The organism is Rhizobium sp. 21-4511-3d (genome assembly GCF_053522545.1).
This window is the reverse complement of the sequence record NZ_JBNWCF010000004.1, coordinates 226162-280669: the sequence shown is the minus strand read 5'-3', so window position 1 is coordinate 280669 and position 54508 is coordinate 226162. Positions and strand designations below refer to the sequence as shown.

The window sequence follows — 54508 nt, the reverse complement described above, 5'->3', positions numbered from 1 at the left end:
CGACGACGCCGTCGAAGCGGCCCTGCTGCGCGGCGAGAATGACCTGGCGCTCGTTGGCAAGCTCGCCTTCGGTATCGATCGTCACGACTTCGTAGCCGGCGGCGCGCGCCACCTTCTGCACGGCAACGACCAGAGAGGGGTAGAAGGGGTTGGCAAGATCGGGAACGACGCAGGCAATGACATAGGTGCGCTTGGTGCGCAGTGCCTGCGCGAAGCGGTTCGGCTGGTAGCCGAGCTCGGAGATCGCCGCTTCGATGCGCTCGGCCGTTTCGGGGGTCACCCTGTCGCGTCCGCCATTCAGGACGAGCGACACCGTGGCCTGCGCAACGCCGGCTCTTTCTGCAACTTCCTTCTGCGTAATTCGTCGCCCGCTCACGCAAGAAAACCCTAATTGATACGTAGCAACAAATTATTGCTACGTATCAATTAGTCAATAGCAATATTTGGATGATCCCCAGCGAGGCGGTTTGGCAAAACCAAATCCGTGCCTGCGCGTCCCGCCGGAAACGGTTGATCGGGCAACGCAATTCTCTGCGGCGAAAGCGCGAATGAGGTGGATTTCGCTTTCCCAAGCCTTCATGATCCCGATCGAAAATGATCCGGAGGAAGGGCATGAACTGGAGTGGACGGCGCGTTCTGGTGACGGGAGCAGGCAAGGGGATCGGGCGGGCAACCGCCGTGATGCTGGCATCACGCGGGGCGCGGGTCGTGGCGCTCAGCCGCAGTGCGGATGATCTCGCTTCCCTCAAGTCGGAAACCGGCTGCGAGACGATCTGCGCCGATCTCGGGGCGATCGATCAGATCGAGGCAGCGGTGAAGCCTGCTCTTCCCATCGACCTGCTCGTCAATTGTGCGGGAACGACGACATTGCAGAGTTTCGTCGACAGCGATCTCTCGGAGTTCAACCGGGTGCTCGGTGTCAACACCGTGGCGCCGATGGTTCTGTCGCAGATCGTCGTGAAGGACTGGCTGGCGCGCGGCATCAAGGGGGCGATCGTCAATGTGTCGAGCGATGCGGCCCGGCGCGGCGTCGTCAATCACACGGCCTATTGCGCCTCGAAGGCGGCGCTCGATGCGATGACCAGGGTAATGGCGGCCGAGCTTGGGTCATCGGGCATCCGCGTCAACAGCGTCAACCCGACCGTGACGCTGACGCCGATGGGCGAACTCGCATGGAGCGACCCGGCGAAGGCCGATCCGGTCAAGGCGCGCATCCCGCTCGGCCGTTTCCTTGATCCGGACGAGGTGGCCGAAGCGATCCTCTTCCTGCTGAGCGACGGCGCCGCGATGGTCAACGGCGTTTCGCTGCCGGTTGATGGTGGCCTTTCAGTCTCCTAGGCGGCTGACTTCGCGGTCAGCCTTGCCTGCAGGATGACGACGACGAGCAGGAAGGCGCCGCGGATCACTGATTGCCAATAGGCCGACAGCGAAATCCAACCGAGCCCGTTTTCGAAGTTCAGCACGTTGAAGACCATGCCGAGCAGCAGCGCGCCGGCGAGTGTCGCGCCGACCGATCCGGAACCGCCGGTCAAAAGCGTGCCGCCGACGACGACGGAGGCGATCGCAAAGAGCTCCCAGCCGACACCTTCCGTCGGCTGCCCCGCGCCGAACTGCGCGGCGAGGATGACGCCGGCAAGGCCCGCGAGCGCCCCTGAGAGCGCGTAGATCGCAAAGAGCGTGCGGTTGACCTTCAGGCCCATCAGCGCCGCGGTCTGTTCACCGTCGCCGATCGCCAGGATATGGCGGCCGGAGGGGCGGCGCTCGAGGAAGATCCAGCCGGCGACATAGGCCGCCAGCGCGATCCAGCCCGGGATCGGGAAGCCGAGGAAATCATCCTGGCCGATCGAGACGAAGGCGGTGTCGTAATCGACCGAAACGGATTGATTGTCGGCGAGGAGCAGCGCTGTGCCGTAGGCCGCGAGCATCGCGGCGAGCGTCGCGATAAAGGGCTGGATCCGCATCTTGGAAATGACGAAGCCGTTGAGCATGCCGACGACGAGACCTGCTCCAATGCCGGCGGCAAGCCCTGCCGCCCATCCATAGGGCGATGCCAGCGCCGATACGACGCTTGCAAGTGCCGCAACGCCACCGACCGAAAGATCGATGCCGCCGGTCATGATCACGAAAGCCATACCGAGGGCGATCAGCGCGAACATCGAATTGTAGCGCAGAAAGCTCAGGATGTTGAACGGCGACAGGAAGTTTTCATAGCGAAGCGCGCCGAACAGGATCAGTGCCGCGAGCGCGATGAGTACGCCGAGACGCGCAAGATCGCCTGAGGATTTCGGAGCGAAGGGTTTGATGAGAGCGGAAAGCATCTTGTTGTCCTCAGGTCTTGTCGGCGCGCTGCTGGATGAAGACAGCGACGACGATCAGGCCGGCCTTGACGACAAGGGCGGCGGCATCGGGTACGCCATTGGCAAGCAGCGTGTAGCGCACCAGCTGGATGACGAAGGCGCCGAGAAGCGTGCCGAAGATATTGGCGCGTCCACCCGTCAGCAGCGAACCGCCGACGGCAACCGCGGCGATCGCATCGAGCTCCATGCCCATGCCGACGAGATTGGCGTCGCTCGCGGAATTTCGCGCCACGACCACCAGCCCGGCAATACCGGCCAGTGCACCGCTGATCACATAAACCAGCGTCTTCACCCGCTTCACCGGAATGCCGGTCAGGCGCGCCGCCTTCTCGTTACCGCCAACGGCGATGATCTGGCGGCCGATGACGGTGAAGCGGATCAGACAATAGGCAAGTGCGGCGATGACGACCATCAGCAGCACCTGGGCCGGGATGCCCGCGACATTGCCCATGGCGATCCACTGGAAGGCCGGGTTCTTGAAGACCTGCAGATTGCCGTTGGTCATCACCTGGGCGATGCCGCGCCCGGCGATGAACAGCACCAGTGTCGCGACGATCGGCTGGATCGAGAAATGCGTGACGAGAAAGCCGTTGAACCAGCCGAAGAGCATGGCGACGATCACCGGCAGCACGAAGGCGAGGCCGACGGCGAGCGCCGCATTGTCGATCGGCACGAGCGTGCCGAGAAAGATCATCGGCGCGACGGCGCCCGATATTGCCATCAGCGAGCCGACCGAGAGATCGATGCCGCCGGTCGCGATCACCAGCGTCATGCCGGTCGCGACGATGACGATGGTGGCGACCTGGGTCAGGTTGACGTTCAGCGTCTGCCACGAGAGGAAGTTCGGGGTGATCGCGATGTTGACGACGATCAGCAGCAGGAAGGCCGCGAACGTGCCGTAGCGGCTGGCGATCTGCAGGGCGGAAGGCCGGGGTGGCGCGGCGGCTTTGAGGGAAGTGTCCGTCATCGTCATATCAATCTACCTGATGCGCCATCGCGGCGAGAAGGCTCTGTTCGGAAAGCTCCTGGCGCGGAAGGACCGCCACCGATGCTCCATCGCTCAACACGGTCACACGGTCGGCCGCGGCAAGCAGCTCCTCCAGCTCTGACGAAATCATCAATACGCTGAGGCCGTCGTCCGCGAGGTTGCGCAGCAGGCGCAGGATTTCGGACTTGGCGCCGATATCGATGCCGCGGGTCGGCTCATCGACGATCAGCACGCGCGGATCGGTACAGAGCCAGCGGGCCAGCAGCACCTTCTGCTGGTTGCCGCCCGACAGTTCCTTGATCGGCTGATCCGGCGAGGCGCATTTGACGCCGAGCGACTTGATGAAGCGCGCGACGATCTCGTCCTGGCGGGCGCGATCGACGATGCCCGCCTTCTTCAGCTTCGGCAACAGCGCCAGCGTCATGTTCTCGCGGATGCTCATGTCGGGCACGATGCCGTCCACCTTGCGGTCCTCGGAGACGAGGCCGATGCCATCGGCGATCGCCGCGGCCGGTTCGGCATAGTTGCGCTCGGTGCCGCCGAAGCGCAGGCTGCCGCGCTCCAGCTTGTCGACGCCGAAGATGATGCGCGCCGTTTCCGTGCGGCCGGAGCCGAGAAGGCCGGCAAGCCCCGAAATCTCGCCTTCGCGGATCAGCAGATCAACATCGCGCACACGCAGGCCGGAGCCGGCGCCCTCGAGCTCGAGGCGAACCGGGCGCTCGATCGCGTTGTCGGCATCGCGGCTCAGCGCCTCGAAGGCGGCAAGCTCGCGGCCGAGCATGTGGCGCACGAGTTCCATCTTCGGGATGTCCTTCATGGCGCTGACGGCGACCGTCTGCCCGTCACGCATGATGGTGACGCGGTCACAGATGGCATAGAGCTCGTCGAGGCGGTGACCGATGAAGATCACCGCGACGCCGCTTTTCTGAAGCGTGCGGATCGTCTCGAAAAGCACGGCGACTTCGCGCTCGTCGAGCGAAGAGGTCGGCTCGTCCATGATCAGCAGCCGCGCGTTCTGGGTGACGGCGCGGGCGATCGAGACCATCTGGCGCGTCGCGGCGCTGAAGCGGGAAACCGGAAGATCGACGTCGATGTCGAGATTGAAGGTGGCGAGCACCTTGCGGGCGCCTTCGCGCATGGCGCGGCGGTCGAGGAACCCGAATTTCTTCGGCTCGCGCGACAGATAGATGTTCTCGGCGACCGAGCGCTGTGGCGCCAGATTGATTTCCTGGTAGATCGTCGCGATCCCGGCGGCCTGGCTTTCGGCCGGCGTGGAGAAGGCGACGTCCTCACCATTGAAGCGGATCGATCCCTCGTCGCGCTGGTAGGCGCCGGTGAGGATCTTGATCAGCGTCGATTTTCCCGCGCCGTTCTGGCCGACGAGCGCCATGATCTCGCCCTCGGCAATATCGAGGGAAGCCGAGCGGAGCGCAGCAATCCCCGCAAAGGACTTGGAGATACCCTGCATCGACAGAAGCATGTCGACCACTCCATTATCTATAGAAGAAAAGCCGGCCGGAACGGCATTTGCCGAACCGGCCGGAGCGGTCACTTTGGGAGCTTAGTATGCGCTGGAGAGCTCGGCCTTGGCATTGGATGCATCATAGAACTTGTCTTCGTTGATGACCCACGGCTCGATCTTTTCGCCCTTGGCGTAGCGCGCCATCGTTTCGAAAGCCTTCGGCCCGAAACGCGGGTTGCACTCTACGACAGCGCCGATCTTGCCATCTGCAACGAGGCCGACGGCTTCCTTGCCGCCGTCGATCGACAGGACAAGGATGTCCTTGCCGGGCACCTTGCCGGCTGCTTCGATGGCCGAGATAGCGCCGATCGCCATTTCGTCATTGTGCGCGTAGATGATATCGGCATCCGGATGTGCCTGAAGCAGGGCTTCAGCAACCTGGCGGCCCTTGTCGCGGGCGAAGTCGCCGGACTGCGAAGCGACGATCTCGAAGCCGCCGGCGGCCTTGATCGCGTCATCGAAGCCCTTCTTGCGGTCGTTGGCCGGCGAGGAGCCGGTCGTGCCTTCGAGTTCGATGATCTTCTTCTTGCCGTTCGCGTTCTTCGCCAGCCATTCGGCAACGCGCTGGCCTTCCTTGATGAAGTCGGAGCCGATGAAGGTCAGGTAGTCCTTGCCGGGCTTTGCGAGCTTCGGATCGACGCTGCGGTCGAGCAGGATAACGGGAATGCCGGCCTTTTCAGCGGCCTTGACAGCCGGGATGAGCGGCTTTTCCTCGCGCGGCGACAGGAAGATCAGGTCGACGCCCTGGGCGATCATCGAGTTGACGTCCGCGACCTGCTTTGCAGCGGAACCCGCGGCATCGGTATAGACCAGCTGATAGCCGAGCTTTGCAGCTTCCGCCTTCATGCTTTCGGTCTGGGCGATACGCCACGGATTGTTGGATTCGGTCTGCGCGAAGCCGACCTTGTACTTGTCCTTGTGCTTCAGCGCAGGGACTTCTGCCATGGCAACGCTGCCGGCAACGGCGACCGCGCCGAGTGCGGTTGCAGCGAGCATGAATGTGCGACGTGAGAATGCGGACATCTCAGTTTCTCCTCCCGAATTTTCCGGTATCTTCCCAACCGGCAGTGAGCAATAACTGCTTCACATGAGCTAATCTTGCAGCTAATAATATTAGCAAGTCAAGCGTCATTTTATGAGCTATTGCACAAATTTTGGTTTGCGCTGCAGCAAATCATCGGGAGGATATTTGGATGGCGAAGAAGAATGGCCGCGGCGGGGAATCAGGGCGCCGCGGTGAGGCTGGACGGCCTACAATGACCGATGTTGCCCGTATTGCGGGTGTTTCACAGTCCAGCGTGTCGCTCGTGCTCAATGAAATGTCGGGATCGCGCATCTCTCCGGAGACCCAGGCCAAGGTTTTGGAGGCTGCTCATAAAATTGGTTATAAATTACCTGGTGTCCGTCATGAAGCTCAACCGGATACCCGAATCGAGAAGGATACGATTGCCTTCGTCGTTGACGAAATTTCTACCAGCCCGCATCCTGTTGTCAGCCTCGACGGCGTGCGCGACTATGCCTTCGAGCAGGGTTTCCTGACGTCGGCGCATGCGACGCGCTCCAACCCTGATCTCGAAGATGCGGTGCTGCGTTCGATCCTGCGAGACCCCACGATCGTCGGCGTCATCTACGCGACGATCTTCACCCGCAAGGTGAAGGTGCCGGACCTGCTCAAGAACATTCCGACTGTGCTGCTCAACTGCTATGCCGAGCCGCGACAGCATATGGCGATCGTGCCAGGCGAAGTGGCGGGCGGCTTTGCCGCCACGGCGCATCTCACCTCGCTCGGCCACCGGCGCATCGGTTTCATCAATGGCGAACCGTGGATGGATGCCGCGGTGGATCGCCTCAAGGGATACAAGCAGGCGCTCGCCACGGTCGATGTCGCTTTCGACGAGACGCTGGTGCGCGATGGCGACTGGTTGCCGCTGCGCGGCTACGAGGCCGGCCTCGATCTCCTCTCCATGCCGAACCCGCCGACGGCGATCTTCTGCGGCAACGATCTGATGGCGATCGGCGTGATGGAGGCGGCGGCCGAGAAGGGTTTTCGCGTGCCGGAGGACCTTTCGGTCATGGGCTATGACGACCAGGAGCTGGCGCGCTACACCCATCCGCCGCTCTCGACGCTCGTGCTGCCCAACTATGAAATGGGCCAGAAGGCGGCCGAGACGCTGATCGACATGGCCGTGCACGAAAAGTCGCTGCGGCCGATGACGATCAAGGTCGACGGTCCGTTGGTCGTTCGGACTTCGACGGCCAAGAAGAAATCGTAGGTCAGGTGACGGCGCTGACCGCAAGCGTGATCGAAAAGGCCATCAGGACGGCCGAGCCGCAACGCTGTGCCAAGAGGGGCATGCCGCTGCCGTTTCCGGTAATTAGCCGCCCGAGCCCGATCCAGATTGCCGATGTGAGTGTGACACAGGCGGCAAAGCTCAGGATCGCGAGCGCAAGCGGCGCCTGAACGGCGGGCACCATCGTCAGGCCGATGATGATCGCCTTGGGGTTCAGGAGCGTCGTGACGAAGAGATGCCGCGGCACGATTGTAGTGGCGCCGGCGTCGGGATCGGCTTTCGACAGTTTCAGCGCCAGTGACAGCACCCAGATCGCCGAGACGATGCGAACGCTCTGGGCGACGACGGGATGCGCCTGCAGGTAGGGTCCGGCAATCCCCGAGACCGGAATGATGACGATCAGATAGGCCGCGAGCACGGCGCCAAGCAGCGACACCACACGGGTCGCGGTGATGCCTGCCGACGCCATGGCGAGGACCGCGTTGGTCGGGCCGGGCATGATCAGCAGCGCGAGAACGCCGAGAGAGAAGGTCAGCAAGGTCATCTTCGGCAGTATCCTTCAGGCCCGCAGCCTGCGCCAGCGTCTTTATAGTAATTGCGGCAAAGCGCTTCGATCCGCCGAGGGTGGCTGGCTTTCGCGCCAGCTCCAGACGGGCTCGTCAACCGGTGTGCCCCGCCATGTCCTGACGTGCTTGGCGGTGATGGTGACCTCGCCCTTCTTGTCGGGCGCTATTTCCGGGCCCAGGGCGATCTCGCAGAAGGCATCGAGGTTCTGGAGCAATCGGGCCTCGTTCGCCCGCGGCGGCGAGGCGATGCTGAGAAGCGCGCGGCGGGTGACGATAACCGTTCTCGCCTGCGCGCCGTCGTGAAGCTCGATGCGTCCGGACTTTGCCCGCTCGTCGAACCGGGCGGCGATGATGGCGTATCGCATTGAACGGTCTCTCCTTCGCGCACCGGTCCGCAACGCGGCAATGCTATCGCGCGGGCGGCCACGCGCTTTGATCTGCGTCAAAGTCGCGGGCTCGCTGTATGGCGGCCGGTTCATTGATCTAGAACAAGGAGATGCCTTCGCCGGGGCGCCATAAGGGCGGGATTGCTTGTGAAGGAAGCCACGATGTCCAACGCCCTTGTCGCCAAATATGGCGAAGCGCGCCTGCCGCGCTACACCAGCTACCCGACCGCGCCCGCCTTTTCAGCCGCTGTCGGACCAGAGGATTACGCGGCGGGACTGGCGGCGCTCAGCCCATCGGATTCCGTGTCGCTTTACCTGCACATCCCGTTCTGCCGGGCGATGTGCTGGTATTGCGGTTGCCATACGTCGGTGACCCGCCAGGACGCCCCGGTGGCTGACTATCTCGACATTCTCGCCGAGGAGATCGAGCTGGTGTCGGAGGCGGCCGGTAACGGGCTTGGGGTCAAGAACGTTCATTTCGGTGGCGGCACACCGACGATCATCCGTCCGGATGCCTTCGCGGCGTTGATGAAGAAGCTGCGCAGCGCCTTCCGCTTCGAGGCGGGAAGTAGCGTCGCCATCGAGATCGATCCGCGGACGCTCACCTCGCAGATGATCGCCGCGCTCGGCGAAAACGGCGTCGACCGCGCTAGCCTCGGCGTCCAAAGTTTCGATCCGGCGGTGCAGCACGCGATCAACCGCGTCCAGACCTTCGAGCAGACCAGGGTGGCCGTCGAGGGCCTGCGTGCAAACGGGACCGAGAGCATCAATTTCGACCTGATCTACGGGCTGCCGCATCAGACGGTCGCTTCCTGTCTTGAGACGGTGAAGATGGCTGTCGAACTCCGCCCCGAGCGCCTCGCGGTATTCGGCTATGCGCACGTGCCGTCGTTCAAGAAGCATCAGCGGCTGATCGACGAGGCGGTGCTGCCGGATGCGCCGCAGCGCAACGCCCAGGCGGAAGCGATCGCCGAGGCGCTGGTTGAGGCCGGCTATGTCCAGATCGGCCTCGATCACTTCGCCCTGCCGCACGACCAATTGGCCGTCGCTGTTGCATCGGGAACGTTGCGCCGCAATTTTCAGGGTTATACGACCGACGACTGCGAGACCTTGATCGGTCTCGGCGCCTCATCGATCGGGCGGCTTCCCGGCGGCTATGTGCAGAACGAGGTGCCGCTTGGCCGCTATGGCGAGCGCATCGCTTCCGGCATCCTGCCGACCGCCAAGGGTTATCGGCTGAGCGATGAAGACAAGCTGCGCGCAAAGGTGATCGAGCGGCTGATGTGCGATTTCCAGGTCGATATCGCCGGTCTCTGCGAAACGGCCGGCTATGACCACGCTTTCCTGACCGAGCGCAACGAGCGGCTGGAGCAATTGCTCCGAGATGGCGTCGCGAGCTTGTCGGACGGGCGCCTCTCCGTTTCCGGGGACGCCCGCTTCATGGTACGCGCCGTGGCATCCGCCTTCGATGCCTATTTCGGCGCGCCCGGCCGCACGCATAGCAAGGCGGCGTAGCTAGGCCGCTTCGGCATAGACGAGATCGGGAGCGACGATCCATTCGCCCGGCTTTAGCGCCGTCACGTCGAGCCGGCCGCGGTGATCGCGGGCGGCGACGCCGACGAAACGGTAGCGCCCGCCATCGCTGTCGATGACCGCCGCAGCGATCGGCCGGCCGTCGAGATGGCCGATAACAGGCCCGGTCTTCTCCGCAGGCGTTAGAACGAAATATTCGTGCGGTAGGCTGCGGCTGACCATCAAGCGGGCTTCCCGTGCTTGATGCTCGATACGGGCAGGGCGGGTGCCGGCTTTGCAAGCGGGCGCTTCTTCTTGATCTCGACCGTGAACGGCCGTTGTTGCAGGCGCATCGTCATTTCCATTTCAGTTTTGTGATCGGGTGAAAGGCGGGCCGTTTTGGCCGCCGGACATGCTGCGCGAGAGATGGGCCCAAGCGCGTAAGCATTCCATTCGTGGTGGGAGGCTCCGGTATCAAAATCTCATAGTGTCTGCAGGTCGCACTTGCCCTTTTGCTCTTGGGCTGCAATTTGTCCCGGTGCCGCATAGGCGGCGGAGAAGCGGGCGGCTGAGTCGTTCCGGCGGAGCAGGCATGAACTTTATCTCTTCATATGCGCATCGCGGCGAATGGCTGAACCAGCCGCTGCTGATGGTGCCCAAGAAGAAAGAGCGCAAGCCGCCACCGGAAAGGCCGAAGACGCTGCTGCAGCAGTTGGCCGCCAAGCCCGACAAGCTGTTTACCGGCGCCTTCAAGCAGCAATATGGCGCGCTCTGTTTCCGTCGCGGGCCTAACGGTATCGAAGTCCTGATCCTGACTTCGCGCGCCAGCGGCCGCTGGGTCATCCCCAAGGGCTGGCCGATGAAGAAAAAGAAGCCCTACGAGGCCGCCGCCACGGAAGCCTGGGAAGAGGCGGGCGTTCGCGGCACCGTCGGCAAGAAACCGATCGGCCGCTACACCTATCTGAAATGGCTCGACAACGGCGACGTCGCCCCCTGCATCGTCGATATCTATCCGGTCGAGGTTCTCGAACAGGTCGATGATTTCAAGGAGCGTGGCCAGCGCGTGCTTGCCTGGGTCGAGCCCGAAGAGGCCGCGCGCCGCGTGCGCGAAATCGAGCTCAAGTCGCTGCTCGTCGACTTCAAGGGGAAGTAATCCCGCCCAACAAATCCTTGCTTGTTGATCTCTCTCAAGGAAAGGTCTCGCATCTGCGTCTATCGCCGACGGGAGGCCGTGGCATTGCCCGGCCGTTCTGATCGGGGGTAGCGATGACTGATGTGATGCCGGGCGGGCTTGAGGAACTGGAGGCGTGTCATACGAAACTCCTCTCCTGGTGCGATTTTCTGGAGGCGATCGCCGACTTCCTGCCGTGCCATGTCGACAATGCGCTCTGCGCGACGATGGCCCGCGAACTCGGGCCGCTGCTGGCAGAAACCCATCGGCTGGAAGAGCGGCTGATCTGCTCCGCGCTGCCCTTGATCGCCAAGGCAGCCGAAATCGCAAACCTCCGGGAATTGCGCGCCGCCTGCCGCGCGGCCGAGCTCGATGCGGCACAGCAGGCAATCGCGGCGCTGACGGGACTTGCGGCGGGACGCAGCCAGCTTTCGCCCGGTGCCGTCGGTCAGGCACTGCGGCTGTTCTCCGGCCCGATGCGCCGGCAGATCAAGCTCGAACGGCAGATGCTCTGCGATATCCGGATGGCTGCGGCGAAGGCGGAGCAACGGCCGGTCCGGCACCGCGAGCTCGAGGCCGACGGCGTCTGACCGGTTTCAGCCGATCGTCATGCGGCGCAGCGCGTTCGTCCGCCAATAAAAGTGCTGGGCGAAGGCGCCGAGCACATGCAGCGTGATCAGCACCCAGAGCAGCATCTTGACCGGGCCGCCATGCAGCGAGCCGAGGCTGTCGATGCCGAAGTAATAGGCGGCAATTCCGGACAGCGGCATGACGAAGAGCAGCAGATAGAGCGCGGCATGGGTTGCCCGCGCCACGAGATGCAGCACGGCCGGTGATCCCTCGGCTTCCGCCGGGGCGCCGGAGAGCGCCCGCACGATCAGGCGAAGTCCAGCGAGCACCAGGATTAGGATGCCGATATAGGCGTGGATATTGGCGCCGGCGACATCGTCGGGTGATACCGGCTGGCCGCTCCTATGCAGGTGGTGCCAGCGGTTCATCCCGTCAGGGAACAGCAGATTGAAGAAGATCAGCAGCGCCATGCTCCAATGAAAGGACGCGCTGGGTGAGGGAATAGCTTGTCTTCGGCATGAACGGCTCCCGGCTGTTGGCTCCTCTCCGTGCCTGACGAAACTGACACGAACGTGAATGCCGCGCACCGGTTGATCTAGGTCAAGGCAAGCGGCGGCCACCGGGCGGAGGATGCCGTCAGTGAGAACCGGAGGCTGCTGTGATGTTCGTCAATGAAATCATCCCGATCGGTGACGACGCCCTCTCGGTCGCGGTCCGCAACCGGCTGCAGCTGGAACTCGGCCTGAGCCACGAGGCAGTGAGGGCGACGGTCGCGAGCGGCGTCGTCACGCTCAAGGGCCGGTTGGGCAGCTCCGGCACGCGGGAGGCGGCGGGTGCGACTGCGGCCAGCGTGCGCGGCGTTCGCCGGGTGGTCAACGATATCTCGACGGCGCGTGCTTTGGGTCGGTTTTTCTAGGGGGCTCCGCGCGAAGACATTCCCTCTCAAACCCACGTCTTCCGCTCACTCGCCTTCTGCCGCAACGCCTCCAGCACACCTTTGGCCTGAGGCGACAACTCCTTGCCCTTCAGCTGCACCAGACCGAAACCTGGTATGTCGATCCGGGCATTCAGCGGCAGAGCCTTCAGCAGATGATGCTGATCGAGCATTTCCGCCACCGTCGTGGCGAACATGCCGACGCGGCCGCCGCTTCTGACGAGCAGGATGGTCATCAGCACCGATGAGGTGGAAATCACACTACGCGGCACGATGACATGCTTGCGGTGATAGTCGTCGATCACGTCCCGGAGGTAGGAACCCTCAGGCTGCAGCACCCAGTCGAGGCCTTCGAGATCGGTTTCCTCGACCGCCGATTTCTTCGCCAGCGGATGGTTCGCCGCCACGACGATGCGAAAGGTTTCCTCGCCGATCGGCTCATAATCGAACATCGCCCGGTTTGCGTTTTCGGGCAGGCGGCAGATCGCGAAGTCGAGGCTGCCGGCATTGAGCTGCGCCAGCAGCGCATCGCTGCTGCCATGCGAGATGTTGATGTCGAGATCCTGATATTCCGCCTGGGCATCGTTGAGCGCCGGGACGATGACATCCGAGGCCGGGGTCATCACCGTGCCGATGCTGACGCTGCCGCGCTTGCCCGACGCGATGACCTTCATGTCATATTCGGCGCGCGCCGCTTCCGACAGCAGCGTCCGGGCATAGCGCGCCAGCACCTTGCCCTCGGCGGTCAGCGTCGTGCCGCGATTATGCCGGTCGAACAGCCGGTATCCGGCAAGCGATTCGAGCTCGAACAGTGTGCGCGACAGCGATGGCTGCGACAGGCCGAACATCGCCGCGACCCTGCCCACCTTCCCATGCTCTTCCAGCGCGACGAGCATGCGCAAATGCTTTAACTTGAAGGCATCGAGACGTGTCATCATGGCCTCTGATATTCGCTTTTCCTAAGTCAGAATAGGAGAACGGTATTATACAATCTCTCTGCCTTAGGATATTTGCATGTCAATAAACAACGTGGATAGTGCGATGACCCAACACGACAGCAAGCCCCGCCTTCGTTCCCGCGCCTGGTTCGATAACCCTGATAATGCCGACATGACGGCGCTCTATCTCGAGCGTTACATGAACTTCGGCCTCAGCCAGGAAGAGCTGCAGTCCGACAAGCCGATCATCGGCATTGCCCAGACCGGATCGGACCTCTCCCCTTGTAACCGCCACCATCTGGAGCTCGCCAACCGCCTGCGCGAGGGCATCCGCGAAGCCGGTGGCATCGCCATCGAATTCCCGGTTCATCCGATCCAGGAAACCGGCAAGCGCCCGACGGCCGGCCTCGACCGCAACCTTGCCTATCTAGGCCTCGTCGAAGTGCTCTACGGCTATCCGCTGGATGGCGTGGTGCTGACGATCGGCTGCGACAAGACCACACCGGCCTGTCTGATGGCGGCGGCCACCGTCAATATTCCGGCGATCGCCCTTTCGGTCGGCCCGATGCTGAACGGCTGGTTCCGCGGCGAGCGCACCGGCTCCGGCACTATCGTCTGGAAGGCCCGCGAGCTACTCGCCAAGGGCGAAATCGACTACCAGGGCTTCGTGAAACTGGTCGCCTCCTCGGCGCCTTCCACCGGTTATTGCAACACGATGGGCACGGCGACGACGATGAACTCGCTTGCCGAGGCGCTCGGCATGCAGCTGCCGGGTTCGGCCGCCATTCCGGCGCCTTATCGCGACCGCCAGGAAATTTCCTACCGCACCGGCCTGCGCATCGTTGACATGGTCCGAGAAGACCTGAAGCCGTCGGATATCCTCACCAAGGACGCCTTCATCAACGCCATCCGCGTCAATTCGGCAATCGGCGGCTCGACCAATGCGCCGATCCATCTCAATGCGCTGGCGCGTCACATCGGCGTTGAGCTGACCGTCGATGACTGGCAGACCTATGGCGAAGAAGTCCCGCTCCTCGTCAACCTGCAGCCGGCCGGCGAATATCTCGGCGAAGACTATTATCACGCCGGCGGCGTGCCTGCCGTGGTCAACGAGCTCATGGGGCAGGGCCTCATCCAGGAAGAGGCGCTGACGGTCAACGGCAAATCGATCGGCGAGAACTGTCGCGGGCAGTCGATCCAGGACGAGAAGGTCATCCGTCGCTTCGACGCACCGCTGAAGCCGCGCGCCGGTTTCCGCGTGCTGCGCGGCAACCTGTTCTCCTCGGCGATCATGAAGACCAGCGTCATCTCGCCGGAGTTCCGCGACCGCTATCTCTCGAACCCGAGCGATCCGGAAGCCTTCGAAGGCCGCGCCGTGGTTTTCGATGGTCCGGAGGATTACCACAAGCGCATCGACGATCCGTCGCTTTCGATCGACGCGCACACGATCCTCTTCATGCGCGGCGCCGGTCCGATCGGCTATCCGGGTGCGGCCGAGGTCGTCAACATGCGTGCGCCGGATTATCTTCTGAAGCAGGGCGTCTCGTCGCTGCCCTGCATCGGTGATGGTCGCCAGTCCGGCACCTCGGGCAGCCCGTCGATCCTCAACGCTTCGCCGGAAGCGGCCGCCGGCGGCGGTCTCGCAGTTCTGAAGACCGGCGACAAGGTGCGCATCGACGTCGGCCGCGGACGCGCCGATATCCTGATTTCCGAGAGCGAATTAGCCGAGCGCCATGCCGCGCTGAAGGCGGATGGCGGCTACCGCTATCCGGACCATCAGACGCCATGGCAGGAAATCCAGCGCTCCGTCGTCGGCCAGCTGGAAACCGGTGCCGTTCTCGAACCCGCGGTCAAGTACCAGCGCATCGCCCAGACCAAGGGTGTGCCGCGCGACAATCACTGAGCGGGAGCTGTTTTCGCAGATCTGGATGGCACGGAGAAATCCGTGCCATTTTCGTTTTCGGTGGTGCTTAGAACGGCAAAGGCGAGCTTGTCAGCGAGATGATCATCGATGTCAGCGCCACGAGGAAAGCTATGCCGAACGAAATGTGCAGCTTGGTCACGTCTGGCCCCTCCATATGCTGAAAGACCCGCCGTATCCGGCGGGTCTCTTGAACAGGGACTTCGCTACTGGAACACCGGCGAAGCCCTTGAAATGAGCGGCCCCCAGCCCCTCGAAAAGAAGCTAACCACAACGCCCCGCAGCCGTCGCGTGACATCGGCGTGACATGGACCCAGCGGTGGATAATTGCGGGTCTCTAGCGCAGGGTCGCCCTTGAACGTGAGCCGTCATCGTCGACGAATATGACGCTCGCGCCCTTCAGCACGACCCGAGAGCAATCATCGTCTTCGTCGTCATCATCATCGTCGTAATAGAAGCAGATCTCATTGCCATCGACTTCCCATTCGCCGGTATAGCTTCCGTCGAGATTGGATCGCCCCTGAATGGAGCCGTTGGCAAGGAGCTTTTCCTGGTAGGCCGAGCCATCTTCGGTTCCCGATACCGTCTTGCCGGCGAAGGCGGCCTTGATCTGCGCCCCGGTAAGAAATGCGTCCTGGGCCAGTGCCGATGCTGCTGTGGCCGCCATCGCGGCCAGGAACAATCCAAACCTCATCTGTCCCTCCTCAGAGATCGTAGAGCATGATTGCGATTTCGATCAGGATGCCGGCCAGGATGGCCGCCTCGATGATGCATGACACGAAGAACAGCCGGTATTCGAAACTGCGCTCGGCCGCAGTCCCGTAGAGCGTCTCTCGCGCCTCGATCACCTCGCCGATCAGCTGGGCCGCCGCCCGAAATCCATCTGCTGGCAAAGCTCGAAGAAGCTGCGGCGCGAGGCTGGCGGCAGGCCGCGATCGCCGCGCTCCAGAAGCAGCGTGCTCTTCAGGAACCACTGCCGCAGGCGTGCCGTTTCGGCCACCTTGGCGGCCAGGCTACTGCTGATCCTGCGGCTGTACGAGGAGCGCTCGAGGAGTTCGGCATCATCGTGCTGCTGATCCCAGGCCGTCTCGACCGCACGCTCGGTATCTTCGATGTTCAGCCAAAGCCAGCCGAATGCGCCGACGCCTGCAAGCATATCCCTGAAGAGCTCCGGTGCAGACTGGATGACGACCTGCTGGCCGCGGATGCTGATCTGCCCCTGTCGGAGCTTCAGGTCGGCGGACAGGTTTTCGAAGCGCCCCTGCGCAACGGTGTTCCGAAGCCAGTCCGCTGCCGACTCCTGCAAAGCGAAGGACGTTTGCGAGCCGCTCGGCAGCAAGACGACATCAAGCTGTTCGGCATCGGCGGGCGGGAAGGCGGGGACGGCTTCGCCTTCCAGCGGCGCGATCAGCGCATGCAGCGATACCGCACGCGGATAGGACAGGCTGCAGAGGAGGGCCGCGCCGGCGCGGCCGGCTTCGCCGGCTGGAAGCAGGAAAAGCCGGCAATGCTGGGCGCCGTTTGCCGTCATCGGCTATTCGTCCGTCAGCGCGGGAAGCTGGCGCATCCCGTCATCGACCATGTGGACGTCGGGAGGCGGTATGAAGGCGATGCCGTCCTCAAGCACGGGTCCACCGATGCCGAGCAGAAAATCGGTCTCCTTGTCGAAGCAGAAGCGGGACATGATGAAGGCGCCCGTCGCGTGATCGAGCCAATCATCGCCAAGCCTGGTGTCGATCAGCTGATCGAGGCGGGTAGCACTCTCCTCTTCGGCATCGAGCCAGTCGGAGGCGAGAAGGAAGCCCCACATGGCCAGGAAGGAAGGAATCGGCACCTGATAGCTGCTGACCTTCGTAAAGGCCGTCTCAAGGGTCCGGCGCAGCGCCGTATGGCCCTTGTAATTGCAGGACGAGAATTCGAGCGCCTGCACCACCAGGATGCCGCCATCGCGCAGGCAGCCGCGCAGGGACCGGTAGAATTCCTTGGTATAGAGGTGCTGGGCCGGGCCATTGTCCAGCATGTCCACGACGTCAATGATGATGACATCGAAGAGCTCGTCGGTGGTTTCCACATATTCACGGCCGTCGCGGTAGTGCAGTTCGGCGCGTGGATCGGTGAAGGCGCCGTAGTTCCAGGTGCCGAGATGTTCGCGACAGCAATCGACGACGTCGCGGTCGATATCGACCATCACGGCGCGCGTGACATCGCGATAGGCAAGCACCTCGCGCAATGTCGCGCCCTCACCGCCGCCGATGATCAGGACGTGGCTCGGATTGTCATGCATCAGCATGGCCGGATGCACGAGCATTTCATGATAAAGCGCTTCGTCGTCCTCGGCACTCTGGATGGCGCCGTCGAGGAACAGGGCGCGGCCGAAACTGTAGGTATCGGCGATCGTCACGTTCTGAAACGGCGTTCGAAAGGAGCAGACGATGGATTGGGCGCGGTAATGGTACTCGTCGAAGATATCGGCGTCCTCAAGAACGAAGACACTGCCGCTCCTCGGCGGCACGCTCGTATCCAGCCCTTCCACGAAGACACGGTCCGGCGGCAATTCCGGCAGGGGATAGGGACGCGATACTGACGGCAGTGCCTCAAGTGCGCTCTTTTCCGGATCGTCGGCTATGACCATCGCCATCAGAGATCCGCCGCCTCCGCGCGAATGATCTGTCGCAATTCCACCAGGGCGGGGGAGAGCGCCTCGACCAGCGTCGGCAAGGCATTCAGCGGATCACAGGCACCGCACATGAAGATATCGAGTGCCGCATAGGCATGTTCGGGCCAGGTGTGGATGGACATGTGGCTTTCGGCGAGCGAGACGGTTCCGGTTACGCCGCCGCCGGGATCGAAGACGTGAAAGTTCATGCCGAGCAGGGTCGCACCCGCGGCCTTTACGGCCGCCCGGAAAGCCGCTTCGATATGCGCGACATCGCCGAGCCGTCTGGCGCCGCTGAAGTCGGCGATCAGATGCCTGCCAGGAAGTTCGCCATTGGTTTTTGCCGCGCCAAGACTGCTGCCGACAGGCATGGGTGGCGTGTAACAGGCTGCAGACTTGCGATGAACGGACACCGTCATGGTGTCCTCGGCCGCTCTTCCACCCATGGAACCCAACATCGAACGGGACTTCCATCGAGCATGCCACAAAATATTAGCTAGGCAACATATATCGCCGGGAGCTGGCGGCGAGCTGCATCCAGAGATTGCAGCCCGCATACCTCAAATCGTCAGTGTTATTGAGCCAATCTGGCCAGCTCGCCATCGAGACGCTTGCGCGCGAGGTTCGGAACCTTGGCGGCCTTGATGGCGTCGAGATTGGCCGGGTTGTCGCCGACCTGAATCAGCGCCACCATGCCCATCGCAAAGTGTGGCGTGCACTTGACGACATAGGCGCCGGGGATGTCGAACTTTACCTGGAACTGCTCGCTCGGCTTCGACTTGAATTCCGCCGCGCCATCCGGGATCAGGCCCTTGAAGGTCTCGACGTTGTGGCTCTTGTCGGTCGGAACGAAGGTCACGGTGTCGCCGGGCGCGATCTTGATGAAATCGGGCTCGAAGACCATTGCGCCGTCGGTGCCCTTGTTGAGCATCTGGACCTGGTGATCGGCCGCCATCAGCGGCGCAGCCGATGCGAGCATGGCGCATGTTGCCGCGATCAGACCGTATTTCAAATTCATCTGACGTCTCCTGTTTCCGCGGCCATTTGGCCGCGGAACAGTTCTAGGACGGGGGAGGGCGATGCTCTTTGATGCCGGTCAAACTGGAGGGATCGCGCGCCGTTTAATCGGCGTCGAGCAGCTCACGGATCTGGGCTGCAAGTTCGCGCGCGGTATAGGGCTTGCGCAACCAGCGGGCACCCGAAATCGTGTCGTTGGCGGCAAGCGCCGGTTCGGAATAGCCCGACGTGAACAGTACCGCGATATCGGGGCGCAGTTCCCGCGCCTCACGCGCCACTTCGTCGCCGGTCATGCCGCCCGGCATGACGATGTCGGTGAAGAGCAGGGCGACTTCCGGGCTTTCCCTCAGGATTTCCAGAGCCTGCCTGCCGTTGTCGGCTTCAAGCACCCGGTATCCCATGGTGGCCAGTCGCGCGACGGCGACTCGGCGGACGCGGATATCGTCCTCGACGACGAGGATATGCTCGTCGCCGCCGGGAAGCGGGCTTTCGCTGGCCGCGCCTTCCTGCTCCAGAGCGCTTGGTTTCGGGCCGGTGAGCGCCGGGAGATAGATGCGGATGGTCGTGCCGCGGTCTGCCTCGCTGTAGATCTGCAGGTGGCCGCCGGATTGCTTGACGAAGCCATAGACCATGCTGAGGCCGAGGCCAGTCCCGGATCCGACTTCCTTGGTGGTGAAGAACGGTTCGATCGCTCGCTTCTTCACCTCGTCGGTCATGCCCGACCCGGTATCGGTCATCGAGATCAGCACGAAATTGCCGCTGCGGACCTCGGGAAACATCTTGGCGTAATCGGCATCGAGATGCACGCGCGAGATCTCGGTCGTCAGGCTGCCGCCCTTCGGCATGGCGTCACGGGCATTGAGCGCGATGTTGAGGACCGCATTCTGCAGCTGCGAACTATCGACCAGCACGTTGAAATCCGAGCCCGAGAGCACGGTCGAGAGCTTGATGTCCTCGCCGAGCGTGCGGCGCAGAAGATCCGAAAAGCCTGAGAGCAGCTGGCCGAGATCGGCATGTTTCGGGTTCAGCGGCTGGCGCCGTCCGAAGGCGAGCAGCTGGCCGGTGAGCTTGGCGCCATCAGTCGCCGCATCCTGGGCCTCGCGCAGCATGTCGCGCAGCGGACCCGGCTGCAGCTTGTCCTCGATCATTTCGAGATTGCCGCTGATAACGGTCAGGAGATTGTTGAAATCATGGGCGAGGCCGCCGGTGAGCTGGCCCACGGCTTCCATCTTCTGGGCCTGGCGCAGGTCCTCCTCGATGCGGAAGCGGCTCGTCAGATCACGCACGAAACCGGTGAAGATGCGCTCGCCATTGGCTGTGGCTTCGCCGACATGCAGCTCCATCGGAAATTGCGAGCCATCGGCGCGCTGGCCGGTGACGACACGGCCGTAGCCGATGATGCGTTTTTCGCCGGTTTCCAGATAGCGGCCGATATAGCCGTCATGGGCGCTGCGATAGGGCGAGGGCATGAGATCGCTGACATTTCTGCCGCAAATCTTGTCGGAGGTCATGCCGAACAGCTGCTCGGCTGCCTTGCTGAAGGAGAGCACGCTGCCCTTCTGGTCGATGACGACCATAGCATCGGGCACGGTGTCGAGGATCGAGCTCAGATGTGCCTCGCGCGAACGCACGGCCTCCTCGGCCTTCTTCAGCGCGCTGATGTCGCTATTGGCCTGAATGACGGCCGGGTCGCCGTCCGAAAGGTTGACGAGAACGCAGCGCGTCGCGACGTGAATATCGTGGCCGCTCTTGTGGCGGTGGATGATCTCGCCCTGCCAGAAACCGCGGGATTTCAGATGGGCGCGAATGGTCTCGACCGGTTCGGGATATTGCGTCGCGAGCAGCGCATCGACCATCTCGCCGACGGCTTCCTCGCGCGCCCAGCCATACATGTTCTCGCAGCCGATCGACCAATGGGTGATCGTGCCCTCGAGCCGGTGAACGATGATATCGGCTCCATCGAGCACATGCACAAGCGCGTCCAGCTCCTGTGGCGATGCGGTTCTGGGCGAAATGAGCCGGTGAGGCATGGGCGCTCCTGCGCGATCAGTGAACACTGACCCTATGGCAGCTTTTGTCCGTAAAATCATCAGCATTACCCGAAAGCTGAACAAGCTTGCCCATGCTGACGATCCGCAGGTCGTGGCGCCCCTCCGGGGCGATGACACCGCGCGAGGAAAGCTTGGTGATGGTGCGCGATACGGTCTCGATCGTCAGGCCGAGATAGTCGGCGATATCCTGGCGGTTCATCGGCACGCGCAGCAGTCCCTGGCGCGGCTGGCCGCCCGGCCGGCGCGCCAGCTCGACGATGAAGCTGCAGAGCCGCTCTTCGGCATTCTTCTTCGACAGGAGCACCATCTGCTCGTGGGCGGCCGCCGTCTCATGACAGAGAAGCGCGATATATTCCGGGCGTAGCGCGTCACATTTCGCAACATTCTCCTGGAAGGTCTTGCGGGCGACGCGGCGGATCTTGCAATCGGTGACGGCCTCCGCCGTGAACAGGAAATCGCCCTGCAGGAAGGCACCGATCAGGTCGCCGGCAAAGTGGAAGGCGGTGATGACGCGGCGGCCTTCGCCGATGATGCGCTGCAGGCGGACCACACCTTCGACCACCTGAAAGAGATGCTTTGCCGCATCGCCTTCCCAGCAGAGAGCCTTGCCGGCCGGCACGGTCTCGATCGGCGAGAGATCGAAGAGCGAAGCGAGCGAATGTCCGAGCTTCGCCGCGTTGGTTGCCGTCTCGGTATGCTCAAAGGCCTGTTGGTTCTGCATCAGCATTGCGAAGTCCCCTCGTTCTGCAATGGGGACAATAGAAAGGCGCTCAGTCACACAGCGATGAGCGCAGCGTTTCAAATGGTGAGACTGTGTAACAGTTGGTAACAGCCGCTCCGCCGGATCGCCGCTGCCTGGGCTCATTGACGTAGATCAAGGAGCCGCTCACGTCGCCGTGACAGTCCTTCCCTGAAAGTACGAGAGAGTCGGCCCTGATGCGGCCGGCTGCGCACTGGGGACGACATCATGAACTATTCAACCGAGACCGTGCTGGTCGCGGTCGCAGCCTTCCTGGCCTTGCTGGGAGCCGCCTTCGCCCACGACCACCTCTTCGCCGTCCATATGGGCATCCTGTGTCTCTGCCTCTTTGCCGGGACCGTCATCCTGCTGCGGCGCGTCGATTTCTCGCCGGCGGGCCGGGTGCCCAAGGTTGAGCCTTCAGGCTATTTCGACGAGGTCATCCGCTACGGCCTGATCGCCACCGTCTTCTGGGGTGTCGTCGGCTTTCTCGTCGGCGTCATCATCGCCGCGCAGCTCGCCTGTCCCGATCTCAATCTGGCGCCCTACCTGAATTTCGGCCGGCTGCGCCCGGTTCACACCTCGGCCGTCGTCTTCGCCTTCGGCGGCAATGCGCTGATCATGACGTCCTTCTATGTCGTGCAGCGCACCTGCCATGCCCGTCTCTTCGGCGGCAGTCTCGCCTGGTTCGTGTTCTGGGGTTACCAGCTCTTCATCGTCATGGCGGCGACGGGCTACGTTCTTGGCATTACCCAGGCCCGCGAATATGCGGAGCCGGAATGGTATGTCGACGTCTGGCTGACGATCGTTTGGGTGGCCTATCTCGCTGTTTTCCTGGGCACGATCCTAAGGCGCAAGGAACCGCACATCTATGTGGCGAACTGGTTCTATCTCGGCTTCATCGTCACCATCGCCATGCTGCATGTTGTCAACAATCTGGCGGTGCCGGTCTCGTTCCTGGGTTCGAAGAGCTATTCGGTCTTCTCGGGCGTCCAGGACGCGCTGACTCAGTGGTGGTACGGGCATAATGCCGTCGGTTTCTTCCTGACGGCCGGCTTCCTCGGGATGATGTACTATTTCGTTCCGAAGCAGGCCAACCGCCCTGTCTATTCCTACCGCCTGTCGATCATTCACTTCTGGGCCCTGATCTTCATGTATATCTGGGCCGGTCCGCATCACCTTCATTATACGGCGCTGCCCGACTGGGCACAGACGCTCGGCATGGTCTTCTCGATCATGCTCTGGATGCCGTCCTGGGGTGGCATGATCAACGGCCTGATGACGCTTTCGGGCGCCTGGGACAAGATCCGCACCGATCCGATCATCCGCATGATGATCGTCGCCATCGCCTTCTACGGCATGTCGACCTTCGAGGGACCGATGATGTCGGTCAAGACGGTCAATTCGCTCAGCCACTATACGGAATGGACCATCGGCCACGTGCATTCGGGTGCGCTCGGCTGGGTCGGCATGATCACCTTCGGTGCCATCTATTACCTGACGCCGAAGCTCTGGGGCCGCGAACGTCTCTACAGCCTCAGAATGGTCAACTGGCACTTCTGGCTCGCCACGCTCGGCATCGTCGTCTACGCCGCTGTTCTGTGGGTTGCCGGCATCCAGCAGGGTCTGATGTGGCGCGAATACAATTCGCAGGGCTTCCTCGTCTATTCCTTCGCAGAAACCGTCTCGGCGATGTTCCCCTACTACGTGCTGCGCACGCTGGGTGGCGTGCTCTACCTGGCCGGCGGCCTGGTGATGGCCTGGAACGTCTTCATGACCATCCGCGGACGCCTGCGCGACGAAGCCGCAATTCCGACCGCTTACGTGCCCCAGGCACAGCCTGCCGAGTGAGGTGAGACATGGCATCGATACTGGACAAACATAAGATCCTCGAAAAGAACGCGACCCTGCTTCTCGTCGGCTCGCTGCTCGTCGTCTCGATCGGCGGCATCGTGGAAATCGCGCCGCTCTTCTACCTGCAGAATACGATCGAGAAGGTGGAGGGCATGCGTCCCTACACGCCGCTCGAGCTTGCGGGGCGCAACATCTACATCCGCGAAGGCTGCTATCTCTGCCACAGCCAGATGATCCGGCCGTTCCGCGACGAGGTGGAGCGCTACGGCCATTACTCGCTGGCAGCGGAATCCATGTACGACCATCCGTTCCAGTGGGGTTCGAAGCGCACCGGGCCGGACCTGGCGCGCGTCGGCGGCCGCTATTCGAACGAGTGGCACGTCCAGCACCTCTCCGACCCGAGAGCCGTGGTGCCGGAATCGATCATGCCGAAATACGCCTTCCTCAAAGAGGAGCCGGTGACGGTCAAGGATATCGGCATGGACCTCAAGGCCAACGAGGATGTCGGCGTTCCCTATAGCGACGACATGATCGCCAATGCCGAAGCTGACATGAAGGCCCAGGCCGATCCGAACGCCGACACCTCGGCGCTGCTGCAGCGCTATCCGAAGGCCAAGGTCGGCGATTTCGACGGCGACCCGCAGAAGCTCTCCGAAATGGACGCTCTCGTCGCCTATCTGCAGATGCTCGGTACGCTGGTCGATTTCTCGACCTACGACGATGCGACCGGCTACCGGTGAGGTGATCCCATGGAAACATACACGGCAATGCGGCACTTCGCCGACAGTTGGGGGCTTCTGGCGATGGCGGCGTTCTTCGTTGGCGCCGTCGTCTACACGCTCCGCCCCGGCAGCAAAAAGACGGCCAGGGAGGCCGCTGACATTCCCCTGAAGGATGATTGAGATGTCGGAAAAACATATTGATGAAATCAGCGGCGTCGAAACCACAGGACACGAATGGGACGGCATCCGCGAACTGAACAATCCGATGCCGCGATGGTGGGTCTTGACCTTCTACGTGACGATCCTCTGGGCGATCGGTTACGTCGTCGTCTATCCGGCGATCCCGATGATCACCTCGGCGACGAAGGGTTATTTCGGCTATTCCAGCCGCGCCGAGCTGCAGCAGGATCTCGATCAGGCCAAGGCCGGCCAGGCGAAGTTCCACGAAATGATCGCGGCAAAGAGCGTCGAGGAGATCGATGCCGATCCGGCGCTGCGCGAATTCGCGATCGCCGGCGGCGCCTCGGCCTTCAAGGTCAATTGCGCCCCCTGTCACGGATCGGGCGCCAGCGGCGGTCCGGGCTTTCCGAACCTGAACGACGACGACTGGCTCTGGGGCGGTGATCTGCAATCGATCCAGACGACGATCGCCCACGGGATCCGCTTCGAGGAAGATCCCGATACGCATGTTTCGGAAATGCCGGCCTTCGGCGATATCCTCAACAAGGACCAGACGAAGGAGGTCGCGGCCTATGTCTGGGGTCTGACGAATACGCCTTCGGATCCGGCGCTGGCTCAGGCCGGCAAGCAGATCTTCCTCGACAATTGCGCCGCCTGCCATGGCGAGGATGCCAAGGGCAAGGCCGAGATGGGGGCGCCCGATCTCGCCGATGCGATCTGGCTGAAGGGCCGCGGCGAGGAGGCGATCATCCGCCAGGTCACCGCACCGAAACACGGCGTCATGCCGGCATGGTCGGCGCGTCTCGGCGATACCACGGTCAAGGAACTGACGGTCTTCGTCCACGCACTCGGCGGCGGTCAGTAGGAGAGGGATATGACGGCGCACGGGCACAATCCGCTTCTCGGGCTTTACGGCATGCCGCGCTCGGTCGTGCATTCCCGTGTTTCCGTGCGCGCCAAATCCCTGCCGCCCGGCTGCAAGGGCGACGAGCCGGAAAAGATCGGCAGCGCGATCGTCAGTTTGACCTCCCTCAAGGATGACGAGCCGTCGAGCCGCTAGAAAAAAGGAGAGGACACCCCAAGCGGCGTTTTCTCCCCCGCAGTTCCTCCGGGCCGCGCCTTCGCCTCGAAGCGCGGCTTGTCCTTTTGCGGCTGCCGACCGCTCGCGCTTGTTGATCTTTATCAAGGACGCTTGGCGCTTCGAGGAGGAGAACAGGCGTATCGAACGCGAAAGACATTACTTATGAACCTTTTCACCGCACCCGATCCCAAGAGCGTGGAGCGGCTCGATGTCGAGCCCGTGAATGCGCGGCGCAACCGTCAGCCGCTCTATGCGGCGCGCAAGAAGATTTTCCCGAAGCGTGCCGAGGGGCAGTTTCGCCGTTTCAAATGGATCGTGATGCTGATCACCCTCGGCATCTATTATTTGGCACCCTGGATCCGCTGGGATCGCGGACCTTATGCCCCCGATCAGGCAATCCTTGTCGATCTCGCCTCGCGCCGCTTCTATTTCTTCTTCATCGAGATCTGGCCGCAGGAATTCTATTACGTCGCCGGGCTTCTCGTCATGGCAGGGTTCGGGCTGTTCCTGGTGACTTCGGCGGTTGGCCGCGCCTGGTGCGGTTATGCCTGTCCGCAGACGGTCTGGGTCGATCTCTTCCTTGTCGTCGAGCGAGCCATCGAAGGCGACCGCAACGCCCGGATCAAGCTCGATGCCGCTCCCTGGAGCCTAGGCAAGCTCCGCAAGCGTGTCTTGAAACACTCGATCTGGCTGGTGATCGGCGTCGCTACCGGCGGTGCCTGGATCTTCTATTTCGCCGATGCGCCGTCTCTTGCTGTCGCGCTGGCAACCGGTGCCGCGCCCGCTGTCGCCTATGCGACGGTCGCCATCCTGACCTCCACCACCTATGTCTTCGGCGGTCTGCTGCGTGAGCAGGTCTGCACCTACATGTGCCCCTGGCCGCGTATCCAGGGCGCCATGCTGGACGAGAATTCGCTGGTCGTGACCTATAACGACTGGCGCGGCGAGCAGCGCTCTCGCCACAGCAAGAAGGCGCAGGCCGATGGCCTCGCGGTCGGCGATTGTGTCGATTGCAATGCCTGCGTCGCCGTCTGTCCCATGGGCATCGACATTCGCGACGGCCAGCAGATGGAGTGCATTACCTGCGCCCTCTGTATTGATGCCTGCGACGGCGTCATGGACAAGATCGGAAAGCCGCGCGGCCTGATCGCCTATGCGACGCTCAGCGAATATTCCGCCAACATGGCGATCGCCACCGATGGCGGCCGGACCGCGGTGCAGCCGGCCAAGGTCCGCAATACCGACGGCTCCTTCATCAATGGCATCCGGCATTTCAACTGGCGCATCATCTTCCGCCCCCGCGTCGTATTCTACGCCGCCGTCTGGGCGGCGATCGGCATCGGCATGCTGGTGCATCTGTCGATGCGCGGGCGTCTGGAGCTCAATGTGGTTCACGATCGCAATCCGCAATTCGTCATGGAAAGCGACGGCTCAATCCGCAACGGCTACACGATCCGCATCCTCAACATGGTGCCGCAGCCGCGGCGGATCGCGCTGACGCTGTCGGGTCTCGACGGCGCCACGATGCGCATCCCCGAAATCAGCAGGGACGACGCCCGCAGCTTCACGCTCGACGCGGCACCGGACGCGGCGACGACGGTCAAGGTCTTCATCACCCGCAGGCCGACGGCGGCTGCCGTCGATGAGTTCCTCTTCACCATCGATGAGCCCGGCGGCACCGACCGGGCGACCTATCGCGCCGCATTCAACGCCCCTGGAGATCCGCAATGACAACCCGTGTCCAAGGCTTCACCGGCCGCCACATGCTGCTCGTCATCACCTCGTTCTTCGCCGTGGTCATCAGCGTCAATGTCACCATGGCGTGGTTCGCGTCGTCGAGCTGGAGCGGGCTCGTGGTCGAGAACACCTATGTCGCCAGCCAGGAGTTCAATCAGCGCGCCGCAGAGATGAAGGCGATGACCGCCTCGGGCATTGCAGGGCATATCTCGCTCAGGGATGACCGCTTCATCTACCGGATCGCCAATCCGGATGGATCGCCGGCCGCCGTCGATACCGTCACGGCCAATTTCAAGCGGCCGGTCGGCGACCACGAGGACTTTTCAGTTGCGCTGGACAATCGCGGCGAGGGCGCCTTCGAGACCGATCGCCGTGTCCCGGCGGGTGACTGGATCGTCGAGTTCATTTCGAAGAAGGGCGGCAGCCTCGTCATGCATGAGGCGATCCGATTCGACACCGCGGAGTTCGTGCGATGACCTGCTGCGCGATCGATGCCGACGGGGTGATGGCGATGAGCACCACGGCCTTCAGTGCCGAGGAGATCGCGCTCGCGAGCCATCCGCTCGGCGGCGGGCTGCACCAGCTCGATCTCAGCGTGCCCGATGTCCATTGCGGCGCCTGCATTTCGACGATCGAGAAGGCGCTGACGGTGCTGCCCTTCGTCAGCAAGGCGCGCGTCAACCTGACGGCGCGCCGTGTCACCTGCGTCTATAGCGAGAAGGCCGGGGGCAGGGCTGTCGACCCCACGCAGATCATCGCGGCGGTCGCAGGCGCGGGATACCGCGCGCATCTCTACGCGCCGCTTGCGGCCGAGAGTGACAAGACCCGCAACCAGCTGCTGCTTGCCGTCGGCGTCGCTGGCTTTGCGGCAACCAATATCATGCTGCTCTCGGTATCCGTCTGGTCGGGCGCCGATGCGGCAACACGCGACATGTTCCACTGGACATCGGCGATGATCGCCGCCCCGGCGCTGATCTATTCGGGCCGCTTCTTCTTCCAGTCGGCCTGGAACGCCCTGAGGCATGGCCGCACAAATATGGACGTGCCGATCTCGCTGGCGGTCACGCTCTCCTATTTCGTCTCGCTCTGGGAGACCATGCATCATGGCGAACATGCCTGGTTCGACGCCACGGTCTCGCTCTTGTTCTTCCTGCTGATCGGGCGGACGCTGGATCACGTCATGCGCGAGAAGGCGCGGGCTGCAATCAACGGCCTGGCGCGGATCGCGCCGCGCGGTGCATTGCTGATCCAGCCGGATGGATCGCACCGCTATGTGGCGGTTGAGGAAATTTCTGTTGGTGACGAAATCGCCGTTGCCGCAGGCGACCGTATTCCTGTCGACGGTGTTGTCGTGTCCGGTCAAAGCGATCTCGACCTCTCGATCGTAACGGGCGAGAGCAGCCCGGTTGCGGTTCGGACCGGCCAGCCGGTCAGCTCCGGTTCGATGAACCTCACCGGCTCGCTGGCGGTCCGCGCCACGCGCCTTGCCCGGGATTCACTGCTCGCCGAAATCATCGGCTTGATGGAAGCGGCCGAAGGCGGCCGCGCCCGCTACCGGCGGATCGCCGACCGGGCGGCCGCGCTCTATTCGCCGGTCGTCCATCTCCTGGCGCTCGCGTCCTTCCTTGGTTGGGGCCTCATCGGCGGCGACTGGAAACAGGCGATGCTGGTTGCCGTCGCGGTGCTGATCATCACCTGCCCCTGCGCGCTCGGTCTCGCCGTTCCCGTCGTCCAGGTCGTGGCTGCCGGCGAACTCTTCCGTCGCGGCATTATGGTCAAGGATGGGTCGGCGCTTGAGCGACTGGCTGAGATCGACACCGTCGCTTTCGACAAGACGGGTACGCTGACGATCGGCAGGCCGCGGCTCGTTGCCGCCAACGCCGCTGATCCGGCCGATATCGCTAGGGCGGCGGCCTTGGCGAGCCATTCACGCCACCCGCTGTCGCAGGCCCTGGCACACACCGGCACTTCTGATGCCGCAGCCTTCGAGCAGATCACGGAAATCCCGGGCGGTGGCCTCGAAGCGCGCCAGGCGGGTGTGCTCTACCGGCTTGGCAGCGAGGCCTTCTCTTGTGGTGGTGCCGAGGCATCGCTCACCAACGAAGGTCCCTATTCCGAGGTGGTCTTCGCCAGGGACGGCCAGGTCATTGCCCGCTTCTTCTTCGACGACACGCTGCGGCCGGGCGCAGCCGAAGCCGTCGCTGAGCTCCGCAAGGCGGGGTTCGCGACGGCAATCCTCTCCGGCGACCGGCAGAGCGTCGTCGACAATACGGCGCGTGCGCTCGGTATCGGACGCGCGCTTGGAGGGCTGACGCCGGGAGAAAAGGTCGGGGAATGCCAGGCGCTGAATGGCAACAGCCACCGCGTCTTCATGATCGGCGATGGCATCAATGACGCGCCGGCGCTTGCTGCCGCGCATGTCTCGATGGCCCCGGCCACCGCTTCCGATATCGGCCGGCAGGCGGCGGATCTGGTGTTCTTCAACGACCGCCTCGATGCCGTGCCGGTTGCCATTGCCGTCGCTTGCCGGTCGGCGGCGCTGATCCGCCAGAATTTCGCGCTGGCGATCGGCTATAACGTGCTGGCTGTGCCGATCGCGCTTGCGGGTCTGGCGACACCGCTGATCGCCGCGGTGGCGATGTCGACCTCGTCGATCATCGTGGTCTCCAACGCGCTGCGGCTCAACGCTTTCGGAAAGGGCGCTGCCGCAAACGAGCGACCCGCGCCTGCCGCTACCCAGGCGGAGGCCCGCACCGCATGAACATGCTGATCTATCTGATCCCGATCGCGCTTTTCATGGGTGGCATCGGACTTGCGGCTTTTCTCTGGTCGCTGAAGAGCGGCCAGTATGAGGATCTCGAAGGGGCCGCCTGGCGGGCGATTGCCGATGACGATGCCAATCCGCCGGCCTAAGCAACCTTTTCTGTCCATGGTCGCAATCGCTGTCGCGCGCATGGTAGCGCCGCCGCTAAACCTGCGTTATCTCTGATGGAAAGCATGGAAGCGGGACGAACGGGTGACATGGAAGCAGATCGCATTCTGGTAGTCGATGACGACGCCCGGATCAGGCAGATGCTCGTTCGGTATTTCGAGGACAACGGATACAGGGTCAGCGCCGTCGGCAACGGTGCCGCGATGCGCTCCGAGCTTGCCAAGGGCAGCTATGCCGCGATCTTCCTCGACCTTGTTCTGCCCAATGGCGAGAACGGGCTGGAGCTGCTGAAGGAGCTGCGCGCCACGTCCGATGTGCCCGTGCTGATGCTGACCGGTCAGGACGACGTCACCGACAAGGTGGTCGGCCTTGAGATCGGTGCCGACGATTATATCGCCAAGCCCTTCCACCTGCGCGAACTGCTGGCGCGGCTGCGCACCGTGCTCCGGCGCCGCGTGCCTGCCGATCAGACCGTTCGGCCGGCGGGTGGCGAAGAGGAAGTGCTGCAGTTCGATGGCTGGCGGCTCGATGTCGCCCGGCGGCGGCTGACCTCTCCCGGCGGGGACGACGTGGCGCTGACGACGGGCGAATTCGACATGCTGCTCGTCTTCGTGCGCAATCGCGGCCGGGTTCTGTCGCGCGAAACGCTGATGGATCAGACCAGAAACCGCAATCTCGAAGCCTTCGACCGGGCAATCGACGCTCAGATCGTCCGGCTGCGCAAGAAGATCGAAACGGATCCCAAGGAACCGGCGCTGATCCAGTCGGTGCGCGGCGTCGGCTATGTCTTCACCGGCAGGCCACAATAGCGCGCGGCCAATGCGCGCATTTGACAGAGATCAAAGCGGTGCCTTCCGACGCCCGCTAACCTCGACGCCATCGATATTCAGGGCGAGCGAGGCACCGGCATGCAGGCCAAGGACATTATGACCACAGACGTGGTGTCGATCAGCCCGGCAGTCGGCATCCGCCATGCCGTGGCCGTCATGATGCAGAAGCGGGTCAGCGGTCTTCCTGTCGTCGATGACGAAGGCCGGATTTGCGGCATGCTGACCGAGGGCGATCTGCTGCTGCGCCGGGAGATCCGCGTTTCGCCGCGCATGGCGCGGACTGCGGAAGTGATGTCCGAGACCGATCTAGAACGCTATATCGCCAGCCACGGCTGGTCGGTCAGGGATGTGATGTCTGAGGATGTCATCGTTGCCCGTCCCGACAGCGAGGTGGCCGATATTGCCGAAAGCCTGCAGGCGCATCGTATCAAGCGGCTGCCAATCGTCGAAGACGGCAGGTTGGTCGGCATCGTCAGCCGCAGCGATATCCTAGGCATGATCCTCGACGCTTCGACAACGGCGCTGCCGCGCGAGGACGAGGCGATCCGTCTCGCGGTGCGCACGCGGCTGCGTTCCGATCTCGGCCTGACGCCGCAGAAGGTGCAAGTCTCCGTGCGTAACGGTCAGGTGACGCTGGAGGGACAGGTGGAATCCGACCTGAAACGCAAGGCCGTCCGCACCCTCGTCGAAGCCCTCGGGCTTGGCGGCTACCGGGATCAGCTGCGCGTGGAAATGCCGAAGGCGGAAGCCGAGCTTGCGATCATGTAGGACGGTGAAGCAGGCGATTGCGCCGCTTCATCGTTTCCGCGTTGTGCAGGGAAGGAGCGCGGGGACGCGGAGGCTTGCCCGGCGCCATGCCCCTGGACCGGCCAAGCCTCTGTCAAGTTGCCCCACTTGACGCGGGCGCTCCCGGCCCGCGAGACAAACCTAGCTGCTCGGGCACCTGCTTCCTTGATCGAGATCAAAATCCCGCAATTTCAGCCAGGCGGCAGCCCGAGTTCGATGAGGATGTTGCTGATCTCCTGGCGCTTGTCGAGATAGATTTGGCTGACATTTTCCGCAGGAAGCGAGATGTTGCTGGCGGTCGAGCCCGGGCGGAGCTTGAGAGCCTGGGCAAGCGCATTCTTCGCATCCGCCGTGCGGCCGAGCCTTTGATAGGCGACGGCGAGCAGCATATGCGCCCGCCCGGTGCCCGGGGTGATGGCGATGGCACGCTGCAGCCAGGTCAGGGCTTCCTCGTCGCGCTCGAGCATCACGTTTGCCCAGCCGGCGCCAAGCAGCCAGGTCCAGCGGGAGACATCGGGCGTATTGAATCGGTCGGCCCGCTCGAAGGTCGAGAGCGCATCCTCGAAGCGGCCGAGCTGGATCTGCGTCAGCCCCAGATTGAAGAGCGCCCCGCCGTCCCACGGATTGAGGTCCAGGTCACGCGCGCAAGCGACCAATGCCTCGGAAAACGCGTTCGTCGCCGCGAGAAACCGGCAATAGGTGCCGAGCACATTGGCCGACATCGGGCGGCTCTTCAGCGCGTTCTCGATCAGCGAGCGGGCATCCTCTTCCTTTTTTGCCTTCTCTGCCTCGCCGTACCATGAGAGCTGGATGCCGCGCAGATGCAGGGCGGCAAGCGCGACCTGCAGATCGACATTGTCGGGCTGCTGGGCGAGATAGGTTTCGAGGATCGACCGCGCGGTCGCGAACCGCTCCTTGGTCGTCTGGTTGATCGAGCTGATCGCCTGCTCGATCGCCGCGTTGGCGGCGTCAGGGCTCCTTCTGAAAGGAGCTTCTCTCTGCTGGTCGAGCCAGGTGGCGATGGCGTAACCGGCGCTCGCCGCAAGCCGGGTCTGGCCGAGCGCCTCATCGGTAACATCAGCGTCAAGCGCAGCTTCGCTGGAGAAGCGAATTTCGCGGGTCGAGGCATCGATGATCCGCGTTCTGAGGGTCCATGCCTGAGCGCTGCGTTCAAGCTCTTGCTGTAGCTGGAAGCCGGGGTGAGGATTATCGCCGCCGGAGGACGCGGGTTCCGGCGGTCTCACCTGCACGCCGCCGGTGCGGGCGAGCCCGTCCAGCAATTGATTGGTGATGCCGCGGATCATCGGCCCGCTCTGCGGATCGTCGGTCAGATCGGCGATCGGCAGGATGTCGATCACGGGCGGAGACGATGGCTGCGTCTGGTCGCTTGCGATGAAGTGATAGGTCAGTCCTGCCAGCGCCGCTATGACGATGAAGGCGCCTGATAGAAGCTTTGTCCGCGAGACGAAGGGCCTGGAGGCTGCTCCAGGCGGGGAGGGGAGCCGATCCGCATCGCCGCCAGCTAGTGCTGCTTCCGGCCCATCGGAGATCGCGGTCGCCGAGAGAATATAGCCACGGCGCGAGACGACCCTCAGCGTCTGCCGCGCCTCGTCTCCGAGTGCCTTGCGGATTTCCCGGATGCATTGAAACAGACTGTCTTCGGCTACGTGAATGCCGGGCCAGCCCGCTTCCATCAGGTCATGTTTGCTGAGGATGCGCTTGTTGTTGTCGATGAAAAACTGCAGCAGCGCGCTCGCCTGCGGCCGCAGGCGGATCGTCTGTCCGTCGGGGCGCAGGAGCTCGGCGCGATGTGGATCGAAAGCAAATTCAGTAAAACGAAACACCCGATCCTACCGTGAAGCGGCCGCGACATGAGCCCCTACATAGGAAAGGTGGAGCTCAGCCGTCAACTCGTACTGGCGGCCATCATCGGGAGAGTTCCGCTCCTGCGGTGCATTCAGAAAAATTCAGAAGTTTTTCAGAACACCGCCAGTCCTATTCAGGACGTCCCGCAGCGGCTCGCCTATCAACTGCATCGACCTTGCCGGCAGCGAACGCCTTGAACGGAGCGGCGGGTCGCCGCCCGCGCAAATCGCCTGGCGGTCTCAAACGAAGACGCGAAGGGATGATGGGCCTGCATTACAATTCTTCTGCAGCGCGGGCGCTTGAGCCGGACGTCGTCCGGCATGATCGCCTAGCAATGGCGGCCCTCGATCCCTTCGATCCGGTCTTTTCCGAGGCGCTGCAGCGCCTGGCGCAGGCTTTCGTCGCGACACATCAGGCGGAGCCGCGCATTGCCGCGCTGTTTGCGACCGAACAGCGCTGGCTGCTCTGCCACGCGGCGCTCGGGGCGCATTTCAGGACGGGTGGCATCGGCCGCGGTCTGACGCGGCCCGTTCTGGTGGAGATGTCGGACCGCTACGCGATCGCCAGCCGCAACACCGTGCATGCCTTCATCGACGAGGCGCTGAAATACGATTTCGTCCGGCTGGTGACGCTGCGCCGGCCCGGCGGCCATCACCGGTTCGTACCGTCGCCGAAAGTCATCGGCATGCTCGCCCATTGGTATGGCCTGCATTTCGAAGCGCTTGATGTCATCGACGGCGGCAGCCGCGCCGGCCTGTTCCGCGCCGATGCGGACAGCCTGCTGTTGCAGATGCAGCCGGATGTGGCCGACGGCCTGCTGGCGGCTCCGGGGATCCGCAACTCGGGCCTGCTCTATGCCACGTTTTCGCGTGTCGATGCCGGTGGCCTGATCATGGACCGGCTCTTCGGCGGCATCGACCTGACGATCCCTGCGACATTCGATCGATACGAGACGGATATCACCTCCATCTCCTTTCTCGCGAGCTTCGCCGGTCTGTCGCGCGCGCATGTCAGCCGCAAGCTTTCGGCGGCCGAGGCTGCGGGAGGCGTCGGCTGGAGCGGCTTGCGCGGGCGCTCGCCTCTCTGGATCTCTCACGATTTCCGCAGCCAGTATGCGCAAGCGCAGGCGACCAAATTATCCATTCTCGACGCGGCTTTTTCCAAGGCTTTGGCGGCCCGGACGGAGGCGTCATGAAGCGCCACCGTCCATTTTTGACGCATGCGTTGTCGAAATCGGGCCGTCATGAGATTTCCGTTTTCACACAAGGCGTTCACCGGAGCGCCGACTCGATTGGACAGGACTGCGGGCCTTGAATTTCGCTCGCGGCAGGGGATTTTGAAAATGAGCAACTCTACTCTGACCGAAGGCGGCCAGGTAATTCGCGACGGACGAAATCGCGCTTTGACCGCGGTCTTCCTCGCAGGCGTTTCGTCGGTCGCGCTTTTCGCGACGATGCCGCTGAATAGTGCGATGGCGGCGGATTGCGTTGTATCCGGCAACGTCATTGCCGACCAGACTGACTGCACCGTCGAGAATTCGGGTACGATCTCTTCGCCTGAGGCTGCGGTCCACGTCGCTCCCTCTTCCGACGGTATCTCGATTAGCAACCTGGCTGGCGGCGAGATCTCCGGTAACTGGTCTGGCGTGATGATCGACCGGTCTAGCAACAACACTATCACCAATGCTGCCGGTGCCACGATTTCCGGCACTGATGGCGTATCCGGCTCGGCAGGCATCTCCGTCACGAGCATTCCGGGCGACGGTTCGGAGCCTGATGGGACGGTGATCAACAATGCCGGTACGATCAGCGGCCATGATTTCGGTGTCGGTTTTGGATATGTCTTCGATTTCTCGATCAGCAATAGCGGCACGATTGCCAGTACGGGGGCTGACAATTTCGGTAGTCATTACGCCGGCAGCAGTGCCGGTATCTATGCATATAACACCTTCGATATCGCGATCACCAATAGTGGCACGGTGTCGAGCGTCGCCGGCACAGGCATCGATCTCTATCGCATCGGAGGCGGCGTCATTTCCAACAGCGGTACGATCTCGGGCGCTTACAACGGCCTGAATATCGACTCGAGCGGATGGGATGATTCAACGATCGCCATCACCAATAGCGGCACGATTTCGGGCGAAACGAATTCCGGAATCAACCTTGCCGACATCAACGGGCAAAGCATTTCCATTCAGAACAGCGGAACGATCTCCGGTGCCCAGAACGGGATCTATGCTGAAGAGGTACAAGCAGAATTTTCGCTCGAGAACAGCGGCAATATCTACGCAGCCGGCGGCATCGGCTATCTTTACGGCGTAAACCTTCAGCGTGTCGACAACGCCACGATCGTCAACAGCGGCAAGATTTCCGGCGACTACTACGGTCTCTTCCTGAATGGCGACGAGTCTGTTGCGAAGGTGACCAATAGCGGGACGATTTCCGGCTACATCTTTGGCATTTGGTCCAGCAACACCAACCTTGATCTCGCAAACTCCGGCACGATCAGCGGTGGAATCAATGCCTTCGGCGATGACCTCAGGATTGCCAACAGCGGTTCAATAACGGGGGATCAGGCCCTGAATTTAAGTGGTGATCAGGTCAGCATGACCAATAGCGGTCGGATTGCCGGTGACGACCACGGCTTGAATGTCGGCTACGGTGGGGACGTCTCGCTGATGAACAGCGGCACGATCTCCGGCGGAGATACCGCGTTGAACTCGTATAACAATACTTCCGTCTCCCTCAAGAATGCCGGCACGATTTCGGGAGGTGCTTACGGGATCACATCTTCAAGCAACGGCGCTTTGTCCATTGACAATAGCGGAACGATTTCCGGTGGGCAGCTCGGCATTGTTGCCGATACTCCCGCAACCATCACCAATAGCGGCACGATCTCCGGCGGCGTGAACTCCATCCGGTTTCTCGCTGACGGAAACACGCTTAACCTTCTGTCGGGCTCGGTCATCAAGGGCGCGGTGGATTATAATTCCACCGAGAACAACGCTACGAACTTCGGTTCCGGCAGCTATTCTCTCGCCGTCGACAATTACGAAACGGCGCTCAACCAGATCAGCCTGAACAACTCTCGCCAATCGCTGATCGTCTCCGTGGATTCGAATAGCAACAACGGCAGGCTCGAGGTCGTCGATCCCGGCGCTTCATCGATGGATGCGGCAGTTCGCGGCTATACGAATTCCGTCGGCAATGTCATTGGCTCGATCCTCAATATCGATGTCGGTTCTTCTGCAGGCGGCGGTAGCGAATCGTCGGGCACCAGCGCTCTCGGCTATGCCGAGGAAAAGAAGCCGACGGGTTCGGCAGCCGCCGTTCAGAAGCTTGGCGAGGGCACGGCTGTCGACCGCTTCGGCAACCTGTTCTGGATGCGCGCCTTCGGCGGCCAGACCTTCGACAACGATAGCGACACGCGCTCCAGCAACCACGGCGTTGCCGCTGGTGTCGACCGCCAGTTCGGCGACGGCCGCTTCGGCGTGCTCGCCGGTTACGGCCGCATCATCAACCGCGCCGACGACGGCTCCGGCCAGACGGCCGGCAATACCGGCTTCGGCGGCGTCTACATGCGCAACGATTTCAGCGGCGTGACACTCGATAGCTCGCTGGTGGCCGGCGGTATCGAGAATGACAGCCGCCGCGAGATCTTCGGCTCCGATCCGGCCCGCGGCTCGTTCGCCGGCTGGTACGTCTCGCCGGAGATCGCGATCTCGCAGAAGCATGAGGTCGCTCCGGGCTGGACCTTCACCCCGGCGGCACGGCTGCGCTACACGGCAGGCTTCTATCAGGGTTATTCCGAAACCGGCTCGACGCAGAACATCTCCTACGACGACCGTACTTCACACACGCTTGAAGGCATTCTGGAAGGCAAGCTGACCAACCAGACGAAGCTGACGAACGGCATGGTGGCGAATGTCTCGCTGAGCGCTGCCCTCGTCGATACGCTGAACCTCGGGGCTTCCGGCCTGAACGCCAGCCTGAGCGGCACGGACTTCATGGTCTCCGCCATCAGCGACCGCAACCTTGTCGGCGGCCGTTTCGGACTGTCGGGTGAATTGCAGGTCAACCCGCAGACGACGCTCTACAGCGGCGTAACGCTCGGGACCTATACAAGCGAGGTCAACTCCTGGTCGGCAAATGCGGGCGTGAAGGTCGAATTCTGAGATCGGCTGAAGCATCTGCATGTTCTCGAAGAGCGGATCGGCAAGATCCGCTCTTCGGTTTTCTATGCGCTGCGTGGCCGGGCCATCGCGCGCGGGCGTCTCATTTCCATTCCCAGAGCCGCTTCGAGGCATAGGGCCTGCTGCTGACGACCCCGCGAGGCTCTCCGCTCGCCGCCACATAGCGCCCGGCATCTTCGGCATCGTCGACGCCGACGAGGATCATCCTGGTGGAGCTCTTCGACGGCGCGCCCTTCGCTCGCAGTTCGACATTGATCACTGCATGCGGATAGTCCTCGTGCAGCTTGATCATCGGCTCGCCCGACAGCGCGATATGGTGCTGCATCGCCAGAAACGACAGGACGCGCTCGTAGGCGGCCGCGGGAGAAACCGGTCGGTCGCCATCGGCCGTGCGCGCATAGGCCATCGTATCGACCTGCCCCTTGTGCTTGCGCATTTCATAGACGAGCAGATTTGAGCCCATGGCGAGCTCCACATGCAGATCGAAGGTCTGGTAACGGTCTCCGCGCTCGTGAAGATCGGCCAAACGGGCCTTCATGTCCTCGGCAAAATCGGAATATCGGGATGGTGTCATAGCTGGTCCGCCTTCAAATGCTGCCGCGCAATCGCATGGCGCTCCCCTCGGTGCAAGAGGGGCGATGCCCGGCATCTCCGTCCATAAGCGGACTCTTTTCATTTCTGCTCATAGAGCCACTTTCCCGGTTGACAGGACCACTTCCGCAGATATTCTATTATAAAACCTGATATAACATAATTGCGGAACAACAAACCGGGAGCATGAAATGAAGACTCTTGTCGCTTTCCTTCTCGGCACTGCGCTGGTCGCTCTGCCGACAACGATGATGGCTCAGGAAAAGGGTGGCGTCATCAACGTCGCGACGATCGGCGAGCCGCCGACGCTCGACCCGATGTCCTCGACCGCCGATCTGGTCGGCATCGTCACGCAGCACATTTTCGAAACGCTCTATACGTTCGACAAGAGCTGGAACGTCACGCCGCTGCTGGCGGAGAGCCTGCCGGAAATCAGCGCCGACGGTAAGACCTACACGATCAAGCTGCGCACCGGCATCAAGTTCCACGACAACACGGACATGACCTCCGACGACGTCGTCGCCTCGCTCAATCGCTGGACGAAGATCGCCTCGCGCGGCAAGCAGGTCGCGGGCTTCATCGATTCCATCGCCGCCGTCGATCCGGCAACCGTCAAGATCACGCTGAAGCAGCCCTACGCGCCGCTGACCTCGCTGCTCGCGTTCAACAACTCCGCCGCCATCATCATTCCGTCCGAAAAGCAGGACGAGCCGATGAAGGAATTCATCGGTACCGGCCCCTACATGCTCAAGGAGCGCAAGGCGGACCAGTATATCCAGCTCGTGCGCTTCGACGGCTACAAGTCGCGTGATGGCGAGAGCAATGGTTACGGCGGCGCCCGCCACCAGTATCTCGACGAAATCCGCTTCGTGCCGGTTCCGGATGCCAATACCCGCGTTGAGGCTGCCGTCTCCGGACAGTACGACTATGTTGACTCCATCCCGGTCGAGTCCTTCGACAAGCTGAAGGGATCGAGCGCTTCGCAGCCGGTCATCCTGAAGCCCTTCGGCTATCCGGTCTTCGTCTTCAATACGAAGGAAGGCATTGCTAAGAATGTCGAGGTCCGCAAGGCGATCCGCCAGGCGCTCAGTATGGAAGACATGCTGGCAGCGGCCTTCGGCAGCACGGATTTCTACACGCTTGACGGCGATATCTATCCGAAGCCCTTCGCCTGGAACACTGATGCAGGCGTCGAGGGCAATTACAATGTCGCCGATCCGGAAGGCGCTGCCACGGCCGCCAAGGCGGCAGGCTATAACGGCGAGCCGATCCGCATCCTGACGAGCCGCCAGTACGAGTTCCATTACAAGATGGCGCAGGTCGCCGCCGAATACCTGAAGATGGCGGGCTTCACCGTCGACCTGCAGGTCGTCGACTGGGCAACGCTGACCCAGCGCCGCACCGACCCGAAGCTCTGGGATATCTACATCACCCACAGCCCGTTCCTGCCCGAACCGGCGCTGATCGGCTCGCTCTCGCCGAGCTCGCCCGGCTGGTGGGATACGCCGGCACGCAAGGCGACCGTCGATGCCTTCACCTCGGAAGTCGATCCGCAGAAGCGCATCACGCTCTGGGCCGATGTCCAGAAGGCGATGTATGACGAGCTGCCCTACATGAAGATCGGTGACTTCAACGCTGTTTCGGCGAAGTCGAACAAGCTCGAAGGCGTCGATCCGGCTCCGTGGCCCTACTTCTGGAACGCGTCCATCAAGAAGTAACCGCGGACCTCCGATGGCGATCGCAGCGGCCCCCAAGTCCTCCTCATTCCTGTGCTTGTCACAGGAATCCAGCGTGCCCAAGTCCTTGGGCACGAAAGAGCCATTCACCGCGCAGACGCGCGGTGGCTGGATCTCTGTGACAAGCACAGAGATGAGGGAGAATGGGGTTGCTGCATCGCTTCAACGGCATACATCAACTGAGTACGGGATCTTGCTCCCATGATACGCTACATCCTCCAGCGCCTTGCGGGCATGATCGTCGTGATGTTCCTTGTGGTCACGATCGTCTTCGTCATCGTGCGCGTCACGCCGGGCGATCCGGCGGCTGTGATGCTCGGCCCCGATGCGACGTCGCAGGATATTGCCGATCTGCGTGCCAGCCTCGGCCTCGACCGGTCTCTCGGCGTCCAATACATCTATTATGTCGGTCAGCTCCTGAGGGGCGATCTCGGCCAGTCGATCTTCCTGAACATGCCGGTGACTTCGGCACTTCTCGATCGCGCCGAGCCGACCTTCTTCCTGACGATCTTCTCGCTTGCCATTGCCAGCATCATCGCCCTGCCGATCGGCATCTACGCCGCCTACCGGCGCGGCTCCTTCGTCGACCAGGCGGCGACGACGCTTGCGATGTTTGCGGCGAGCATCCCGAGCTTTTGGCTCGGCCTGATCCTGATGCAAATCTTCGCCGTCCGCTTCGGCATGTTCCCGGTCTCGGGATACGGTGGTCCCGGCTCGACCTTCCTCGACCGCATGTATCACCTGACGCTGCCAGCCTTTGCGCTCGGCATCGTTTCCTCGGCGCTGATCCTGCGCTTTACCCGCGCGTCGATGCTGGACGTGCTCGGCGACGATTACATCCGCACGGCGCGCGCCAAGGGTCTGATCGAGCGCAAGGTGATCCTCAAGCACGCGTTGAAGAACGCGCTGATCCCGATCCTGACCGTGCTTGGCCTGACGGCGGCCGTCCTGATCTCCGGCGCGGTCGTCACCGAGACCGTCTTCGGTCTGCCCGGCGTCGGCAATCTCGTCGTCTCGGCCGTTCTTCGCCGTGACTATCCGGTCATCCAGGGCGCGTTGCTCGTCATTGCCGCGCTCTACGTCCTGATCAATTTTGCGATCGACATGCTCTATCTGCTGGTCGATCCGAGGGTGCGCTACTGATGAGCGATATCGCGATCAAGCCGGCCGAAAGCGAAGGCCGCAAGTTCATCCGCCGCTTCCTGAAGCGCAAGACGGTCGCCTTCGGCGTCCTCATCCTCGTCATCTTCGTGCTGCTGGCGATCTTCGCGCCATGGGTCGCGCCTTATTCGCCGTCGAAGCTCTCGATCGTCAACCGGCTGAAGCCGCCGAGCGGAGCCTATTTCTTCGGCACCGACGAGTTCGGCCGTGATGTGCTGTCGCGCACGATCTTTGCCGGGCGGCTGTCGCTGCTGGTCGGCGCGGCCGTTGTCGCCTTGTCCGCCGTGATTGGCGTGACGCTCGGCTTGCTTGCCGGCTTCTTCAAGAAGCTCGACACGCCGATCGCCCGGCTGATCGACGCGATGATGGCCTTCCCCGATATCCTGCTCGCGATCGCGCTCGTGGCGGCACTCGGCCCATCGCTGACCACCGTCATCGTCGCGCTGTCGATCGTCTATGCGCCGCGTCTTGCCCGCATCGTTCGCGCCTCGACGCTTGTCATCCGCGAGCTGCCCTATGTCGAGGCGGCCCAGGCGCTGGGCATCTCGACCTTCCACATCATGACGCGCCATGTGCTGAGGAACCTCCTGTCGCCGATCCTGGTGCAGGCGACCTTCCTGTTTGCCAGCGCCATGCTCGCCGAGGCCGGGCTCTCCTTCCTCGGCCTCGGCGTCAGCCCGGAAATCCCGACCTGGGGAACCATGATTGCGGCCGGCCGCCAATATATCGGCCAGGCCGACTGGATGACGCTGTTTCCGGGTGTCGCCATCATTCTCTCCGTGCTCTCGCTCCAGATGGTCGGTGACGGTCTGCGCGACATGCTCGATCCCAAACTTCGAAAGGACTTGTAAATGACCGGTGATAAAGCGGCCAAGCCGCTCCTCCTCACCAATGTGAAGCCGATGGCATTCGGCGCCGATACGCCCGCTGGCGCCGTCGATATCCTTGTCGATGGCGAGGGCAAGATCGCCAAGATCGGCCAGCAGCTCGCCGTTGGCGATGATGTGACGCGCGTCGATGGCAAGGGCGCCTGGATTTCGCCCGGCTGGGTCGATCTGCACGTCCATATCTGGCATGGCGGCACCGATATCTCGATCCGACCGTCCGAATGCGGCGCCGAGCGCGGTGTCACCACGCTCGTCGATGCCGGATCCGCAGGCGAAGCCAATTTCCACGGTTTCCGCGAATACATCATCGAGCCATCCAGGGAGCGCATCAAGGCATTCCTGAATCTCGGGTCCATCGGCCTCGTCGCCTGCAACCGCGTGACCGAACTGCGTGACATCAAGGATATCGATCTCGATCGCATCCTCGAATGCTATGCCGAAAACAGCGAGCATATTGTCGGCCTGAAGGTGCGCGCCAGCCACGTCATCACCGGCTCGTGGGGCGTCACCCCGGTCAAGCTCGGCAAGAAGATTTCGAAGATCCTGAAGATCCCGATGATGGTGCATGTCGGCGAGCCGCCGGCGCTCTATGACGAAGTTCTGGAAATTCTTGGTCCCGGCGACGTCGTTACCCACTGCTTCAATGGCAAGGCGGGTTCGAGCATCATGGAAGACGAGGATCTCTTCAATCTCGCCGAACGCTGCGCCGGTGAAGGCATCCGCCTCGATATCGGCCACGGCGGTGCGTCCTTCTCCTTCAAGGTGGCGGAAGCGGCGATCAACCGCGGCCTGCTGCCGTTCTCGATCTCGACCGACCTGCACGGCCACTCGATGAACTTCCCGGTCTGGGACCTGGCGACGACGATGTCGAAGCTGCTCTCGGTCGGCATGCCCTTCGACAAGGTCGTCGAAGCCGTCACCCATCACCCGGCATCGGTCATCAAGCTGTCGATGGAAAACCGCCTGGCCGTCGGTCAGCGCGCCGATTTCACCATCTTCGACCTGATCGATTCCGACATCGAGGCGACCGATTCCAACGGTGACGTCTCGGTGCTCAACAAGCTGTTCGAGCCGCGCTACGCCGTCATCGGCAGCGAGGCGATCACCGCCAGCCGTTACATCCCCCGTGCCCGCAGGCTGGTTCGTCACAGCCACGGCTATTCCTACCGCTAAGAGAAGAAAACAGAAATCGCATGACAGGAGCCTACGTGAACACGTCTCCAGCTACCGCCAAGATCTCGGGTACGCCTGCCGAAAGGCTGGCCGCGCTCGGCATCGCCCTGCCGCCGGCGCCGCCGCCGATCGCCAACTTCGTGACGCATGTCATCGAGGGCAATATTCTCTATCTCTCCGGCCAGGGGCCGCGGGAAGCCGATGGCTTTCTGCACACCGGTAAGGTCGGCGGCACTGTCGGCGTCGAGGACGCCTACAAGCATGCGCGGCTGACGGGCATCAACCTGCTCGCCGTCATGCAGGATGCGCTGGGCGATCTCTCGCGCGTCAAGCGTGTCGTCAAGCTGCTCGGCATGGTCAACGCCGTGCCTGACTTCCTCGATCATCCGAGCGTCATCAACGGCTGCTCCGACCTCTTCAACGATGTTTTCGGCGAAGAGGCCGGCCAGCATGCGCGCTCGGCGGTCGGCTTCGGTTCTCTGCCCGGCAATATCACCGTCGAGATCGAAGCGATCGTCGCCCTGCGCGACTAGAGGAGGATGTCAGTGGTTGCGCCAGCCCATGATCTTTTCGATGCGTTCCGCCGACGCGCGCACATGCGCCGTGTAGCGGTTCTCGTCCGAAAAGGCCTTCTGTTCGGGAAGGACGATGGAGATGGTCGCAACGCACTCGCCGTCACGGTCGCAGATCGGCGAGGCTATGCAGGCAACCGCATAGTCCGATTCACCGGCCTGGATCGACAGGCGCGCGTCGAAAGCGGCGCCCGCCGAGCTCGACAGCACTTCGGCATCCATCTCGGCGCGTCCCGTCGGCGAGGTCTTGGCGCAGCGCTTGAAGAGCTCGACACGCTCGGCCTCCGGCAGGTGGCCGGCAAGCAGGCGGCCGGACGCCGTCCAGTTCAGCGGCACCCGCGTTCCGACGCGCGATGCCACCTGGAAATGGCTCGGGCCGTCGGCCATGGCGAGCACCAGCATGTAATCGCCGTCGCGGCCGCAGACCTGCACGGTCTCGCCGGCTTCGCGGCAGAGGTCGTGCATTTCATGGGTGGCAACGCTCATGAAATCCAGCGAGCGGGCATAGGCGAGGCCGTAGTGATAGAGCCGCGGTCCAAGCCAGACGGATCCGTCCGTATTGCGCGTCAGCATGTTCTTTTCGACCAGATCGTCGACGATCACATAGACCGTCGACAGCGGTGCCTTGACCGCCTTGGCAATCGCGTAGACCCCCGCGGGCGATCCGGTTTCGTAAAGGTAATCAATCACCTGCAGAGCACGGTCGATACCGCTCACGCGCGAGCGGCGAGCGGTCTTTTCGCTGCCGGTCTCTTCGGCGGAGGTGTTGTCTTCGGAGTAAACCGTAGATGATGTCTTGCCGTCCAATTCCACGTCCCTCGTATGCAGATGCGAGTTTATTACATTACTATGGCATAGCCGTCACTGAGGCAAATCGCAACACCCCATGTGACCAGGCACTCGAAATTGGAGACAACAATGTCTGATGACATCCGCCCGTCGATCGGCCTTCGCCCGGTCATCAACGTTTCCGGCACCATGACCAGCCTCGGCGCATCGATCGTCGTTCCCGAGGCGATCGCCGCCATGTCGTCGATCCTGCCGCAATTCGTCGAGGTCAACGATCTCCAGCGCAAGGCGAGCGCCATCATTGCCCGGCTGACGGGCGGCGAGGCAGGTTTCGTCACCGCGTCCTGCTCGGCAGGCATTTCGCTGGCGGTCGCCGGCACCATCACCGGCAACAATCTGCTGGCGATCGAAAAGCTGCCTGAAGTCATCACCGACAAGAACGAAGTTCTCGTGCAGATGGGTCATGTCGTCAGCTACGGCGCGCCTGTCGATCAGGCGATCCGTCTGGCCGGTGGCAAGGTCGTGCTCGTCGGGCAGGCCACTTCGACGCATCGCTTCCACATGGAAAATGCGATCACCGAAAAGACCGCCGCAGCTGTCTATGTGGTCTCGCATCATGTCGTCGATTACGGCCTGCTGAACCTCAAGGAGTTCGTCGAGATCGCTCATGCCAAGGGCGTGCCCGTCATCGTCGATGCGGCTTCGGAATATGATCTGAAGATTTTCCTGGAGCAGGGGGCCGATATCGCGCTCTATTCCGGCCACAAGTTCCTGGGCGGCCCGACCTCCGGCATCGTCGCCGGCAAGAAGGAGCTGGTGCGCAACGCCTTCCTGCAGAACATGGGCATCGGCCGCGGCATGAAGGTCGGCAAGGAAAGCATCTTCGGCGTCATGGCGGCTCTGGAGGCCTGGGAGAAGCGCGATCACGCCGGCATCCGCGAGCGCGAGACGGGCTATCTCAATCTCTGGAAGCAGACGCTCGACGGCCGCCCTGGCGTCACCGCCCTGATCGAGCCCGACCCGACCAACAACCCGCTCGACCGCATGCGCGTCATCGTCAAGGCCGATGAGGCCCACATCACCGCCTGGGATCTCGCCGATGCGCTGGCGCGCGGCACGCCGCCGATCATCGTGCGCGATCACGAGGTCGAGCATCACTATTTCTACCTCGATCCCTGCAACCTGCATCCGGGCCAGGAAAAGATCGTCGCCAGCCGCATTGGCGAGGAACTCGACAAGGCGCGCGCCTCCAACGAGATCATCGCGACGCCGATCGAGAACCGCAGCAAGCACCGCTTCGACGGCGCCCTGCGCTGGCCGGACTAAAAAGCGACGGCGGGCGGTCTCCATACCCCTCCCGCCTGCCGGCCACCCTCCCCACAAGGGGGAGGGTTGGGACTGCCGCAGTGCCGGGCCTGCCGACAGCAACAGAAACGAAGGAACGACCATGATCGCGGAAGCTCAGAAAAGTCAGGCCACGGAACCGGTTCTCTCCGTCCGGAACCTGACGACATCGTTTCTCGTCGATGGCGCCTGGAAGCCTGTCGTGCGCGATGTCTCCTTCGATGTGGCACCGGGCGAGACGGTCGCGATCGTCGGCGAGAGCGGCTCGGGCAAGAGCGTCACCTCGCTGTCGATCATGCGCCTGCTGCAGGCCGATTCCAGCCGCATCGAGGGCAAGATCATGCTCGGCGGCCGCGATCTGCTTGCTTTGCCGGAAGAGCAGATGCGCAAGGTGCGTGGCAATGATGTCGCGATGATCTTCCAGGAGCCGATGACCTCGCTCAATCCGCTCTTCACGATCGGCGATCAGATCTCGGAAGCGCTGCTCTGCCACAGGCCGATGTCGAAGGCCGAGGCGCGCGCCGAGACCATCCGCCTGCTTGAGAAAGTCCGCATCCCCTCGGCCGCTTCGCGTTTCGACGAATACCCGCATCGCTTCTCCGGCGGCATGCGCCAGCGCGTGATGATCGCCATGGCGCTGGCTTCGCGCCCGAAGCTGCTGATCGCTGACGAGCCGACGACGGCGCTCGACGTGACCATACAGGGGCAGATCCTCGACCTCATCAAGATGCTGCAGGAAGAGGAGGGGACCTCGGTTCTCTTCATCACCCACGACATGGGCGTCGTCGCCGAAATCGCCGACCGCACCGTCGTCATGTATCGCGGTGAACAGGTGGAGACCGGCGAGACCGCCGATATCTTTCATCGCGGCAAGCACCCCTATACGCGCGCGCTGCTATCGGCCGTCCCGGTTCTCGGTTCGATGACCGGCTATGAGCGTCCGCTGCGCTTTCCTGTCGTCAACACCGCGACCGGCGAATCCGACAAGCCGGTCGAAACGGCCGATACCGTTGCCTCGACCGCTCGTCCGGTTCTGGAGGTCAGAAACCTCACCAAGCGCTTCGACATCCATTCCGGCCTGTTCGGCAAGCTGACCGGCCGCGTCCATGCCGTCGAGAATGTCTCCTTCGATCTCCACGCAGGAGAGACGCTGTCGCTGGTCGGCGAATCCGGCTGCGGCAAGTCGACGACCGGCCGCGCCATCATGCGGCTGATCGAGGCGCAGAGCGGTTCTGTTATCGCCGACGGCAAGGATGTGCTGGCGCTCGACAAGTCGGGCATGCGCGAGATGCGCAAGACTGTGCAGATGATCTTCCAGGATCCCTTCGCCAGCCTCAATCCGCGCATCCGCGTCGGTGATGCCATTGCCGAACCCTATCTCGAACACAGGATGGGCACGGCGAAGCAGGCGAAGGAGCGCGTCGCCGATCTCCTGACCAAGGTCGGGCTGACGCCGGACATGGCCTCCCGCTTTCCGCACGAATTCTCCGGCGGCCAGCGCCAGCGCATCTGCATCGCCCGCGCGCTTGCCCTGGAACCGAAAGTGATCGTCGCCGACGAGAGTGTTTCCGCGCTCGACGTCTCGATCAAGGCGCAGGTCATCAACCTGATGCTCGACCTGCAGCAGAGCCTGAACCTCGCCTTCCTGTTCATCTCCCACGACATGGCTGTCGTCGAGCGCGTCAGCCACCGCGTCGCCGTCATGTATCTCGGCGAAATCGTCGAAATCGGCCCCCGCGCTGCCGTCTTCGGCAATCCGCAGCACGACTATACGAAGAAGCTGATGTCGGCGGTGCCCGTTCCCGACCCAGATCGCCGGCGCGAGAAGCGGGCGGCGGCGAATGACGAGCTCAGGAGCCCCATCCGGCCGGTCGACTATGCGATCAAGCCGCTTGAATACCGGGAAGTGTCACCGGGACACCTGGTGGCGGTGTAAGCTAGGCGGCAGATGGGTTCTTGCCACGTTCAACCGGAATGATTTCCGCGACCGGTTGACCGTCCCTGAATATCCGTACGGTCTCGCCACCCTCGACCAGGCGGACGAGTTCGCTCAGGCGCTTTTTCGCTTCAGCTATCGTGACCTCGATCATCGCCTACCACATCATCGCTGACGTTGGCATGATGCACGAAAAAGTTGCGGAACTCAAATGCACAAAAACAGCAAAAGCCGCCGCATGGGGGATTGCGGCGGCTTTCGCACGGGGGCAGGGAACATCCCCGGAGGTCAACCGAAGCAGCAAGCGGAGGGCGGGTTGCTTTTTGCCCGGTTGGCGATGGCGTTGATGAAGTTGCCTACCTTCGAGGTGCTGGCCTCGCGTTTGCGGGCTGCCGTCTCAAGGAGTTGCTTGAAGTCTTCAAGCTTGACGCCATCGGCGCGCATCACCATGGCGATCATCGGGTCGCGAAGAGCTTCGGAAATGGTCAGGTCTCTGTTCTGTGTCATGGTAAGTCCTCCTTTCGTGGGCAGCTGCCCGTGTTCCGCTGTCGCAGCCTGCCCTCTCGGCATTGACTTTGGCGATCAGCGGTGTTACCGGTAAGTAACAATGCATTTGTTACCGATCGGTCACATCGATGTCAAGGACTTCGTCCTCAAAAAAATCAGAAACTTCGAATGAAATCTCCCAGGGCATGACAGACGAAAAGATTCCCCCGCGGGAACGTATCGTTTCGACCGCTTCGGAGCTTTTCCGCGAGCACGGCATCCGTGGCATTGGCGTCGACGCCATTGCCGATGCTGCGCTTACCAACAAGATGACCCTCTACAGGCACTTCGGCTCCAAGGACGAGCTGATCTGTGAAACCCTGCGGCGGGCATCGGAAAAGGCCGAGCAGATCTGGCGTGATCTGGAGACGGCTCATCCCGGCAATCCGCGCGCTCAGCTCGATGCCTGGGTCGAAGGCCGCGCGCACTGTCTGAACGGCGAGCCGGCGGGCTGCGATCTTGCCAATGCGGCGATCGAGTTGAAGGGCGAGGGCCATCCGGCCTATGGCGTCATCGAGCGCCACAAGGCCGATCAGCGCCACCGCCTCGTTGCCCTCTGCGCTGCAGCCGGTGCCAGCGAGCCGCAGCTCCTGGCCGATACGCTCACGCTTCTTCTCGAAGGTGCGCGCGTGACGCGCCAGGCAATGGGCAGTGGCGGTTGCTGCAGCCATTTTGCCAAGGCGGCCAGTGCTGCAATCGCTTCCTACTGCTAAAGCGCAGCGCCGCCGTGGAACCTCCGCGGCGGCGACGCGTTACCTTCCTGGTCAGGAAGAACCCGTGGCAGTGAGATGAACTACACTTACCTCCATCGCCTGTATGCCAAGCGCGCCGAGCTGGAAGCTAAGCTCGAGCTTCATGAAGCGCGCGACTGCTTTGGTGACGAGGAGGTCGAAGACGGCACCGAAGCCGATCTGCGCCAGCGCCTGAGTGAAGTCACCCAGGAAATCGACAATCTGGAACATTCCCCTGGCCGCTAGTTGGCGGCGTCCAGAAGCTCGACGGTGCGTTTGTCGAATTCCCCCGCATAATATTTGTCGATCGCCCGGTGAAAGGGAGACCCGTGGTCGCTGATTGCGGCAAAGAGCGTGAGCGACGACCGGAACTTCAGGTCGTCGGGCGAGCCCAGGATATCGTGCGCGCTGCGATCATTGACCGAGAGCATCGCATCGACACAGCGAAGCAGCCGCGTTCCGAGAATCGGATCGGCGAGATAGGCGGCGGCTTCCTCGGCGGAACGGACGGCGTATTTCTCCGCCATCGACGATGTTCCGAGGCCCGCGATTTGCGGGAAGATGAACCACATCCAGTGCGATCGCTTGCGCCCGGCCTTCAGCTCCGACAGAGCCCGGCCGTAGATGCCGTTCTGCGCGTCGATGAAACGGTCGAGATCGAAATTGAGATCACTGGACATGGGGCGCCTCCCTTATGCGGGGAAGATATGGGAGGCCGCGTGGATTTCCATGTCGCTGCCGTCAGCAGCCTTTTTCCGCGTAGGGGCTGTATTCGCGGCAGGAATCGAGATGGTGATGAGGGTGTGGAACGGAAGTGACCGGCGCGGCGATTGCCGAGGTCGTCACCGGATCGGTTGCGACCGGTGTGGTGAAGTGGCCGGTGAGGCCGACGATCGCAAGGAGCGCGATCGCTGCGACGACAACGAGCCGCTCTATGCCGGAAAGCCGCTGGGCCTTCACATGTTCGGCATAATCCTGCTCGCCGTCGCCGGCGCTAAAACTGTCAAAATTGGTCATGGCATGAACTCCGAATATTGCCGCGAGACCTGATATGAGCCACCGCTCACAGCAGGTGGGAGCCCGCGTGCGCCACACATTTATGTAGCCGCCTCATCAAATTTAAGCCGTCGCTTGGCAAACGCAGTGTTCAGAAAATGACATCAATAGACGCTATTGCCCGATCCGGTACTGGCGATGACGGGCGATCCGCGGTAGGTCTTTGAGCCAGCAGAGATTGCGGATTTTCTCCATGACCAAATCATATGGCGCAATGTCCATTGCGCAGCTTTCTGTCCTTATTCAAAGCGGTGAAGCGGATCCCGTCGAAGTGACGGAATCGATCCTTTCAGGCATCAAATCCTATCCGGATCAGGCGATCTTCATCTCGCTGACCGAGGATCGCGCCCTTGCCGAAGCCAAGGCGTCGGCCGCGAGGCTGAAGCAGGGCCGTTCGCTCGGCGTGCTCGACGGCATCCCGATCGCCTGGAAGGACCTCTTCGACATCGAGGGAATGGCGACGACGGCAGGTTCGAAGATTCTTGCCGGCGCGCCGGCTGCAAAGCGCGATGCGGCGATCGTCACGGCGCTGAAGCAGGCGGGGATGATTGCGCTCGGGCGGACCAACATGAGCGAGTTTGCCTTCTCCGGCCTCGGCGTCAATCCGCATTACGGCACGCCGCACAATCCCCACGGCAAGGACCAGCCGCGCATACCGGGCGGTTCGTCGTCCGGCGCAGGCGCGGCCGTTGCCGCCGGTCTGGTGCCAGTGGCGATGGGTACGGATACCGGCGGCTCCGTCCGCATCCCCGCCGCGCTGAACGGCATTACCGGCTACAAGGCGACGCGCGGACGCTACGATATGGATGGCGTGTTTCCGCTGGCCAAGAGCCTGGATTCGCTGGGGCCTCTCTGCCGCACCGTGCAGGATGCCGTCTGGATCGACGCGGCAATGCGCGGGCGAACGGCGTCCGAAGTCCACCGCCGTGGCATTGACGGTCTTGAGATCGTCATTCCCGAGAACATCGTCTTCGACGGTGCCGAACCGGGCGTGGTTGCGGCCTTCGAGGCGAGCGTCGAACGGCTTTCACGCGCCGGTGTGAAATTCGCCAGGATCGCAATGCCGGTCTTCGACGAGATCATCGCGCTGATGGCGAAACATGGTCCGCTGGCCTCGGCGGAAGCCTTTGCTCTTCATCGCGCGCGCCTTTCCGGCCCCGAGGCCGATGGCATGGACCATCGCGTCGTGTTGCGCACCCGGCTTGGCGAGCGCACCAGCATGGCCGATTACGTGGCGATCCTGGAGGCGCGGACGAAGATGATCGCCGCCTCGGAATCCCTGATCGGTAATCGTCTTCTGGCCTTTCCTGCCGTCGCCCACGTCGCCCCGCCGATCGCGCCGCTGGAACAGGACGACGATCTGTTCATCGCGACCAACGGCAAGACGCTTCGCAACACGTTGCTCGGCAATTTCCTGGACTGGTGCGGCGTCTCTATGCCCTGTGGCCGCGGCGATGCCGATATGCCCGTCGGTTTCCTGCTGTCGGCGCCCGCCAATTGCGACGAAGCGCTGCTTTCGGCAGCGCTGGCGATCGAGCCGGTGGTGCAGGAGGGGTTCTGAGACGGCTCGAAAGTTATCTGAAATCGGAGGAGTAAGATAATGACGTCATTGCCGAACGGCCGCTTCGCGGTCTCCACCTGGTCGCTGCACCGCCTGCTCGGGCCGACCTATCCCTATAGCCCGGATCCGGCCAAGAGCGCCGCCCGGCAAGAGCCATACGGCGCCGGTGGCGCCTCGCTGATCGAGCTGCCGAAGCAGCTTGCCGAGCGCGGTATCTACCGTCTGGAACTCTGCTCCTTCCATCTGCCAAGTCTCGATCCGGCCTATCTCGCCGAGTTCCGCGCCGCGATGAAGGCGTCGGGCGTGCTGTTCCAGACGCTGCTCGTCGAAGACGGCGACCCGAGCCATCCCGAAACCGGCGAGCGCGATATCCGCTGGATTGCCGGCTGGATCGAGATCGCCAAGGCGCTCGGAGCGGAGAACATGCGCGTCATCGCCGGCAAGCAGAAGCCGTCGCAAGACAGTCTGCAGCGCGCGCTGACGAACCTGACATGGCTGGCCGCGCAAGCCGAAGGCAGCGGTATCCGCGTGGTCGTTGAGAACTGGTTTGACCTGCTGCCGGCACCGGAGCAGATGAACTGGCTGCTTGACGGTCTCGAAGGCAAGATCGGCCTAAACGGCGATCTCGGCAACTGGTCTGCGCCTGCGAAATATGCCGGTCTCGCCGATATCATGGGCCGCGCCGAGCTTTGCCACGCCAAGGCCGATTACAGCGCATCGGGCCTCGATGCGGAGGATTACGGCAAGTGCCTGGAAGCCTGCCGTGCCGCCGGTTATGCCGGCCCCTTCACGCTGATCTACGACTCGCCCTTCTTCGCCGACGAGTGGGACGGCATCCTTTTGCAGAAGGCCTTTATCGAGGACTTCTTGGAAACGCGCCAACGCGCAATCGCTTGAAATGCAAGGAGACATGACATGAGCGCCCCATCGCCAATCGACAGCTTCGCAGCAAAGATCAGGAAGGGCGGCCATGGCGGCCTGGTTTCGGCCTGGATCGGCATTCCCTCGCCGCTGATGGTCAATCATCTGGCGCAGGAGGATTTCGACTCCCTCGTCCTCGACATGCAGCACGGCATGTGGGACCTCGGCACTGCTGCGGCCGCTGTCGCGCAGGTGCGGGTTGCCGGAAAGCCGGCGCTGGCGCGCATTCCGGTCGGCGACTTCTCGGCCGCCTCGCGGCTTCTCGATGCCGGTTTCTCCGGCATCATCGCGCCGATGGTCAATTCCAAGGCGGATGCCGAGGCACTCGTCAGCTTCACCAAATATCCGCCGCTCGGTGAGCGCAGCTGGGGGCCGAGCCTGGCGCTCAACCATGTCGGCATTCCGGCCTCCGAGTACCTGAAGACCGCCAACGACCTGACGGTGACGATCGCCATGGTCGAGACCCGTGCGGCGCTCGAGGCTGTCGACGACATTCTTGGCGTCGAAGGCATCGACGGCATTTTCGTCGGTCCTTCGGACCTGTCGATCGCGCTCTCGAATGGAGCCAAGGTGGCGCCGGATACGCCTGAGGTCGACAAGGAGCTGTCGCATGTGATCGCCCGCTGCCGGGCCCACAAGAAGTTCGTCTGCGCTTTCGGCAGCGACGGCGCACGCGCCGGTGAGATGCTGACACTCGGTTGCGATCTGGTGATTGCGGCAGGCGATTCCACGCAGATCCGAAACGGCGCCGCCCGCGAGATCGCGGCAGCCCGCAAGGGTTTCAAGCGCTAACGGCCGGGCTTCACCGCCAGCCAGATGACATGGCGCGCGCCGCGTCCCTTTCCGGCGCGCGTGCTGACCGCTTCGGTGGCGAAGCCGCCATCCTTGAGGCGGCGGGTAAAGCTGGTATCCGGGCCTGACGACCAGACGGCGAGAACGCCGCCGCCGCGCAGTGCGGCCTTGGCGGCGTTGATGCCGCCGTAATCGTAGAGCTGGTCGTTGGATTTGCGCGTCAGGCCATCCGGGCCGTTATCGACATCGAGCAGGATCGCATCGAAACCGGCTTTCGCGGCGCGGATCGCTTCGCCGACATCGCCTTCGAAGATCGTCACGCGCGGATCGTCTAAACATCCCTTGAAGACTTCGGCCATCGGGCCGCGCGCCCAGGCGACAACAGCTGGCACAAGCTCGGCTACCACCACTTCGGCATCATCGGGAAGGACGGCAAGCGCTGCCCGGAGCGTAAAGCCCATGCCGAGACCGCCGATCAGCACCTTCGGCCGCTTGCGGCCCTTGATGCGCTCGTAGGAGAGGGTGGCAAGTGCTTCTTCCGAACCGCTGAGGCGGCTGTTCATCAGCTCGTTGGCGCCGAGCATGATGGAGAATTCCGAGCCGCGCTGCTTCAGCCGCAGTTCGCCGCCGTCGCCGGGAATGGTTGCCTTGTCGAGTTCGATCCAGGGGAGCATGCCGTTTGCCTTCTATTCGGCCGCTCCCCTAGCATAGGCAAGCGCGCAAGTCACAGGCTGCGGGCAAAATGTCCGGGCGATGCTTCGACGATGGTATCCTGCGTCGCGGCGGCAGCCTTGCGGATACCGTCGACCTCTTCCGGCTTCAGCCGCGTCTTGGGATCGTCGAAACGCACGTCCGGATCCGGCACGGCCGAAAGCAGAAGCCGCGTATAGGGATGGATCGGGCTGTCGATGAC

At 62.7% G+C, this 54508-nt stretch carries 58 protein-coding genes and 1 pseudogene (2 of these 59 running past the window's edge); 32 read left to right on the top strand and 27 right to left on the bottom strand.

Going from position 1 to position 54508, the window contains the following annotated elements; genetic code table 11:
- A protein-coding gene (locus ACQZ5H_RS12140; RefSeq protein WP_449097835.1) for a LacI family DNA-binding transcriptional regulator crosses the window boundary here: on the bottom strand, window positions 1–376 show its 5' end (the start). Its footprint begins 683 nt before the window's first position; the window shows 376 of its 1059 coding nt (coding positions 1–376); it begins with the start codon at window positions 374–376; its stop codon lies off the left edge, out of view.
- 236 nt (window positions 377–612) lie between these two features.
- Here ACQZ5H_RS12140 and ACQZ5H_RS12135 point away from each other — a divergent pair, with 236 nt between their 5' ends.
- Entirely contained in the window at window positions 613–1338 is a 726-nt protein-coding gene (locus tag ACQZ5H_RS12135; RefSeq protein WP_449097834.1) for an SDR family oxidoreductase, read from the top strand.
- Here the strand turns inward: ACQZ5H_RS12135 and ACQZ5H_RS12130 are convergent.
- From ACQZ5H_RS12130 to ACQZ5H_RS12115, 4 genes are all read right to left on the bottom strand, one after another.
- A complete protein-coding gene (locus tag ACQZ5H_RS12130) occupies window positions 1335–2318 on the bottom strand; it encodes an ABC transporter permease (protein WP_449097833.1) in 984 nt (327 codons plus the stop codon). The genes ACQZ5H_RS12135 and ACQZ5H_RS12130 overlap by 4 nt on opposite strands.
- A 10-nt stretch (window positions 2319–2328) precedes the next feature.
- The gene (locus tag ACQZ5H_RS12125; protein WP_449097832.1) at window positions 2329–3324 is read right to left on the bottom strand and encodes an ABC transporter permease; all 996 of its coding nucleotides are present in this window, start codon (window positions 3322–3324) and stop codon (window positions 2329–2331) included.
- 7 nt (window positions 3325–3331) lie between these two features.
- The gene (locus ACQZ5H_RS12120; RefSeq protein WP_449097831.1) at window positions 3332–4825 is read right to left on the bottom strand and encodes a sugar ABC transporter ATP-binding protein; all 1494 of its coding nucleotides are present in this window, start codon (window positions 4823–4825) and stop codon (window positions 3332–3334) included.
- Between the two features lie 81 nt (window positions 4826–4906).
- On the bottom strand, window positions 4907–5890 hold the full coding sequence (locus ACQZ5H_RS12115; protein WP_199625364.1) for an ABC transporter substrate-binding protein: 984 nt from the start codon (window positions 5888–5890) through the stop codon (window positions 4907–4909).
- A 170-nt stretch (window positions 5891–6060) separates the two neighbouring features.
- On the opposite strand from ACQZ5H_RS12115, the gene ACQZ5H_RS12110 reads away from it, so the two are divergent.
- On the top strand, window positions 6061–7140 hold the full coding sequence (locus tag ACQZ5H_RS12110) for a LacI family DNA-binding transcriptional regulator (protein WP_449097830.1): 1080 nt from the start codon (window positions 6061–6063) through the stop codon (window positions 7138–7140).
- A 1-nt stretch (window position 7141) separates the two neighbouring features.
- Here the strand turns inward: ACQZ5H_RS12110 and ACQZ5H_RS12105 are convergent, their stop codons facing one another.
- Window positions 7142–7702, bottom strand: a complete 561-nt coding sequence (locus ACQZ5H_RS12105; protein WP_449097829.1) for a threonine transporter RhtB — start codon at window positions 7700–7702, stop codon at window positions 7142–7144.
- 42 nt (window positions 7703–7744) lie between these two features.
- Complete coding sequence (locus ACQZ5H_RS12100) at window positions 7745–8089, bottom strand: hypothetical protein (RefSeq protein WP_449097828.1); 345 nt, start codon at window positions 8087–8089, stop codon at window positions 7745–7747.
- A gap of 183 nt (window positions 8090–8272) precedes the next feature.
- Here ACQZ5H_RS12100 and hemN point away from each other — a divergent pair, with 183 nt between their 5' ends.
- Entirely contained in the window at window positions 8273–9625 is a 1353-nt protein-coding gene (gene hemN / locus ACQZ5H_RS12095) for an oxygen-independent coproporphyrinogen III oxidase (protein WP_449097827.1), read from the top strand.
- Here the strand turns inward: hemN and ACQZ5H_RS12090 are convergent, their stop codons facing one another.
- Window positions 9626–9865 carry a hypothetical protein gene (locus ACQZ5H_RS12090; RefSeq protein WP_449097826.1) on the bottom strand — a complete coding sequence of 80 codons (240 nt, stop codon included), beginning with the start codon at window positions 9863–9865 and terminating at the stop codon, window positions 9626–9628. It lies immediately after the preceding gene.
- Window positions 9866–10271: 406 nt separating this feature from the next.
- Between ACQZ5H_RS12090 and ACQZ5H_RS12085 the strand changes: the two genes are divergently transcribed.
- Together ACQZ5H_RS12085 and ACQZ5H_RS12080 are read left to right on the top strand one after the other, a co-directional pair.
- Window positions 10272–10775: an NUDIX hydrolase gene (locus ACQZ5H_RS12085; protein WP_130283862.1), complete on the top strand. Its 504-nt coding sequence runs from the start codon at window positions 10272–10274 to the stop codon at window positions 10773–10775.
- A gap of 113 nt (window positions 10776–10888) precedes the next feature.
- Entirely contained in the window at window positions 10889–11383 is a 495-nt protein-coding gene (locus tag ACQZ5H_RS12080; protein WP_112712179.1) for a hypothetical protein, read from the top strand.
- 6 nt (window positions 11384–11389) lie between these two features.
- Here ACQZ5H_RS12080 and ACQZ5H_RS12075 read toward each other — a convergent pair.
- Window positions 11390–11882, bottom strand: a pseudogene (locus ACQZ5H_RS12075) (cytochrome b).
- Window positions 11883–12024: 142 nt separating this feature from the next.
- Here ACQZ5H_RS12075 and ACQZ5H_RS12070 point away from each other — a divergent pair.
- Window positions 12025–12279 (top strand): BON domain-containing protein, encoded by a 255-nt coding sequence (locus ACQZ5H_RS12070; RefSeq protein ID WP_130283665.1) that lies wholly within the window; start codon window positions 12025–12027, stop codon window positions 12277–12279.
- Window positions 12280–12305: 26 nt separating this feature from the next.
- Here ACQZ5H_RS12070 and ACQZ5H_RS12065 read toward each other — a convergent pair whose 3' ends face one another.
- On the bottom strand, window positions 12306–13232 hold the full coding sequence (locus tag ACQZ5H_RS12065; RefSeq protein ID WP_449097825.1) for a LysR family transcriptional regulator: 927 nt from the start codon (window positions 13230–13232) through the stop codon (window positions 12306–12308).
- Window positions 13233–13338: 106 nt separating this feature from the next.
- Here ACQZ5H_RS12065 and ACQZ5H_RS12060 point away from each other — a divergent pair, with 106 nt between their 5' ends.
- Window positions 13339–15138, top strand: coding sequence for an IlvD/Edd family dehydratase (locus ACQZ5H_RS12060; RefSeq protein ID WP_449097824.1), 1800 nt, complete (start codon window positions 13339–13341; stop codon window positions 15136–15138).
- Between the two features lie 355 nt (window positions 15139–15493).
- Here ACQZ5H_RS12060 and ACQZ5H_RS12055 read toward each other — a convergent pair whose 3' ends face one another.
- From ACQZ5H_RS12055 to ACQZ5H_RS12020, 8 genes are all read right to left on the bottom strand, one after another.
- Window positions 15494–15850 (bottom strand): hypothetical protein, encoded by a 357-nt coding sequence (locus tag ACQZ5H_RS12055; RefSeq protein WP_148194662.1) that lies wholly within the window; start codon window positions 15848–15850, stop codon window positions 15494–15496.
- Window positions 15851–15860: 10 nt separating this feature from the next.
- Entirely contained in the window at window positions 15861–16004 is a 144-nt protein-coding gene (locus ACQZ5H_RS12050) for a hypothetical protein (RefSeq protein ID WP_449097823.1), read from the bottom strand.
- A gap of 8 nt (window positions 16005–16012) precedes the next feature.
- Window positions 16013–16687 (bottom strand): hypothetical protein, encoded by a 675-nt coding sequence (locus ACQZ5H_RS12045; RefSeq protein WP_449097822.1) that lies wholly within the window; start codon window positions 16685–16687, stop codon window positions 16013–16015.
- Between the two features lie 3 nt (window positions 16688–16690).
- On the bottom strand, window positions 16691–17794 hold the full coding sequence (locus ACQZ5H_RS12040) for a fused MFS/spermidine synthase (RefSeq protein WP_130283675.1): 1104 nt from the start codon (window positions 17792–17794) through the stop codon (window positions 16691–16693).
- Window positions 17794–18231: an adenosylmethionine decarboxylase gene (gene speD / locus ACQZ5H_RS12035; RefSeq protein WP_449097821.1), complete on the bottom strand. Its 438-nt coding sequence runs from the start codon at window positions 18229–18231 to the stop codon at window positions 17794–17796. The genes ACQZ5H_RS12040 and speD overlap by 1 nt, the downstream gene beginning before the upstream one ends.
- Window positions 18232–18386: 155 nt before the next feature.
- Entirely contained in the window at window positions 18387–18830 is a 444-nt protein-coding gene (locus ACQZ5H_RS12030) for a pseudoazurin (RefSeq protein ID WP_413711557.1), read from the bottom strand.
- A 103-nt stretch (window positions 18831–18933) separates the two neighbouring features.
- Window positions 18934–20859: a PAS domain S-box protein gene (locus ACQZ5H_RS12025; protein ID WP_449097820.1), complete on the bottom strand. Its 1926-nt coding sequence runs from the start codon at window positions 20857–20859 to the stop codon at window positions 18934–18936.
- A 16-nt stretch (window positions 20860–20875) separates the two neighbouring features.
- The gene (locus ACQZ5H_RS12020; RefSeq protein WP_449097819.1) at window positions 20876–21607 is read right to left on the bottom strand and encodes a Crp/Fnr family transcriptional regulator; all 732 of its coding nucleotides are present in this window, start codon (window positions 21605–21607) and stop codon (window positions 20876–20878) included.
- 240 nt (window positions 21608–21847) lie between these two features.
- Between ACQZ5H_RS12020 and ccoN the strand changes: the two genes are divergently transcribed.
- From ccoN to ACQZ5H_RS11965, 11 genes are all read left to right on the top strand, one after another.
- Window positions 21848–23470 (top strand): cytochrome-c oxidase, cbb3-type subunit I, encoded by a 1623-nt coding sequence (ccoN, locus tag ACQZ5H_RS12015; RefSeq protein ID WP_112712157.1) that lies wholly within the window; start codon window positions 21848–21850, stop codon window positions 23468–23470.
- 8 nt (window positions 23471–23478) lie between these two features.
- A complete protein-coding gene (gene ccoO, locus ACQZ5H_RS12010) occupies window positions 23479–24213 on the top strand; it encodes a cytochrome-c oxidase, cbb3-type subunit II (protein ID WP_130283685.1) in 735 nt (244 codons plus the stop codon).
- A gap of 9 nt (window positions 24214–24222) precedes the next feature.
- On the top strand, window positions 24223–24375 hold the full coding sequence (locus tag ACQZ5H_RS12005; RefSeq protein ID WP_112712153.1) for a cbb3-type cytochrome c oxidase subunit 3: 153 nt from the start codon (window positions 24223–24225) through the stop codon (window positions 24373–24375).
- 1 nt (window position 24376) lies between these two features.
- Window positions 24377–25240, top strand: a complete 864-nt coding sequence (gene ccoP, locus ACQZ5H_RS12000; RefSeq protein WP_112712151.1) for a cytochrome-c oxidase, cbb3-type subunit III — start codon at window positions 24377–24379, stop codon at window positions 25238–25240.
- A gap of 9 nt (window positions 25241–25249) precedes the next feature.
- Complete coding sequence (locus tag ACQZ5H_RS11995; RefSeq protein ID WP_203431017.1) at window positions 25250–25435, top strand: hypothetical protein; 186 nt, start codon at window positions 25250–25252, stop codon at window positions 25433–25435.
- Window positions 25436–25618: 183 nt separating this feature from the next.
- Entirely contained in the window at window positions 25619–27187 is a 1569-nt protein-coding gene (ccoG, locus tag ACQZ5H_RS11990) for a cytochrome c oxidase accessory protein CcoG (protein ID WP_449097818.1), read from the top strand.
- Window positions 27184–27669 carry a FixH family protein gene (locus ACQZ5H_RS11985; RefSeq protein WP_449097817.1) on the top strand — a complete coding sequence of 162 codons (486 nt, stop codon included), beginning with the start codon at window positions 27184–27186 and terminating at the stop codon, window positions 27667–27669. Before ccoG ends, ACQZ5H_RS11985 begins: the two co-directional genes overlap by 4 nt.
- Window positions 27666–29954: a cation-translocating P-type ATPase gene (locus tag ACQZ5H_RS11980; protein WP_449097816.1), complete on the top strand. Its 2289-nt coding sequence runs from the start codon at window positions 27666–27668 to the stop codon at window positions 29952–29954. Before ACQZ5H_RS11985 ends, ACQZ5H_RS11980 begins: the two co-directional genes overlap by 4 nt.
- Window positions 29951–30106: a cbb3-type cytochrome oxidase assembly protein CcoS gene (gene ccoS / locus ACQZ5H_RS11975; RefSeq protein WP_112712143.1), complete on the top strand. Its 156-nt coding sequence runs from the start codon at window positions 29951–29953 to the stop codon at window positions 30104–30106. The genes ACQZ5H_RS11980 and ccoS overlap by 4 nt, the downstream gene beginning before the upstream one ends.
- A 108-nt stretch (window positions 30107–30214) precedes the next feature.
- On the top strand, window positions 30215–30934 hold the full coding sequence (locus ACQZ5H_RS11970; RefSeq protein WP_199625344.1) for a response regulator: 720 nt from the start codon (window positions 30215–30217) through the stop codon (window positions 30932–30934).
- A 99-nt stretch (window positions 30935–31033) separates the two neighbouring features.
- Window positions 31034–31723, top strand: coding sequence for a CBS domain-containing protein (locus tag ACQZ5H_RS11965; protein WP_449097815.1), 690 nt, complete (start codon window positions 31034–31036; stop codon window positions 31721–31723).
- A 209-nt stretch (window positions 31724–31932) separates the two neighbouring features.
- On the opposite strand, the gene ACQZ5H_RS11960 is transcribed toward ACQZ5H_RS11965, so the two are convergent.
- On the bottom strand, window positions 31933–33585 hold the full coding sequence (locus tag ACQZ5H_RS11960; protein ID WP_449097814.1) for a tetratricopeptide repeat protein: 1653 nt from the start codon (window positions 33583–33585) through the stop codon (window positions 31933–31935).
- A 281-nt stretch (window positions 33586–33866) separates the two neighbouring features.
- Here ACQZ5H_RS11960 and ACQZ5H_RS11955 point away from each other — a divergent pair, with 281 nt between their 5' ends.
- Window positions 33867–34802: a hypothetical protein gene (locus tag ACQZ5H_RS11955; protein WP_449097813.1), complete on the top strand. Its 936-nt coding sequence runs from the start codon at window positions 33867–33869 to the stop codon at window positions 34800–34802.
- A 147-nt stretch (window positions 34803–34949) separates the two neighbouring features.
- A complete protein-coding gene (locus tag ACQZ5H_RS11950) occupies window positions 34950–37781 on the top strand; it encodes an autotransporter outer membrane beta-barrel domain-containing protein (RefSeq protein ID WP_449097812.1) in 2832 nt (943 codons plus the stop codon).
- Between the two features lie 100 nt (window positions 37782–37881).
- Here ACQZ5H_RS11950 and ACQZ5H_RS11945 read toward each other — a convergent pair whose 3' ends face one another.
- Window positions 37882–38373: a hypothetical protein gene (locus tag ACQZ5H_RS11945; RefSeq protein WP_449097811.1), complete on the bottom strand. Its 492-nt coding sequence runs from the start codon at window positions 38371–38373 to the stop codon at window positions 37882–37884.
- Window positions 38374–38581: 208 nt separating this feature from the next.
- Here ACQZ5H_RS11945 and ACQZ5H_RS11940 point away from each other — a divergent pair, with 208 nt between their 5' ends.
- The 5 genes from ACQZ5H_RS11940 (at window position 38582) to ACQZ5H_RS11920 (ending at window position 43880) form a co-directional block, all read left to right on the top strand.
- Window positions 38582–40108, top strand: a complete 1527-nt coding sequence (locus tag ACQZ5H_RS11940; RefSeq protein ID WP_449097810.1) for an ABC transporter substrate-binding protein — start codon at window positions 38582–38584, stop codon at window positions 40106–40108.
- Between the two features lie 219 nt (window positions 40109–40327).
- Window positions 40328–41269 (top strand): ABC transporter permease, encoded by a 942-nt coding sequence (locus tag ACQZ5H_RS11935; protein ID WP_162708614.1) that lies wholly within the window; start codon window positions 40328–40330, stop codon window positions 41267–41269.
- Window positions 41269–42138, top strand: a complete 870-nt coding sequence (locus tag ACQZ5H_RS11930) for an ABC transporter permease (protein WP_449097809.1) — start codon at window positions 41269–41271, stop codon at window positions 42136–42138. The genes ACQZ5H_RS11935 and ACQZ5H_RS11930 overlap by 1 nt, the downstream gene beginning before the upstream one ends.
- Window positions 42139–43347 carry an amidohydrolase/deacetylase family metallohydrolase gene (locus tag ACQZ5H_RS11925; RefSeq protein WP_203431007.1) on the top strand — a complete coding sequence of 403 codons (1209 nt, stop codon included), beginning with the start codon at window positions 42139–42141 and terminating at the stop codon, window positions 43345–43347.
- 20 nt (window positions 43348–43367) lie between these two features.
- Window positions 43368–43880, top strand: a complete 513-nt coding sequence (locus tag ACQZ5H_RS11920) for a RidA family protein (protein WP_130283713.1) — start codon at window positions 43368–43370, stop codon at window positions 43878–43880.
- A 9-nt stretch (window positions 43881–43889) separates the two neighbouring features.
- On the opposite strand, the gene ACQZ5H_RS11915 is transcribed toward ACQZ5H_RS11920, so the two are convergent.
- Window positions 43890–44732 (bottom strand): IclR family transcriptional regulator, encoded by an 843-nt coding sequence (locus ACQZ5H_RS11915; protein WP_449097808.1) that lies wholly within the window; start codon window positions 44730–44732, stop codon window positions 43890–43892.
- A gap of 105 nt (window positions 44733–44837) precedes the next feature.
- Here ACQZ5H_RS11915 and ACQZ5H_RS11910 point away from each other — a divergent pair, with 105 nt between their 5' ends.
- Window positions 44838–46034, top strand: a complete 1197-nt coding sequence (locus ACQZ5H_RS11910; RefSeq protein ID WP_449097807.1) for an aminotransferase class V-fold PLP-dependent enzyme — start codon at window positions 44838–44840, stop codon at window positions 46032–46034.
- A gap of 121 nt (window positions 46035–46155) precedes the next feature.
- Entirely contained in the window at window positions 46156–47988 is a 1833-nt protein-coding gene (locus ACQZ5H_RS11905) for an ABC transporter ATP-binding protein (RefSeq protein ID WP_449097806.1), read from the top strand.
- Between the two features lies 1 nt (window position 47989).
- Here ACQZ5H_RS11905 and ACQZ5H_RS11900 read toward each other — a convergent pair whose 3' ends face one another.
- Window positions 47990–48142, bottom strand: coding sequence for a type II toxin-antitoxin system Phd/YefM family antitoxin (locus ACQZ5H_RS11900; protein ID WP_449097805.1), 153 nt, complete (start codon window positions 48140–48142; stop codon window positions 47990–47992).
- Window positions 48143–48276: 134 nt separating this feature from the next.
- On the bottom strand, window positions 48277–48495 hold the full coding sequence (locus ACQZ5H_RS11895) for a hypothetical protein (RefSeq protein ID WP_112712111.1): 219 nt from the start codon (window positions 48493–48495) through the stop codon (window positions 48277–48279).
- A 128-nt stretch (window positions 48496–48623) separates the two neighbouring features.
- Here ACQZ5H_RS11895 and ACQZ5H_RS11890 point away from each other — a divergent pair, with 128 nt between their 5' ends.
- Both ACQZ5H_RS11890 and ACQZ5H_RS11885 read left to right on the top strand, forming a co-directional pair.
- A complete protein-coding gene (locus ACQZ5H_RS11890; protein ID WP_130283724.1) occupies window positions 48624–49247 on the top strand; it encodes a TetR/AcrR family transcriptional regulator in 624 nt (207 codons plus the stop codon).
- A gap of 75 nt (window positions 49248–49322) precedes the next feature.
- A complete protein-coding gene (locus ACQZ5H_RS11885) occupies window positions 49323–49511 on the top strand; it encodes a hypothetical protein (RefSeq protein ID WP_112712107.1) in 189 nt (62 codons plus the stop codon).
- Here the strand turns inward: ACQZ5H_RS11885 and ACQZ5H_RS11880 are convergent.
- Both ACQZ5H_RS11880 and ACQZ5H_RS11875 read right to left on the bottom strand, forming a co-directional pair.
- Window positions 49508–49945, bottom strand: a complete 438-nt coding sequence (locus tag ACQZ5H_RS11880) for a DUF1810 domain-containing protein (RefSeq protein WP_449097804.1) — start codon at window positions 49943–49945, stop codon at window positions 49508–49510. The two genes, ACQZ5H_RS11885 and ACQZ5H_RS11880, sit on opposite strands and share 4 nt — an antisense overlap.
- 61 nt (window positions 49946–50006) lie before the next feature.
- Window positions 50007–50282, bottom strand: a complete 276-nt coding sequence (locus tag ACQZ5H_RS11875; RefSeq protein WP_112712103.1) for a hypothetical protein — start codon at window positions 50280–50282, stop codon at window positions 50007–50009.
- Window positions 50283–50514: 232 nt separating this feature from the next.
- On the opposite strand from ACQZ5H_RS11875, the gene ACQZ5H_RS11870 reads away from it, so the two are divergent.
- From ACQZ5H_RS11870 to ACQZ5H_RS11860, 3 genes are read left to right on the top strand one after another with little or no spacing between them, the layout of a single operon-like run.
- Window positions 50515–51882 (top strand): amidase, encoded by a 1368-nt coding sequence (locus ACQZ5H_RS11870; protein WP_449097803.1) that lies wholly within the window; start codon window positions 50515–50517, stop codon window positions 51880–51882.
- Between the two features lie 39 nt (window positions 51883–51921).
- Window positions 51922–52779: a sugar phosphate isomerase/epimerase family protein gene (locus tag ACQZ5H_RS11865; RefSeq protein WP_449097802.1), complete on the top strand. Its 858-nt coding sequence runs from the start codon at window positions 51922–51924 to the stop codon at window positions 52777–52779.
- A gap of 18 nt (window positions 52780–52797) precedes the next feature.
- The gene (locus ACQZ5H_RS11860; RefSeq protein ID WP_449097801.1) at window positions 52798–53595 is read left to right on the top strand and encodes an HpcH/HpaI aldolase family protein; all 798 of its coding nucleotides are present in this window, start codon (window positions 52798–52800) and stop codon (window positions 53593–53595) included.
- On the opposite strand, the gene ACQZ5H_RS11855 is transcribed toward ACQZ5H_RS11860, so the two are convergent.
- The gene (locus tag ACQZ5H_RS11855; protein ID WP_449097800.1) at window positions 53592–54269 is read right to left on the bottom strand and encodes a spermidine synthase; all 678 of its coding nucleotides are present in this window, start codon (window positions 54267–54269) and stop codon (window positions 53592–53594) included. The genes ACQZ5H_RS11860 and ACQZ5H_RS11855 overlap by 4 nt on opposite strands.
- A gap of 50 nt (window positions 54270–54319) precedes the next feature.
- Window positions 54320–54508, bottom strand: partial view of an ABC transporter ATP-binding protein gene (locus tag ACQZ5H_RS11850; RefSeq protein WP_449097799.1) — the end only. Its footprint extends 711 nt past the window's final position; the window shows 189 of its 900 coding nt (coding positions 712–900); its start codon lies beyond the right edge, outside the window — the gene reads right to left on this strand; it ends in the stop codon at window positions 54320–54322.

Bases quoted from the DNA above. Each gene is read 5' to 3' on its own strand.
- ACQZ5H_RS11895 (WP_112712111.1), bottom strand. From the start codon at position 48,495: ATGACACAGAACAGAGACCTGACCATTTCCGAAGCTCTTCGCGACCCG.
- ACQZ5H_RS11985 (WP_449097817.1), top strand. From the start codon at position 27,184: ATGACAACCCGTGTCCAAGGCTTCACCGGCCGCCACATGCTGCTCGTC.
- ccoP (WP_112712151.1), top strand. From the start codon at position 24,377: ATGTCGGAAAAACATATTGATGAAATCAGCGGCGTCGAAACCACAGGA.
- ACQZ5H_RS12125 (WP_449097832.1), bottom strand. From the start codon at position 3,324: ATGACGGACACTTCCCTCAAAGCCGCCGCGCCACCCCGGCCTTCCGCC.
- ACQZ5H_RS12110 (WP_449097830.1), top strand. From the start codon at position 6,061: ATGGCGAAGAAGAATGGCCGCGGCGGGGAATCAGGGCGCCGCGGTGAG.
- ACQZ5H_RS12080 (WP_112712179.1), top strand. From the start codon at position 10,889: ATGACTGATGTGATGCCGGGCGGGCTTGAGGAACTGGAGGCGTGTCAT.
- ACQZ5H_RS11925 (WP_203431007.1), top strand. From the start codon at position 42,139: ATGACCGGTGATAAAGCGGCCAAGCCGCTCCTCCTCACCAATGTGAAG.
- ACQZ5H_RS11935 (WP_162708614.1), top strand. From the start codon at position 40,328: ATGATACGCTACATCCTCCAGCGCCTTGCGGGCATGATCGTCGTGATG.
- ACQZ5H_RS12020 (WP_449097819.1), bottom strand. From the start codon at position 21,607: ATGCTGATGCAGAACCAACAGGCCTTTGAGCATACCGAGACGGCAACC.
- ACQZ5H_RS11930 (WP_449097809.1), top strand. From the start codon at position 41,269: ATGAGCGATATCGCGATCAAGCCGGCCGAAAGCGAAGGCCGCAAGTTC.
- ACQZ5H_RS12005 (WP_112712153.1), top strand. From the start codon at position 24,223: ATGGAAACATACACGGCAATGCGGCACTTCGCCGACAGTTGGGGGCTT.
- ACQZ5H_RS11875 (WP_112712103.1), bottom strand. From the start codon at position 50,282: ATGACCAATTTTGACAGTTTTAGCGCCGGCGACGGCGAGCAGGATTAT.
- hemN (WP_449097827.1), top strand. From the start codon at position 8,273: ATGTCCAACGCCCTTGTCGCCAAATATGGCGAAGCGCGCCTGCCGCGC.
- ACQZ5H_RS12055 (WP_148194662.1), bottom strand. From the start codon at position 15,850: ATGAGGTTTGGATTGTTCCTGGCCGCGATGGCGGCCACAGCAGCATCG.
- ACQZ5H_RS11945 (WP_449097811.1), bottom strand. From the start codon at position 38,373: ATGACACCATCCCGATATTCCGATTTTGCCGAGGACATGAAGGCCCGT.
- ccoN (WP_112712157.1), top strand. From the start codon at position 21,848: ATGAACTATTCAACCGAGACCGTGCTGGTCGCGGTCGCAGCCTTCCTG.
- ACQZ5H_RS12115 (WP_199625364.1), bottom strand. From the start codon at position 5,890: ATGTCCGCATTCTCACGTCGCACATTCATGCTCGCTGCAACCGCACTC.
- speD (WP_449097821.1), bottom strand. From the start codon at position 18,231: ATGACGGTGTCCGTTCATCGCAAGTCTGCAGCCTGTTACACGCCACCC.
- ACQZ5H_RS12045 (WP_449097822.1), bottom strand. From the start codon at position 16,687: ATGACGGCAAACGGCGCCCAGCATTGCCGGCTTTTCCTGCTTCCAGCC.
- ACQZ5H_RS12060 (WP_449097824.1), top strand. From the start codon at position 13,339: ATGACCCAACACGACAGCAAGCCCCGCCTTCGTTCCCGCGCCTGGTTC.
- ccoO (WP_130283685.1), top strand. From the start codon at position 23,479: ATGGCATCGATACTGGACAAACATAAGATCCTCGAAAAGAACGCGACC.
- ACQZ5H_RS11965 (WP_449097815.1), top strand. From the start codon at position 31,034: ATGCAGGCCAAGGACATTATGACCACAGACGTGGTGTCGATCAGCCCG.
- ACQZ5H_RS11855 (WP_449097800.1), bottom strand. From the start codon at position 54,269: ATGCTCCCCTGGATCGAACTCGACAAGGCAACCATTCCCGGCGACGGC.
- ACQZ5H_RS12085 (WP_130283862.1), top strand. From the start codon at position 10,272: ATGGTGCCCAAGAAGAAAGAGCGCAAGCCGCCACCGGAAAGGCCGAAG.
- ACQZ5H_RS11950 (WP_449097812.1), top strand. From the start codon at position 34,950: ATGAGCAACTCTACTCTGACCGAAGGCGGCCAGGTAATTCGCGACGGA.
- ACQZ5H_RS12100 (WP_449097828.1), bottom strand. From the start codon at position 8,089: ATGCGATACGCCATCATCGCCGCCCGGTTCGACGAGCGGGCAAAGTCC.
- ACQZ5H_RS12105 (WP_449097829.1), bottom strand. From the start codon at position 7,702: ATGACCTTGCTGACCTTCTCTCTCGGCGTTCTCGCGCTGCTGATCATG.
- ACQZ5H_RS11880 (WP_449097804.1), bottom strand. From the start codon at position 49,945: ATGTCCAGTGATCTCAATTTCGATCTCGACCGTTTCATCGACGCGCAG.
- ACQZ5H_RS12025 (WP_449097820.1), bottom strand. From the start codon at position 20,859: ATGCCTCACCGGCTCATTTCGCCCAGAACCGCATCGCCACAGGAGCTG.
- ACQZ5H_RS12090 (WP_449097826.1), bottom strand. From the start codon at position 9,865: ATGGTCAGCCGCAGCCTACCGCACGAATATTTCGTTCTAACGCCTGCG.
- ACQZ5H_RS11995 (WP_203431017.1), top strand. From the start codon at position 25,250: ATGACGGCGCACGGGCACAATCCGCTTCTCGGGCTTTACGGCATGCCG.
- ACQZ5H_RS11980 (WP_449097816.1), top strand. From the start codon at position 27,666: ATGACCTGCTGCGCGATCGATGCCGACGGGGTGATGGCGATGAGCACC.
- ACQZ5H_RS12130 (WP_449097833.1), bottom strand. From the start codon at position 2,318: ATGCTTTCCGCTCTCATCAAACCCTTCGCTCCGAAATCCTCAGGCGAT.
- ACQZ5H_RS11910 (WP_449097807.1), top strand. From the start codon at position 44,838: ATGTCTGATGACATCCGCCCGTCGATCGGCCTTCGCCCGGTCATCAAC.
- ACQZ5H_RS12070 (WP_130283665.1), top strand. From the start codon at position 12,025: ATGTTCGTCAATGAAATCATCCCGATCGGTGACGACGCCCTCTCGGTC.
- ACQZ5H_RS11885 (WP_112712107.1), top strand. From the start codon at position 49,323: ATGAACTACACTTACCTCCATCGCCTGTATGCCAAGCGCGCCGAGCTG.
- ACQZ5H_RS12120 (WP_449097831.1), bottom strand. From the start codon at position 4,825: ATGCTTCTGTCGATGCAGGGTATCTCCAAGTCCTTTGCGGGGATTGCT.
- ACQZ5H_RS11940 (WP_449097810.1), top strand. From the start codon at position 38,582: ATGAAGACTCTTGTCGCTTTCCTTCTCGGCACTGCGCTGGTCGCTCTG.
- ACQZ5H_RS12065 (WP_449097825.1), bottom strand. From the start codon at position 13,232: ATGACACGTCTCGATGCCTTCAAGTTAAAGCATTTGCGCATGCTCGTC.
- ACQZ5H_RS11900 (WP_449097805.1), bottom strand. From the start codon at position 48,142: ATGATCGAGGTCACGATAGCTGAAGCGAAAAAGCGCCTGAGCGAACTC.
- ACQZ5H_RS11870 (WP_449097803.1), top strand. From the start codon at position 50,515: ATGACCAAATCATATGGCGCAATGTCCATTGCGCAGCTTTCTGTCCTT.
- ccoS (WP_112712143.1), top strand. From the start codon at position 29,951: ATGAACATGCTGATCTATCTGATCCCGATCGCGCTTTTCATGGGTGGC.
- ACQZ5H_RS11905 (WP_449097806.1), top strand. From the start codon at position 46,156: ATGATCGCGGAAGCTCAGAAAAGTCAGGCCACGGAACCGGTTCTCTCC.
- ACQZ5H_RS11955 (WP_449097813.1), top strand. From the start codon at position 33,867: ATGATGGGCCTGCATTACAATTCTTCTGCAGCGCGGGCGCTTGAGCCG.
- ACQZ5H_RS11920 (WP_130283713.1), top strand. From the start codon at position 43,368: ATGACAGGAGCCTACGTGAACACGTCTCCAGCTACCGCCAAGATCTCG.
- ACQZ5H_RS11860 (WP_449097801.1), top strand. From the start codon at position 52,798: ATGAGCGCCCCATCGCCAATCGACAGCTTCGCAGCAAAGATCAGGAAG.
- ACQZ5H_RS11890 (WP_130283724.1), top strand. From the start codon at position 48,624: ATGTCAAGGACTTCGTCCTCAAAAAAATCAGAAACTTCGAATGAAATC.
- ACQZ5H_RS12030 (WP_413711557.1), bottom strand. From the start codon at position 18,830: ATGAATTTGAAATACGGTCTGATCGCGGCAACATGCGCCATGCTCGCA.
- ACQZ5H_RS11865 (WP_449097802.1), top strand. From the start codon at position 51,922: ATGACGTCATTGCCGAACGGCCGCTTCGCGGTCTCCACCTGGTCGCTG.
- ccoG (WP_449097818.1), top strand. From the start codon at position 25,619: ATGAACCTTTTCACCGCACCCGATCCCAAGAGCGTGGAGCGGCTCGAT.
- ACQZ5H_RS12135 (WP_449097834.1), top strand. From the start codon at position 613: ATGAACTGGAGTGGACGGCGCGTTCTGGTGACGGGAGCAGGCAAGGGG.
- ACQZ5H_RS12040 (WP_130283675.1), bottom strand. From the start codon at position 17,794: ATGGCGATGGTCATAGCCGACGATCCGGAAAAGAGCGCACTTGAGGCA.
- ACQZ5H_RS11970 (WP_199625344.1), top strand. From the start codon at position 30,215: ATGGAAGCAGATCGCATTCTGGTAGTCGATGACGACGCCCGGATCAGG.